Annotated in this window: 45 protein-coding genes and 1 pseudogene (1 of these 46 running past the window's edge); 25 read left to right on the top strand and 21 right to left on the bottom strand. The window is 57.3% G+C overall.

Features of this window, described 5'->3' with window-relative positions:
* The 23 genes and pseudogenes from FHS09_RS19490 to FHS09_RS19385 all read left to right on the top strand — a co-directional run.
* Positions 1 to 129 carry the 3' portion of a hypothetical protein gene (locus tag FHS09_RS19490; RefSeq protein WP_183463042.1) on the top strand. Its footprint begins 108 nt before the window's first position, so the window shows 129 of its 237 coding nt (coding positions 109-237); the start codon falls outside the window, past its left edge; the stop codon is at positions 127 to 129.
* Positions 130 to 167: 38 nt separating this feature from the next.
* Positions 168 to 764: a Pvc16 family protein gene (locus tag FHS09_RS19485; RefSeq protein ID WP_183463040.1), complete on the top strand. Its 597-nt coding sequence runs from the start codon at positions 168 to 170 to the stop codon at positions 762 to 764.
* Positions 761 to 1,624, top strand: coding sequence for a hypothetical protein (locus tag FHS09_RS19480; RefSeq protein ID WP_183463038.1), 864 nt, complete (start codon positions 761 to 763; stop codon positions 1,622 to 1,624). The genes FHS09_RS19485 and FHS09_RS19480 overlap by 4 nt, the downstream gene beginning before the upstream one ends.
* Before the next feature lie 228 nt (positions 1,625 to 1,852).
* Entirely contained in the window at positions 1,853 to 3,748 is a 1,896-nt protein-coding gene (locus FHS09_RS19475; RefSeq protein WP_183463036.1) for a phage tail sheath subtilisin-like domain-containing protein, read from the top strand.
* Between the two features lie 53 nt (positions 3,749 to 3,801).
* Positions 3,802 to 4,251: a phage tail protein gene (locus FHS09_RS19470; RefSeq protein ID WP_183463034.1), complete on the top strand. Its 450-nt coding sequence runs from the start codon at positions 3,802 to 3,804 to the stop codon at positions 4,249 to 4,251.
* Positions 4,252 to 4,276: 25 nt separating this feature from the next.
* Entirely contained in the window at positions 4,277 to 6,316 is a 2,040-nt protein-coding gene (locus FHS09_RS19465; protein WP_183463032.1) for a phage tail sheath family protein, read from the top strand.
* A gap of 3 nt (positions 6,317 to 6,319) precedes the next feature.
* Positions 6,320 to 6,877: a phage tail protein gene (locus FHS09_RS19460; RefSeq protein ID WP_183463031.1), complete on the top strand. Its 558-nt coding sequence runs from the start codon at positions 6,320 to 6,322 to the stop codon at positions 6,875 to 6,877.
* A 43-nt stretch (positions 6,878 to 6,920) separates the two neighbouring features.
* Positions 6,921 to 8,336, top strand: coding sequence for a CIS tube protein (locus FHS09_RS19455; protein WP_183463029.1), 1,416 nt, complete (start codon positions 6,921 to 6,923; stop codon positions 8,334 to 8,336).
* Between the two features lie 12 nt (positions 8,337 to 8,348).
* The gene (locus tag FHS09_RS19450; RefSeq protein ID WP_183463028.1) at positions 8,349 to 8,525 is read left to right on the top strand and encodes a hypothetical protein; all 177 of its coding nucleotides are present in this window, start codon (positions 8,349 to 8,351) and stop codon (positions 8,523 to 8,525) included.
* Complete coding sequence (locus tag FHS09_RS19445; RefSeq protein ID WP_183463026.1) at positions 8,518 to 9,603, top strand: phage late control D family protein; 1,086 nt, start codon at positions 8,518 to 8,520, stop codon at positions 9,601 to 9,603. Before FHS09_RS19450 ends, FHS09_RS19445 begins: the two co-directional genes overlap by 8 nt.
* The gene (locus FHS09_RS19440) at positions 9,600 to 10,268 is read left to right on the top strand and encodes a phage baseplate assembly protein V (protein ID WP_183463025.1); all 669 of its coding nucleotides are present in this window, start codon (positions 9,600 to 9,602) and stop codon (positions 10,266 to 10,268) included. Before FHS09_RS19445 ends, FHS09_RS19440 begins: the two co-directional genes overlap by 4 nt.
* A complete protein-coding gene (locus FHS09_RS19435; RefSeq protein ID WP_183463023.1) occupies positions 10,265 to 11,935 on the top strand; it encodes a hypothetical protein in 1,671 nt (556 codons plus the stop codon). Before FHS09_RS19440 ends, FHS09_RS19435 begins: the two co-directional genes overlap by 4 nt.
* A complete protein-coding gene (locus FHS09_RS19430) occupies positions 11,932 to 12,348 on the top strand; it encodes a GPW/gp25 family protein (protein WP_183463021.1) in 417 nt (138 codons plus the stop codon). Before FHS09_RS19435 ends, FHS09_RS19430 begins: the two co-directional genes overlap by 4 nt.
* 318 nt (positions 12,349 to 12,666) lie before the next feature.
* Entirely contained in the window at positions 12,667 to 14,862 is a 2,196-nt protein-coding gene (locus FHS09_RS19425) for a putative baseplate assembly protein (RefSeq protein WP_183463019.1), read from the top strand.
* Between the two features lies 1 nt (position 14,863).
* Entirely contained in the window at positions 14,864 to 17,065 is a 2,202-nt protein-coding gene (locus tag FHS09_RS23300; RefSeq protein WP_183463017.1) for a phage tail protein I, read from the top strand.
* Positions 17,066 to 17,069: 4 nt separating this feature from the next.
* Entirely contained in the window at positions 17,070 to 18,764 is a 1,695-nt protein-coding gene (locus tag FHS09_RS19415; protein ID WP_183463016.1) for a hypothetical protein, read from the top strand.
* The gene (locus tag FHS09_RS19410) at positions 18,757 to 20,784 is read left to right on the top strand and encodes an ATP-binding protein (RefSeq protein WP_183463015.1); all 2,028 of its coding nucleotides are present in this window, start codon (positions 18,757 to 18,759) and stop codon (positions 20,782 to 20,784) included. Before FHS09_RS19415 ends, FHS09_RS19410 begins: the two co-directional genes overlap by 8 nt.
* A gap of 26 nt (positions 20,785 to 20,810) precedes the next feature.
* The gene (locus tag FHS09_RS19405) at positions 20,811 to 22,202 is read left to right on the top strand and encodes a coiled-coil domain-containing protein (protein WP_183463014.1); all 1,392 of its coding nucleotides are present in this window, start codon (positions 20,811 to 20,813) and stop codon (positions 22,200 to 22,202) included.
* A 161-nt stretch (positions 22,203 to 22,363) separates the two neighbouring features.
* On the top strand, positions 22,364 to 23,767 hold the full coding sequence (locus FHS09_RS19400; RefSeq protein ID WP_183463013.1) for a hypothetical protein: 1,404 nt from the start codon (positions 22,364 to 22,366) through the stop codon (positions 23,765 to 23,767).
* Positions 23,768 to 23,770: 3 nt separating this feature from the next.
* Positions 23,771 to 28,183: a hypothetical protein gene (locus FHS09_RS19395; RefSeq protein WP_183463012.1), complete on the top strand. Its 4,413-nt coding sequence runs from the start codon at positions 23,771 to 23,773 to the stop codon at positions 28,181 to 28,183.
* A gap of 25 nt (positions 28,184 to 28,208) precedes the next feature.
* Positions 28,209 to 28,736: pseudogene (locus FHS09_RS23445) on the top strand (eCIS core domain-containing protein); the annotation flags it as partial.
* Between the two features lie 360 nt (positions 28,737 to 29,096).
* On the top strand, positions 29,097 to 31,127 hold the full coding sequence (locus FHS09_RS19390; protein WP_246395149.1) for a hypothetical protein: 2,031 nt from the start codon (positions 29,097 to 29,099) through the stop codon (positions 31,125 to 31,127).
* A gap of 133 nt (positions 31,128 to 31,260) precedes the next feature.
* The gene (locus FHS09_RS19385; protein WP_183463010.1) at positions 31,261 to 34,203 is read left to right on the top strand and encodes an eCIS core domain-containing protein; all 2,943 of its coding nucleotides are present in this window, start codon (positions 31,261 to 31,263) and stop codon (positions 34,201 to 34,203) included.
* Between the two features lie 247 nt (positions 34,204 to 34,450).
* Here FHS09_RS19385 and FHS09_RS19380 read toward each other — a convergent pair whose 3' ends face one another.
* The 7 genes from FHS09_RS19380 to FHS09_RS19350 form a co-directional block, all read right to left on the bottom strand.
* On the bottom strand, positions 34,451 to 34,978 hold the full coding sequence (locus FHS09_RS19380) for a DUF6151 family protein (RefSeq protein WP_183463008.1): 528 nt from the start codon (positions 34,976 to 34,978) through the stop codon (positions 34,451 to 34,453).
* 61 nt (positions 34,979 to 35,039) lie between these two features.
* Positions 35,040 to 35,624: an exopolysaccharide biosynthesis protein gene (locus tag FHS09_RS19375; RefSeq protein ID WP_183463006.1), complete on the bottom strand. Its 585-nt coding sequence runs from the start codon at positions 35,622 to 35,624 to the stop codon at positions 35,040 to 35,042.
* A gap of 389 nt (positions 35,625 to 36,013) precedes the next feature.
* The gene (locus FHS09_RS19370; protein ID WP_221192142.1) at positions 36,014 to 36,499 is read right to left on the bottom strand and encodes a group I truncated hemoglobin; all 486 of its coding nucleotides are present in this window, start codon (positions 36,497 to 36,499) and stop codon (positions 36,014 to 36,016) included.
* A gap of 279 nt (positions 36,500 to 36,778) precedes the next feature.
* Positions 36,779 to 37,630: a DUF6920 family protein gene (locus FHS09_RS19365; RefSeq protein WP_183463004.1), complete on the bottom strand. Its 852-nt coding sequence runs from the start codon at positions 37,628 to 37,630 to the stop codon at positions 36,779 to 36,781.
* A gap of 172 nt (positions 37,631 to 37,802) precedes the next feature.
* On the bottom strand, positions 37,803 to 38,348 hold the full coding sequence (locus tag FHS09_RS19360; RefSeq protein WP_183463002.1) for a hypothetical protein: 546 nt from the start codon (positions 38,346 to 38,348) through the stop codon (positions 37,803 to 37,805).
* A 149-nt stretch (positions 38,349 to 38,497) separates the two neighbouring features.
* The gene (locus tag FHS09_RS19355) at positions 38,498 to 39,310 is read right to left on the bottom strand and encodes an alpha/beta hydrolase (RefSeq protein ID WP_183463000.1); all 813 of its coding nucleotides are present in this window, start codon (positions 39,308 to 39,310) and stop codon (positions 38,498 to 38,500) included.
* Between the two features lie 36 nt (positions 39,311 to 39,346).
* Entirely contained in the window at positions 39,347 to 39,601 is a 255-nt protein-coding gene (locus tag FHS09_RS19350; protein WP_183462998.1) for a YciI family protein, read from the bottom strand.
* A gap of 473 nt (positions 39,602 to 40,074) precedes the next feature.
* Between FHS09_RS19350 and FHS09_RS19345 the strand changes: the two genes are divergently transcribed.
* Positions 40,075 to 41,079: a hypothetical protein gene (locus FHS09_RS19345; RefSeq protein ID WP_183462996.1), complete on the top strand. Its 1,005-nt coding sequence runs from the start codon at positions 40,075 to 40,077 to the stop codon at positions 41,077 to 41,079.
* Between the two features lie 177 nt (positions 41,080 to 41,256).
* Here FHS09_RS19345 and FHS09_RS19340 read toward each other — a convergent pair whose 3' ends face one another.
* The 13 genes from FHS09_RS19340 to FHS09_RS22610 all read right to left on the bottom strand — a co-directional run bounded on the left by FHS09_RS19340 (position 41,257) and on the right by FHS09_RS22610 (position 55,024).
* The gene (locus FHS09_RS19340; protein WP_183462994.1) at positions 41,257 to 43,980 is read right to left on the bottom strand and encodes a cation-transporting P-type ATPase; all 2,724 of its coding nucleotides are present in this window, start codon (positions 43,978 to 43,980) and stop codon (positions 41,257 to 41,259) included.
* A 340-nt stretch (positions 43,981 to 44,320) separates the two neighbouring features.
* Positions 44,321 to 44,791 (bottom strand): Cys-tRNA(Pro) deacylase, encoded by a 471-nt coding sequence (ybaK, locus tag FHS09_RS19335; protein WP_183462991.1) that lies wholly within the window; start codon positions 44,789 to 44,791, stop codon positions 44,321 to 44,323.
* 62 nt (positions 44,792 to 44,853) lie between these two features.
* A complete protein-coding gene (locus FHS09_RS19330; RefSeq protein ID WP_246395148.1) occupies positions 44,854 to 45,906 on the bottom strand; it encodes a family 43 glycosylhydrolase in 1,053 nt (350 codons plus the stop codon).
* A 79-nt stretch (positions 45,907 to 45,985) separates the two neighbouring features.
* Positions 45,986 to 46,444 carry a nuclear transport factor 2 family protein gene (locus FHS09_RS19325; protein ID WP_183462989.1) on the bottom strand — a complete coding sequence of 153 codons (459 nt, stop codon included), beginning with the start codon at positions 46,442 to 46,444 and terminating at the stop codon, positions 45,986 to 45,988.
* 137 nt (positions 46,445 to 46,581) lie between these two features.
* On the bottom strand, positions 46,582 to 46,782 hold the full coding sequence (locus FHS09_RS19320) for a YdeI/OmpD-associated family protein (RefSeq protein WP_183462987.1): 201 nt from the start codon (positions 46,780 to 46,782) through the stop codon (positions 46,582 to 46,584).
* A gap of 446 nt (positions 46,783 to 47,228) precedes the next feature.
* Positions 47,229 to 47,801: a hypothetical protein gene (locus FHS09_RS19315; RefSeq protein WP_183462986.1), complete on the bottom strand. Its 573-nt coding sequence runs from the start codon at positions 47,799 to 47,801 to the stop codon at positions 47,229 to 47,231.
* Positions 47,802 to 48,029: 228 nt separating this feature from the next.
* Positions 48,030 to 48,509, bottom strand: a complete 480-nt coding sequence (locus FHS09_RS22620; RefSeq protein WP_246395151.1) for an aldo/keto reductase — start codon at positions 48,507 to 48,509, stop codon at positions 48,030 to 48,032.
* A gap of 18 nt (positions 48,510 to 48,527) precedes the next feature.
* A complete protein-coding gene (locus FHS09_RS22615) occupies positions 48,528 to 48,800 on the bottom strand; it encodes a hypothetical protein (protein ID WP_221192140.1) in 273 nt (90 codons plus the stop codon).
* Positions 48,797 to 49,228: a hypothetical protein gene (locus FHS09_RS19305; protein WP_221192139.1), complete on the bottom strand. Its 432-nt coding sequence runs from the start codon at positions 49,226 to 49,228 to the stop codon at positions 48,797 to 48,799. Before FHS09_RS19305 ends, FHS09_RS22615 begins: the two co-directional genes overlap by 4 nt.
* A 106-nt stretch (positions 49,229 to 49,334) precedes the next feature.
* The gene (locus tag FHS09_RS19300; RefSeq protein ID WP_183462983.1) at positions 49,335 to 50,126 is read right to left on the bottom strand and encodes a hypothetical protein; all 792 of its coding nucleotides are present in this window, start codon (positions 50,124 to 50,126) and stop codon (positions 49,335 to 49,337) included.
* Positions 50,127 to 50,484: 358 nt separating this feature from the next.
* Positions 50,485 to 50,913, bottom strand: a complete 429-nt coding sequence (locus FHS09_RS19295) for a YybH family protein (protein WP_183462981.1) — start codon at positions 50,911 to 50,913, stop codon at positions 50,485 to 50,487.
* Between the two features lie 264 nt (positions 50,914 to 51,177).
* Entirely contained in the window at positions 51,178 to 52,338 is a 1,161-nt protein-coding gene (locus tag FHS09_RS19290) for an FAD-dependent oxidoreductase (RefSeq protein WP_183462979.1), read from the bottom strand.
* 925 nt (positions 52,339 to 53,263) lie between these two features.
* Entirely contained in the window at positions 53,264 to 55,024 is a 1,761-nt protein-coding gene (locus FHS09_RS22610; protein ID WP_221192138.1) for an RICIN domain-containing protein, read from the bottom strand.
* Between the two features lie 1,424 nt (positions 55,025 to 56,448).
* Between FHS09_RS22610 and FHS09_RS19275 the strand changes: the two genes are divergently transcribed.
* Complete coding sequence (locus tag FHS09_RS19275; RefSeq protein WP_221192137.1) at positions 56,449 to 56,946, top strand: group II intron maturase-specific domain-containing protein; 498 nt, start codon at positions 56,449 to 56,451, stop codon at positions 56,944 to 56,946.
* A 77-nt stretch (positions 56,947 to 57,023) separates the two neighbouring features.
* On the opposite strand, the gene FHS09_RS19270 is transcribed toward FHS09_RS19275, so the two are convergent.
* Positions 57,024 to 57,461, bottom strand: a complete 438-nt coding sequence (locus FHS09_RS19270; RefSeq protein WP_183462977.1) for a hypothetical protein — start codon at positions 57,459 to 57,461, stop codon at positions 57,024 to 57,026.
* Positions 57,462 to 57,671 lie beyond the last annotated feature (210 nt).

Genomic DNA, 57,671 nt, shown 5'->3' with positions numbered 1-57,671 from the left:
GAAGGGCGCCAGCAGGTGGAGCACGCGGTGGATTACCTGTGCCGGATCGGCGTTGTGGAAAGCAGGACGCTGCCGGATGGATCGGTTGTCTACAGCGCGGCGACGAAGAAAAACGATCAGGCCGAATAATAGGGCAATAACAGCGATAGAGATGTACAGGAAAATAAATGGCAGATTTCAACAGTATCGCCGCAGTGAGCAGCAGTATCGTCCGTTTTCTCGACTTGAGTTTTCGGGAACTGCAGCCAATCGCCGGCCGCAATACACCCGTACGCCTGCTGCGCACCAGGGACCTGGACCCGGAAAATTCGGCTCTAATTACTTTGCCCTCACTCTCCGTATTTTTGTACCGGGTGGATTTCAACAAGGTGATGCGCGGTGCCTGGTCGGCGGCTTCCGCCTACGACGGACACAGCCACCTGCCATTGGATCTGCACTACCTGATTATTCCCTGGGGGGAAAACGCTGATCACGAGCATCGTATTATCGGCCGTGCCATGCAGAGCCTGGAGGACACGCCCATATTCTCCGGACCCACTCTCGATCCGATCACGCCATGGGCTCCCAACGAGTCCATTCAAGTATGCCTGGAAGACCTGTCCACTGAGGATGTGATGCGCACCTTCGACTCACTGCCCCTGGACTACAAACTGAGCATCCCTTATGTGGCGCGTATCGCGGTTATCCACGGCCTGCGCGACGACCTGGCCCCGCGCGTGTCCACCACCACCTCGGGAACCACACCAGAGGTGCGTGGCGCGTGAGTATTGAGAATCTTGAATACGATTTCCGCAGCAGGCGTCTGGCCCTCGGGCTGGATTTTGTCGATGCTGAGCGGGAGGCGGAACTTGCCTATCCTGTGCGAGTGGAAGTCGAATGGCAATCTCCCCACCGAACGCCGCTGCCGAGAAACCGATATGATTTTTCCCAGCTGGGCGTCGCGGTACACGGTTTCATGCGCAGCAGTTCCGGACGCTACTCATTGAGTTATTTCCCAACTATTCGAGAGCAGGTGGACGTGCGTATCCACGACTATGGCCGCCGCTATATTCCCCGGCGGTTGCGGGTGCCCCTGCGCACTCTGGCAGAGGTGGAAGCTATTGAAGCGGCGGAGTCGACCGATTATTTAGAGGGCAGGGTGCGCACCATCACCCTGTTTCCGGGAGCGGCCTACTACCATTCCTCCTGCGCCACCGGCCTGCGCGGACGTGTGGTGCGCGACGGCGAACCCATGCGCTGGGCTTTTGTCGAGGCCCGTCTGCCCGATGGCGGTGCGACCGTCGCTCGCACCCGCGGTGACGACCGCGGCGAATTCCTGCTGCTGCTGTCTCCGGATGCGGTACCGGGCAGTGAACTGAACTCGACACTGGACATAGAGGTTTCCATCGCCGGCCCGGCAGCACCCCCGGTCCCCCCTTCACCGGCACTGCCGGAGCTGGACTCCTTGTGGGATTTGCCGCTGGAAGAACTGCCGCCTTTCAATGTTGCCGACAATGTCAGCAACGGCGAGTCGGTGCCTCCGGGTTATGTCACAGCGCTATCGACGGTGCGCGCAGTGCAGTTCGTCGTCGGTCGGGTGCTGACCGGAAGGGATGAGGCGGATTTTGATTTTGTTATGCCCTGATTTTCCCAACAAGGCATCTCTGTAAATAGCGACGTAGGGTGTGCCGTGCGCACCGGGCGGATCTGGAACCCGCGCAGCTCTGGTGCGCACGGCGCACCCTACGGTAAGGGCCGGAATAGTCATTTTAGAGATGCTCTTCAGAAAACCGAGCTACCAAATAGCGCCACTGCAACAGGCAGTCAGCCAGGGTGCTAGCAAGAACCGATTATGCAAAGGAGATAAGTCACCATGCCTGAGTATCTAGCACCCGGCGTATTTGTAGAGGAAGTGAGCTTTCGCTCCAAGTCCATCGAAGGTGTACCCACCAGCACCACCGGTTTTGTCGGCCTTACCCGCTGGGGGCCCGTCTGCTATCGGGACGCCGATATCCAGGGGCCGTCCAGTTGCGAACCGCGGCTGATCACAAGTTTTACGGAATTCGAGCGGGTTTATGGCGGTCTGCGGGAGATCTCCGTCGGCGCTGCCGCCCCAGGAGAGGAACGGTTGCCCTACCTGGCGCACGCCGCGCGGGCATTTTTTGAAAACGGCGGCAAGCGACTGTACGTCTCCCGTATATTCGTTCCCCGCGCGGGTACCGGTGCCCCGGCCTGGGGTGTAGCCAGCCACAGTATTAACGTCAGTGATATCAATGCCACCTGGACTGCCCGCTGGCCTGGGGCGCTGGGCAATGTGTTCGTGCGCACCGAGGTGGTTCGCAGCAAGAACCTCGCCTACAGCCATCCGGAATTTGGGGTACAGGCCCAGCGGGCAAAGGCCGGTGCGGTGGTGGAGGTGATTGCCGGCGCCGCCACCGACCCGAATATTCCCGTGCCCGACGGCAATGACCTCCTCATTCCCGCCAACCTGCGCGTAGTCGCTCTGGATTCCGAAGGCCGCCAGAGCTTTATCGACTCCACCGGCGCGACGCCTGCGATCACCACCGATGATGTGATTCAACTGGTGGAGATGCGCGTGCAGGTCACCGTTGGCAGCGATCGGGTGGAGGAGTATCTGGAGCTGGCGGCATCGCCGGCGCAGAAACGCTATATCGGCCGCATCCTGCAAAAGGATGACCCTGAGGATCAGGATGCTCCGGTCTACCTGGATTGGGATCCGACCACATCCGGGGCTCCCGCCGCAGAACTGCCATTTTTACCCGCCCTACTGATGGTTGCCCTGCAAGGCAACACCAACGGTCGCCTCACCGGCGGACACGATGGCGAAATGCCTGGTCCCGATAATTTCGCAGGGAATGCCGCCGATCCGGACAATATCGAAATCAAGGCCACCGGCCTGGAGGCCCTGGCCGAAATCGACGATATCTCCATCGTCGCCATGCCCGACTCCGGCGACCTGGGCGGCGCCACCGTATCCCGTGTGGCCGCCCAGGCGCTGGTGACCCACGCCACCCGCATGCGCTATCGTATCGCGGTGGTGGACGGACCGGTGGGCAGCTCCCTGAACGAAATACGGGATTTCCGCGGACAGTTCGACAGCAAGTACGCGGCCCTCTACTACCCCTGGATCAAGATTTTCGATCCCAACGAGCGCTTTTCCCAGGGTACTCCGCCGCGGCAGATCCTGCTGCCGCCCTCTGGATTTGTCACCGGTATCTATGCGCGCAGCGATATTAACCGCGGTGTGCATAAAGCACCGGCCAATGAGGTGGTGCGCGGCCTCACCCAGTTCGAAGTCAATATCAACACCCCGCGCAATGAAGTGATCAACCCCGAAGGGATCAACGCCCTGCGTTTTTTCGAGGGGCGTGGCTACCGCGTCTGGGGTGCACGCACCATGAGTTCCGATCCGGAATGGAAATACGTCAATGTGCGCCGCCTGTTCAACTACGTGGAGCACTCCATTGATAAGGGTAGCCAGTGGGCGGTGTTCGAACCCAACAACCAGCGTCTCTGGGACAACATCCGCCGCACCATTGAGGATTTCCTGCTGGTGCTCTGGCGCGATGGCGCCCTGCTGGGCGGCAAGCCGGAGGAGGCTTATTTCGTGCGTTGTGACCGCACCACCATGACCCAGAACGACCTCGACAACGGCCGCCTTATCTGCCTGATTGGTATAGCGCCTGTGAAGCCCGCGGAGTTCGTGATTTTCCGTATCGGGCAGTGGACCAGCGATGCGCGAACTTAACAGGATAGAGAGAACTTTGATATTTCCGCCAACGGATCAACGAGGAAAGCGAGATGGCAACCTACAGAGACAACCCCTACGGCGCCTTCAATTTTATTGTGTCCCTGGGTAATGGTACCGAATCGGAAACCGTTGGCGGCTTTTCCGATTGCAGCGGCTTGGGAAGGGAAGTGAATTACTCCGAATACCGGAATGGCAATGAGCCTTTCAACACAGTGCGCAAGGTACCCAATACCTACAAGAGTGACGATATCACTTTGAAACGCGGTCTGGTGGGTAGTCTGGAGCTGTTCGAGTGGCTGAAGAATGTCGGTGACGGTGCTCACGAGCCGCGGCTGGTCACCATCACCCTGTTGGACGAAGCGCGCAATGCCGTCGCTTCCTGGGAGCTACGCAACGCCCAGCCGAAAAAATGGACCGGGCCCACCCTCGCCGCCAAGGGAGGAGGCGAAGTGGCGATGGAAGAACTGAGCCTGGTTTGCGAGGAATGCACCTACAAGTAGGTGACAGCTCTTCCCGGATAATCCTATGGCATTTGCACTGACACAAGGCACCGTATTCGGAGCGCCCAATCTCTACCGGGCGTCGGACGAAGAGCGCCGTACCCTGGGTGCGGAGCGCATGGATGTCTGCGCCTTTCTCGGCGTGGCCCCGCGGGGACCCTGTCGCGTTCCGGTGGAGCCGGAAGCCAGTTCGCAGGACCGCGCCTACGTGGAAGTAAATCGTGCTCGCCGGCGCTCCGTGGCGGTGGCTGTGCAGAGTTGGGATGACTACCGGCGCCAGTTCGGAGGCTTCGAGGGTCCCGGACGCCTCCCGTATGCGGTGGCGAGTTTTTTCGAACAGGGCGGTCGCCGCGCCTATATCGTACGCATCGTGCACGAATACGGAGATGCGGAAAATCTGCACGCGATGGCACGCGCAGAAATTCCCGGCCTGATTTCCTCCAGTGGGACGGTTACCCTGGCGGCGAAAAACGAGGGAAGTTGGGGCAATCAATTGCGTGCGGCACTGGGCTATCAGGTCCGGCCGCTGGTGCTGGAACCGGGTAGCAGCACGTCTGAACTGAGAATTGGCGCCGATGAGCATTGCCCGGCAGGGAGTCTGCTGCGGCTCACAATTCCGAATGGGGGCGGATCCCCCCAATATGAGTTTCGTTTTGTGGTGCGCCGCGGTGAACGTGGTTTGGCGCAGAGCACGGGCAGGGAAACCCTTCTGCTGCTGAACAGTGCCGCCGGCGACGTGCCATTGCTGGCGGAGGTGGTGGAGGCGAAGCTGGTGCTGGAAGACGGGCGCGGCCTGCGGGAGGAATTCGACCACCTCGGCCTGGCACCGGAGCACCCGCGCTGGCTGGCCAATGTGCTCTACCGGGAATCCGGGTTGGTGAACCCGGAAGAGGGATGGCTGGACGCCACGCTCACTCCCGCCGAAACGTACGGGATACCCAGGGACTGCTACCGGGTACTGGTGGAAAACCCGATTCTGTTCGCCGGTGGTTTCGATCGCTACGAGGATATTGTCCACGGGGACTTTTTCGATCCCCGCTGGGTGCGTGGCAATCCGCAGCCCGGTGACGGCATTTGCGCGCTGACTCACTTGCGGGATCTGTCCCTGGCTGTGGTGCCGGATCTCTATGTGGCGGAGCCGCTGTCGGAAATCCTGCCGGAAGAACCGGTAGTGTCCCTGGCCGGTGCCGAATTCGCCCCCTGTGTGAATCTGCCGCTCGCGCCGGAGCCAATGCAACAGGTACAACACAACCTGCCCGGGTTGCTGCTGGACCCGAAGCTGCCGGAAGACCTGGAGCAGATCATCGATTTGCAGAGGGCGCTGGTGGATCTCGCTCAGACCCTGCGCCATTTTGTGGTACTGCTGGACGTTCCGCCCGGTATCAGCCAGAGCGAGATTATCGCCTGGCGTGTTCACTTCAGCAGCGATTTCAGTGCCGCCTACTATCCCTGGCTGAAAATTTCCAACCTGGATGACGGTCGCGACAGGCTGATCTCCATCAACCCGGCAGCGGTGGCCGCCGGCATTATCGCCCGCCAGGAACTCACATTCGGCGTTCCCCATGGGCCCGCCAACGCCCTCGCGCGCAGTGTGGTGAGCGTCGACGAAAAAATATCCCCGCAGCGCCACGATCAATTACATCCATTGGGGATCAATATTTTCCTGCCGCGGCGGGACGGAATCTGGCTCTCCGCGGCGAGAACTCTCAGTCGCGATGCCGACTACCGGCAGCTATCCGTGCGCCGGCTGATGACCATGCTACAGCGGGTGCTCCGCCGGCAGATGCAGTGGGTGGTCTTCGAGCCCAACAATCGCCGGCTCTGGTCGCGCATCCGACATCTGCTCAACATTTTTTTGCGACAGCTGTATATCGCCGGCGCCTTCAAGGGGGCCAGCGAGGAACAGGCATTTTTCGTGCGCTGCGACGGACAGTTGAACAACCGGCGGGTGCTGGATGCAGGCCAGCTGATAGTGGAGATCGGTGTGGCACCGGCGGAACCCCTGGAATTTATCGTATTGCGCATCGTCCACGATGGCGATGGCACCCTGGCAGTGGAGGCCTAGTCAATGGCGGAAGGATTTCCCAGGCTGCTTGGCAATTTCCAGTTTCGTATATCGCTGCTCAAGGCCGCGGAGATCGAGGCCGGCAGTACAACAGGGCCGAATGATTCGCTGGCTCCACCCGGTGAGGGAACCTCCGACGAGAACCTACTCGGCGATGGCGGGTTTCAGGAGTGTTCCGGCCTGGAAGTTTCCATGGATGTCCAGGAATACCTGGAGGGAGGGCGTAACGACGGCGTAATCCAAAGGGTGGGGCGCGCCAAATACACCAATATCGTCCTCAAGCGCGGCATGTTCTACGGAGAGGAAAACCGGGTACAGCGGGAACTCTGGCAGTGGATACAGAAGGTGGTTTCCGGGAAACGCCCGGTGCCCCGCTACGACGGAATAATCGAGGTACTCGACCCGAGGGGAGAGCCGGACGGGGAAACCCTGGCTACATGGGTTTTCGAGCGCGGCCTGCCGGCGAAAATCGCCGGCCCGCAACTGAATGCGAAGAGCGGCGATATCGCCATTGAGGAATTGCATATCGCCCACCAGGGTCTGCGCCTTTTGGAAAGTTGAATGTGTGGGGGCCTGCTAACGGGCGAGGGAATCAGGGGGGACTATGGGTGAACTGATAAAAGCAAAATTGCAGGAAGTCAGAGCTGATGAACACCAGACTCCCGAAGGTGAGGCTGTGCCTGTGCAATTCAATCCGGAGTCACTCAAGCTACGCCTGCAGAACCAGACCGACGGCGGGCGCTCCCGCGGCCGTCAGCGGCGCCAGCACAACGGCTCCAGCTCCACCAGCCTGTCTATGGACCTGGTGTTCGACACCGCCGACGAGGGCACTGACGAAGCACCGGTTTCCGTGCGCACGAGAACCGCCATCGTCGAGAAATATGTGCTGCCCAAGGAAAACACCTCCGACGCGCCACCGCTGCTGCAATTCCAGTGGGACCAGTTGATTATCACCGGTGTCGTGGAAAGTGTGGATATCGAATTTGACCATTTTGCCGCAAACGGTGCCCCGCTGCGCGCAAAGGTCTCTCTCAGTATCAAAGAGCAGGACCCGAAATATACCTATGTAAACCCCGACGAGAGGAACTCCTCGGGTTCAGAGCCCGCGGGCACCGGTGACAACAGTGCAGCAGCGCCAGGCAGCGGTACCAATGAAGACAATAACAGCGGTGACGCCAACGAGCGTACAGATACCGCCCTCGACGGTGAAACCGCGCCGGAGTTTCTTGCCCGGCAGGGGCTGGACCCTTCCGCCTGGCGCGGTCTCAGTGTCGATCTCAGTGCGGGGCTGAGCCTGGAGGCGGGAATAGAAGTGGGTTTTAGTGCAAGCCTGAGTGCCGGCCTTGGGGTGGGCGTTTCCGTCGGGGTGCTGGCGAAGGCGGGCGTCTCCCTGGAGGCTTCCCTGGGCATCGGCGCCAGCGCGGTATTTTCCGCAGGAGCCGGCGTCTCGGTCGGCACCACCGGCGGAGAAGCCGCGGGCAAATCCACCGGCAAGAAAATTGATGGCGACAGCGCCGGACTTGCCATCTCCGCCGCCGGCGGAATCCAGTCCGCAGTTGAAACGCTGAAAATCCGCGAGACCGCAAGTGCCGCCGGAGCCGCGCAAAGCGCTTTTGGTTTCGCGATTTCCCCTACCGCCGACATCCAGTTGGTGCAAATGGGGCCGGCGATATCCCGCACACCACTTTCCCGCACTAGGTCATCGGCAGTACCGGCGGGGGGCGCTGTGCAGTTGCCCTGGTCCCCGAAGGCCGATCCGCGCAGCACCAGCTACGGCTACGGTGTACCTCTGCGCGCCCTGTACCCCACCGCGCTGTCGCAGGAGGAGATCACAGTGTGCGGCCCGAGCGGCCGGGCTGGCGGCGGTGATGCCGGTCCGCAATTCCGCAAACAGAAAACCACTCCGCCCTGGGAAGCTCTGCCAAAAAGGGAAAGTGCGCGCTCCCTGGCGGACGGGGCAGAGTCGGACCGCCGCCGCGGTGTCTGCGGCCAGCTGCACAAACCCTGCGGTTGCCATTGAGGAGAAAGTACTGTGCCGACCTATATCGAACACGTGGTAACGGAAATAGTGCCGCAGGGCGGGAGCCCGACCAGCGGTGGTGACGAGAGCGGAGACAAGCGGTGGCGCGAGGCCGAGCAGCTGCAATCGGTACTCAAGCGCATGGAACGTCAGGAGCGGCGTCTGAGTGCAGGGGCTTTCGATGACTAGTGCAACGTTTATCGCCTCCCGCCCGGTTTTTACCGTCGACGGCGAAGACGTGGGTGAGCTTACACGGGACCTGTTGCACCTGCATTGTGAGGAGTCGGTCGATGGCCTGAAAACCCTGCGCGGACGCTTCGTGGCGGTGGGCCCGCAGTCCGGAGAGCAACAGCAGAAACTACTGTATATGGATGGTCGCATTCTCGACTTTGGCAAGGAAATCAAAGTGGCTATAGGTCCATTGGAGGGGCAGCGCACGATTTTCGAAGGATTTATCAGTGCCCTGGAACTCAATTATGAAGAAGGGGAAGAGCCGGAAATCTGCCTCTACGCTGAGGACAAACTAATGGACCTGCGTATGACCCGGCGAATGAAAACCTACGAAGAGATGAATGACGAGGATATCGCCAGTGCCATTGCCGAAGAACACGGGCTGACTCCGGAAGTGGACGCTCCCGGTCCGACTTACGATCGAATCCAGCAGCTCAATATGAGTGACTTGGCTTTCCTGCGCGAGCGTGCGCGCCTGTTGCAGGCAGACGTGTGGACCGACGGCAGCAGCCTGTTTTTCAAGACCCGGGACAGGCGCGACGGCCTGGCCATGACCCTGGTGCGCGGCAACGACATTATCGCGGCCACTGCCTGTGCCGATCTCGCCCACCAGCGCACCAGTGTGCGCATCAGCGGCTACGACGCCAACAACCGCGAAGTGATTGACGAAGAGGCGGGCGAGGATGCGGTACGCGGCGAGATTACCAGCGGCCGCAGCGGGGTGGAGATCCTGAACAGCGCCTTCGGTGAGCGGGTGTCCCACCGGGTGCGGGAAGTGCCGCTGGAATCCGCCGAGGCGGCGGATTGGGTGCGCGCGGAAATACTGCGCCGGGCGCGGGGTTTCGTGCAGGTCAGCGGCGTCACCAGCGGTCACCCGGATTTGATTGTGGGCGGTCAATTGACCCTCGAACGCATGGGTCCGGTATTCAGCGGCGATGGCTACTACGTCACCCAGGTGGCGCACACTTACGACCTGAGCAGCGGCCACCGTACGCAGTTCAGGGCAGAGAGAGCGGCAGTGGGGAATTACGCATGATCAACGATTTCACCCGGGATGGCGGCGAGCAAGCCTACTACGGTGTCTACCCGGCCATCGTCACCGATATTGTCGACCCGGACGGTTTGGGCCGCATCGAGGTGAAATTCCCCTGGCTGGGCAGCGATGGTGACCGGGATGTGCGCGCCTGGGCAACCCTGTTGTCTCCCTATGCAGACAACGAACAGGGCATCCAGACCCTGCCGGAAAAGGACACCCAGGTGGTGGTGGCCTTCGAGGCGGGCAACCTGCGCCGCCCCTATATTGTCGGCGCCTGCTGGAATGGCCGCGAAGCGCTGCCCCAGGCGGCGGAGGAGGCCAATAATATCCGCGTGTGGAAAACCCGCTCCAACAGCGTGCTGGAATTCGACGATACCGAGGGCGCGGCAAAGATCACCCTGCAGATGGAAAGCGGGCACAAGCTGGTGCTCGACGACAGCGCCAGAACCGTCACCCTGAGTCATTCCAGTGGCCACGTGATCACCTTTACCGCCGCCGGCGTGGTGGAGATCAAAGGCAACCTGAGCGTGGACATCCAGGCGCCGATGCTCAACGTCAAGGCGCCGGTGGCCAATTTCGACGGCATTATCAATTGCACCACCCTGACCGCCAAGGCCGTGGTCACCTCTCCAACCTATACGCCCGGCGTGGGGAATTTGCTATGAAGGGCAGACATCCCTGGGTACTGGTGGGCCCCTGGTATCGCAGCGAATCCGTCGGCGGTCCGCCGGCCAATCGCAGCACTGCGCCAATATTGCAGAAGTACGGCGACGCGGGTTTCATGGATAAATTCACCCGTGAACCACAGCACTCACTGCGTTTTGCCTGTGAGGATTTTGTCGACCGCCTGTGTGTCGATCCCAACAAGATCATTACCCCGGAACTGCGCGAACAGCTGGATGACAGCCTGAAGCTCTTCCAGCACGCACACAACCGTTTCTACCTGGTGGTGTGCGAATTACATTGCGTCGCGCCGGGCTTTCCCAGTGCGCGACGGGAACAGGTATGCGAAACCGGCTTTGTGGTGCGGCGCAAGGTGCCGATGGTGGGAAAGGCTCTGCAGCCGGAACTCCTCGCCAAACAGCACCGCCTTCGGCGGGTCAAGCAGCGGCTGGTAAAACTCGAAGGCAAGCACGGGAAAAAATCTGCGGTATTTTCCCAGGCGTTTGCGGAGATCGGGAACAAGCGAGTGGCGTCCCTCAAGGGAGAACTGCAGGAAAGTATCGACGACCTGCAGACGTTTATCATCGCCCACCATATCACCGCCCAGCGACAGGGCTGGGTTCCCAGTGAGAATGACGAAGCCATCGGCAACTGGCAGCCGGTGGAAAGCAAACCGCAAACAATTACCGAAAAAGCTTATCCGCTGTATCCGCTGCAACCAGACCCACAGGACGATACCCACTCCGCCCAGGGCAAGACCCTCTGGTTCGGCCTGGTGCCCACCGCCGGCAGCGATATCGACAGCCTGGGCAATCCACAGTTCGACGAGAGCGATCTTTATGAGATCCAGTGCTTCGTGCGCCGTAAAAAGGACTGCTGCGAGGAGCGTGGGCGCAACTGTTGCCACGGGGAAATCGTCTGGAGCCAGGCCACGCAGAATTACCGGCTGGCCGCGTTTTTCGACATCGACGGTACAAGCCACAAGCCGATCAATATCAAGATGCCCGACCTGTTGGCACTGAAAGACCAGGCCAATCTTGGCCCGCCGGGGCGGGGCGCCGGGGTCAAGACCATCGCGCCGACGAATTCATCGTTGAATTTCGGCACGGACGGCATGGACATGCCCAGCGTCAACGAAAACATGCTCACACGCCCGGGGCAGCAGATCTGTTTCTTCGCCATATTGCTGTTCTTTATCGTCGCGCTGTTTCTGTTCCGCCTGTTTCTGCCCATCATCATGTTCCTGTTCCAGCTCTGGTTTTTGCTCAAACTCAAGCTGTGTATCCCCCCGTCCATCGACCTGGATGTGGGCATCGCCGCGGACCTGGAGGTGCACGGCCCGGACATTGAGGCGGCGATCGATCTGGATGCCGGTGTGCTCGCGGAGATAGGCGGCGGCTTTAATAGCAAAGCGGAATTGCAAACCGCCCTGGCCAAGGGCTTGGGCGAGGAGTTGAGTTCCGCCGGCGGTAGCGAAGGCCCACCCAACGCCTTCGCCGGAAAGCTGGAAAACAAACTGAAAAACAGCATCACTCTTAACGAACTGGCGGACTTGTATATCTCCATGAGCCGGGATTTTTCCGAGGACCCCAACCCCGAGTCGCCCACAGGGCAGTTGCCGTTGCCGGAGGACGGCCTGGTCTATTTCGACAAGGTGGCCATGCCATGACTAAAGCGATTGGACTGAAACAGTTTCTCGGCAGCGGCTGGAATTTTCCTGTACTGCCGTCCACCGCCGACCGCGGCCTCGTGCTGGCCAGCGGCCCGGACAAGGTCCGCCAGTCCATCTGGCTGATCCTGGAGACCGAACCCGGCGAGCGCATTATGCGCCCGCAGTTCGGCTGCGGCCTGCGCCGCTACCTGATGAAGCCCAACAATTCGGCCACCCGCGCATTGATCCAGAACGATGTGATGCGCGCGCTCTCCCTGTGGGAGCCGAGAATCAAATTGCAACAGGTGGATGTGGAGCCCGGCGGCGATCCGTCCATGGTGCTGATACGAATCCACTATATCCACACCCGGGATGGCAGTGCGGACAATCTGGTTTTTCCCTTTTACCTGCAAGGAAAAGCCAGTGCTTGACCAGAAGAAAAATGATGGGCACCTCGCTGCGCCCCTGTGGCCATCCTACGGCAATTTTGTAGGAGCCTGCTTGCAGGCGAATGACCGGAGCGTTTGGCCAGTACATATCCAAGCAACCATCCGTGGAGCTATGGCCGGCCCGGCCTTCCATGGCCGGTCGCAAAACTGCGCAGCGAGCAGTGCTCGCTATTCGCGCAGTTTTGCCCTGCAAGCAGGCTCCTACAGGGCGATGGCTGATCGTAGGATGGGCAAAGCGCAGCGTGCCCATCAAAGACCACCCAAAGATGGGGTCTCAGTGGAAACTGGAGAAAATAACGAATGCGCTTAAACCGCCCGGTACTGGACGACCGCAGTTACGAACAGCTCCGCAACGAGCTGGTCGCCCGTATTCCCGTGTACGCGCCGGAGTGGACGGACCACAACGCCAGCGATCCGGGCATCACCCTGCTGGAGCTGTTTTCGTTTCTCGGCGAAAACCTGCTCTACCGCTTCAACCAGATTCCCGAAGCCACCAAGCTGGAATTCCTGCGCCTGCTGCAGATTCCCCTGCGCCCCGCCAGTTCCGCCCGGGCCATGTTGTCCTTTATCACCAAGGAGAGCGCGGGAGTCAGGATCGAAAAGGGCTCCGTGGCCAGAGCGGGGGACATCAAATTCGAGACCCTGAATGAAGTGCGGGTGCTGCCGGTAACGGCCTTCGCGGTGGGAAAAATCGCCGAGGAGCTGCCGGAAGCGGGTTCGGAGGAGGAGCAGTTTTTCGAACAGGCCTACCGCACTCGCGGCCTGGAATCCGCGGACAGCACTGCCCCCTACCGCACAAAAATTCTCTGGGAGGAGGAAGCCGGAGTCGCGGTCAATTTCGACGACGCGGTGGACGGCATGCTGTGGGTGCCGGTATTGGTGGAAAAGGCGGAAGCTGTGGACAGCGTGCGCAGTGCCCTGGCCGAACACCCGGATGCGCCGCTGCTGCTGAACCTGGGATTCGTGCCGGATATCCGCATCGACCGCGAGCAGGATATTCACAGCCCGGAATTCGCCCAGCGTTTCCGCTGCCCCGGCGCCGATGCCAGTAGCGACGGCCCGGCAGTGGAATGGCAGATATGGTCCGGCCTGTCCGAAGACAACGAGGCCAGATACCGCGCATTGCGGGTGGAGGGCGATACCACCCTCGGCCTCACCCAGGAGGGGGTGGTCCGGCTGCGGCTGCCCGGCGATTTCGATGAGATCGGTATTTTTGCCGTGGACGATCCCGACGCGGTGGGGACCGGTGACCTGCCGCCGCCACTGGACGACGAGTACGGCGAGCGGGTGGTGTGTTGGCTGCGCGCCTTCCGCCACGACGGCAGCCGCTTCGGTTCGCTCATCTACCTGGGCGCCAACGCGGCGCAGGTGGAACAGACCCTGAGCGCGCGGGCGGAATTCCTCGGCACCGGTAACGGCCAGGCCAACCAGACCTACAACCTGGTCAATTCCCAGGTGGTGCCTGGCAGTGTTGTGCTGGAAGTGGAGGAGGCCAGCGGCTGGCGCGCCTGGCGGGCGGTGGACAATTTCTTCGCCAGCGGCGAGGGCGACCGCCACTTCGTGGTGGACGCCGCGGCGGGCACGGTGAAATTTGGCAACGGCCTGCAGGGTTTCGCCCCGCAGATCGGCCAGCGCATCCGCGTGACCGGCTATCGCTATGGCGGAGGTAGCGCGGGCAATGTGGCCGCCGATGCGATCGCCAAGCTGAGCCCCAGTCGCCCGGTAAAAGTCTCCAACCCGCTGCCCGCCTATGGCGGCGCCGAGGCGGAAACCGTGGCCCAGGCCCTGGACCGGATTCCCGGCGAACTGCGCCGCCGGGACCGCGCGGTGACCGCGGGAGATTTCCGCGAGCTGGCGCTGGCGGCGCCCGGCGCCAACATCGCGCGGGCGGAGTGCCTGCCCCGCTACCACCCCAGTCTGCCGGACCGGGAGTCCGCGGGGGTGGTGAGCGTGGTGGTCTGGCCCGGCAGCGATGCCGACAATCCCAACGCCCCCATGCCGGACAAAAACCAGCTGCGCAGTGTGTGCCGATTCCTCGACGCCCGGCGCCTGGTGACCACCGAGCTCTATGTGCTGCCCCCCAGCTATCGTCCGGTCGCGGTGGCGGTGGGCGTGGTGGTCAAACCCGGCTACGGCGTGGACGCCGTGCGCCACTGGGTGGAGCTGGTGATTCGCCAGTTCCTCGCGCCCCTGCCGCCCTACGGCCCCAGCGGTCAGGGCTGGCCCCTGGGCCGCCGGGTGCACGGCCCGGAACTGGAAGCCGCGGCGCACCAGGTGGAGGGGGTGGAATACCTCGAAGACCTGCAACTGGTAGGCTGGGATGCCGCCGGCAACCTGTTGCGCAACACCGTGGTACTGGCAAAAAGCGAAGTGCCGGAATTGATCGGCATCACCGTGGAATCCGGGCCCATTACCGTGGACCCGGGTAGCGCCATAGAACCGCCCCAAGCCGGTCCGCCGCCGGTGCCTGTACCTGTACTGCTGGAGGAGTGCTGACGTGGCTGCGCTCTCGCCTTTCTCCACTCTACACAGCCTCGACCAGTGGCGGCGGGCGGCGCACGAGAATACGGCGCTGGAGGCCAGCGGGGATGAGTTCGGCGTTGTGCAGCTGGCCTGGCTGCCGGAGGATCGTTTCGACCTGGATTCCGAAGAGACAATTGTCGCGGAACCGGCGGGCATGGTCTTCGACCCCTGGTGCCGCCTCTATCGGGCGCGCCCGGAACTTGGGCAGGTGGAAAAAATCCTCTGGGCCGCAGAGGGTACAGCTGCGCAGCCACGGCCGTTGTTCGAAGACTTGCCGGAATCCCTCGGAGACTTCGCCCCGGTGGAAGGGGAAATCGGCCCGCTTGGCGAACCTGTGGATCTGGCGGTGGACCGTCGTGGCCGCCTGTTTATCGCCGAGCGCAGCGCCCGCCGTCTGACAGTGTTCGACCTGGTAGAGAACAAACTGCTGCACCGGGTGAATTTAACCCGGGCGCCGGTGGCGCTCGCCGGAGACGGCGAGCGGGTATGGGTATTGCTGAGAGGCGGGGAGGGCGCCGCCCTGGCGGTGCTGGACGCGCGCGGCCAGCCCCGTGCCATCGAGTTGCCGCCCTCGGTAACGGACCCCACCGCTCTGGCCGTCGGCGAGGAGATCTACCTGCTGGATCGGGGCGGCAGTGAAGATGCGCGAATCGTGCCGCTGGCCGCCCCCGCGGATGCCTTCGACGTGCCCTGGGCCTCGGCTCTGGTCCGCCTGGCAACCCCTCTCGGCAGCGGCGATATCCTGGTGGTGGCCCGCCGTCCCGGCGAGGATTTTTTACGCTTCAATATCGAGGCCGGCGCCCAGTCGGAAATGCCCCACTTGAAGGCGCGCCACTACGATGGCCGCGGCCTGGTGGTGACTCCGGAAGGCGATGTGGCTTACTGGTCCCCAAGCGGATTGCGGCGCGCCACCCTGGCGCGGGTGCGCTACGAAAACCGCGGGCTGGTCACCAGCTTCCAACTGGACAGCGGCGATTTCCAGACCCAGTGGGGGCGGCTGTTTATCGACGCCTGCCTGCCCCGCGGCACCCGCGTCACCGCCCGCTGCCTGGTGCTGGACGAAATCCCGGAAACCGTCGAACCCCTGGAGCGCACCCCGCCGGACAATGTGATCGGCATGACCATCCCGCGCCCGGACCTGTCGCCCCCCATGCCACCGGAGCTGTTGCTGGACAATTTACCGGGTGTGCAGAATTTCTACCGCCGCCCCGCCGGCAACGAACTGCCCTGGGCCGGCTGTGACGACGAGGATTCCTTCCAGACCTACGAGGCCCCGATTATCGCCCCGCCCGGGCGCTATTTATGGGTGCAACTGGAACTCAGCGGCAGCGCGCGCAAAACCCCCAGAATCAGGCGCCTGCGCGCCGAGTACCCCAGCCACGACCTGCTGCGCCGCCTGCCGCAGGTGTACTCGCGGGAATGGGCGGAGGCGGATTTCCTGCGCCGCTACCTGGCGATGCCCGAGGGATTGCTGCGGGACTTGGACCTGAAGGCCAGCTACCGCCAACTGCTGCTGGACCCCCACGCCACCCCATCGGAATTGCTGCCCTGGCTGGCGAGTTTTATGGGACTGGTGCTGGACCACCGCTGGCCCGAGGCGGCCAAGCGGGAGCTGGTGGCCAACTGCACCTGGCTGTTCCGCTATCGCGGCACGGTGATGGGCCTGCGGCGCTTTGTGGAAATCTACCTGGGCACCGGCGTCACCATTATTGAACACTTCAAGATGCGCGGCCTCGGTGGGGTGCTGCTCGACCGCGATGCACTCGCCTCCAACTCGGTGGTGGGCGCCGGCTTCCGTATTGGCGGAAAGCTGGGTGTCGACGAGCTGGAATCCGTCAACGAAGTGTCGATAGAGGACGCCATAGAGCTGCACGCCCACCGCTTCAGCCTGATTGTCGCCGTCCCCCTGGAGGGGGAAAAAATGGACGTGGTGCGCCATCTGCTGGAAACCCACCGCCCGGCGCACACCCTCTACGATATCTGCACCCTGGAAAGTGGTATGCGCGTGGGCCGCGGTCTCTATGCGGGGCTGACTTCCATTGTCGGCAGCGCGTCGGGCTTCGGCCAGTTGCAGCTGGGCGCCTCTTTGCTGGGGCGCAACGACACCTTCGGGCGTGCCGGGCCGGGCACCAGTGTCGGCGGCAGTCGCCTGGGCCGCGATTCGCAGGTGGGCTGAAATCATGGAAACCACCATCAAACAGTTGTCGCGCCGCTACCACCTGCAACCGGATCAACGGGATTTGCAGCGGGAGCTGGACGACACCGTGGCGCAGGCTTTTGACGAAGGTCTGGACGTCGCCCTGGCGCAGCTTGGCATCGACAGCCGGGAAGAGATCTGCCTGCGCCTGGTGCAGGTGCCCCTGGCTTTTGACCCGGATCAATCCCGACAGCGCAACGCCGAACTCTGGAGCCGGCACATCGCCGAGGCGATAGGTGCGGCGCTGGCCGGCCGCAACGGCGACGCCGGCAATATCGTCCGCTATCCGTCCCGTCTGCACGGCCTGCTCGACTTCGCCCTGGAGGTGAGCGCCGGCCGCACCGGTCGGGCCTGGGCCTGGAACCAGTTGGGTTGGTGCAGCCTGCCGGACAATCCCGCGCCGGCGGAGGCGCGGCGGCAGTTGGCAAACGCCCTGTGCCGGGAGCCGGCGCTGCTGCTGCCGCTGTTTGTACGCCTTGCGGAGGCCGGCAGGCTGTTTCCGCTGCTGCGCGAACTGCCGCAGGCGGACTGCCGCGCGCTGTTGCAGGGAATTTTTACCGTCGCCGGCGTGGAGCCGCGCTGGCTGAACAGCGAAGCGCCTGAAGTTCCCGCGACGGAAAGGGGTATTGTTGACGGGGAGATTCCAGCACCGGTTGCCCTCCGCAATTCCGTTATTGCCCGCCACCTGTCGGAGAGCCCCCGCGCATTGCCCCATCACAGCGCTATACCCCGGCGCCAATGGCTGCTGTTGGGCCTGATTGAGCTGGAGCCCGCCTTGTTTTCCCGCACCCCCGGAGCCATCGCCGCACAGCTGGCAGCGGCGGAGGTGCAGTGGCGACGGCTGACTGCAGAGGGCATCGGCGAGGTTCGGCGTGCGCCGCGCTTGCAAAAAACGCACGATGAATATCTGGAGGAAGTGCGCGGGAAAAACATTCCCTCCGCGGAACAACAGGAAAGTACTTTCTCCAATGCCGTCAATTTACACAGTGGCCTCGGCGAAATCGGGGATTTCCATTCTGATAAAGCGGCCCGGGAGCGAAGCGCCACTGAGCACCGAAAAATCATTGCACCGGAAGAGGAGGGTAGTGAAATAACCGCGCTGCGGGAGATCGACGTAGCAGAAGAGGCCATCGTCGATCCCCGGCTTGAACCGGCGACACTCCACAGCGAATGGGCCGGTCTCTTCTACCTGCTGCCGCTGCTCGACAGAATCCCGACGGAGGAGGGCATTGCCTTTGCGCTGGCTGGCAGCGACGAGTTTTCCCGGCGCTCCCTGGCCTGGGTTTTCTTCCACTTTTTCCGCCGCGCCTTTGAATATGCGGATTGTGAAGACTTTCCCGGCGAGGACCCGTCGCTGCGCCTGCTGTGCAATCTCTCCGTAGAAGAGGAAACCCCGGATTTCGAAGACCCTGAAGATGGCGAACTCGAAGTTCTGGATATCCAGGTACAGCGACTGTTCTCCGCCCTGGAAGCGTCGCTGCCGCAACCGGAACTATCCCCGGGTGGACGGTGGCGCTGGCTCTGCCAGCGGGGAGCCAGGTTGCAACTGGACCCCACCTGGGCGGAAGTGGTTTTCCCGCTGCAGGGGCTGGATACCGAAGTGCGGCGCGCGGGGCTGGACCTGGACCCGGGTTATGTCCGCTGGCTCGGCAAAGTGGTGAAAATACGCTATGAATAATCCACTTGCCAATTCGTCATCCAGTACCCAGCCGGATACTGGAACCCCGGAAAAACTTCCCATGCTGAAACGGGAACTGGCGATTATGGCGGGCCGCTTCGCCCGGTTATTGCGCCGGCGTTTTGCCGATGACGTTTCCCCCGTTTCCGTATCCCTGAATTTTCTCGAATACCGCTATCGTGAAGCCTGCGGCGATACTCCACTGAGCGACTGGCAGGGCGACTGCCGCGAGCGCATCGCCACCGATCCGCAGAGTCCATTGAACCTGCTGGTGCAGCGCCTGCACCTGGAATTACTGCAGGTGGAAATGCTGCTGGTGGCGGGGCTGGCGGAGGAGCACGAGGGCTATGCGGATATTTTTCGCAGCCTGCACCCCGGTGGCCTGCCGCGGCCGACCCTGGGCCTGGTGGCACAACTGCTGTGCCCGCAGGGCCAACAGCGCGCACGGCTGTGGGAATTGATTGAATCCACCGCGGGCAATCGCTTCCCGTTGTTTACCGGCGATGCCGGGCAACCTTTCTTTACCCGCAGCCTGGGCCTGCAGGAGGGAATCTGGCCGCACCTGCTGGGCATCGAGGTGTGGCCGGAAAAACTGTCGATTTTTTTCCCCGAGTCGGTCGGCGCGGGCCTCGCCGCCTGGCTGGCGGAAGCGGAGGTGCGCCGCGCCGGGCAGCAACTGCGCGGGGGCCGGCCAATCACCCTGCTGGTGAGCGGCGAGGTGGTCGAGTCCGCCGTCAACCGCGCCGCGGTACTCTGCGAACATCTGGGGTTGCGTTGTTGTGCCGTGCGCGTCGATGCAGAGTTGCAGGGGGAGAACCTGCGGCTGTTGCAGGCGCATTGCCTGATGCGCGGCCTGGTGCCATTGCTGGTGCTACCCGCTGGCAGTGGGGATATCCCCGCACTGGATTTCTGCGACTACCCGGCGCCGCTGATTGTCTGCGCTGACGGCGACAGCAATACCACTGCGATGATGGGGCGGCGCCCGTTACAGTGCCTGGCAATAAAAACCCCGGGGGTATCCAGCCTGCGCGCCATGTGGCGGCAGCTGCTGCCGGAAATGGCGGAGCAGGCAGAGCATCTGGCCGCGCGCTACCCCTTCGAGCCGGCGCAGGCGAAGCTGGTGTGTGCCGATCTGCGCAGCGGCGGCAAGCTGCGCGCGGAATCTGCTATGGCAGAGTTGGCGGCGGCGGTGCGCGCCCGCTCCGCCGGTTCCCTTGCCGCGGGCATCCAGTTGATTCACGCCGACGCGGACTGGTCGCAACTGGTGCTGCCCGAAGAGCAGCTCCGCCAGCTACAGGACGCCGCCAGCCGCCTGTTCCTTCAGTCCCGGGTACTGGACGATTGGCAGTTCCTGCGCGGCCGCCGCGGCGCCCGCGGTGTGCGCATGTTGTTTTCCGGCCCGCCGGGTACCGGCAAGACACTGTCCGCCGAAGTGATGGCCGGGGCCATGGGAGTGGATCTGCTGCAGGTGGATCTGTCCCGGGTGGTTTCCAAGTGGATCGGCGAGACGGAAAAAAATCTCGCCCAGGTTTTTGCCACTGCGGAAAACTCTCGCGCAGTGCTGTTTTTCGATGAGGCGGACGTTCTGTTTGGCAAGCGCACCGAAGTTTCCGACGCTCACGACCGCTACGCCAACCTGGAGACCGCCTACCTGCTGTCGCGCCTGGAGTGCTACGACGGCCTGGCGATACTGGCCACCAACTACCGGCAGAACATAGATACCGCTTTCAGCCGCAGGCTGGAATTTATTATCGAATTCGAGGAACCCGGTTACCGAGAGCGCCTGCGCTTGTGGCAGTGCCATATTCCCGAAGGGGCGCCGTTGGCGGAGGACGTGAATTTTTCCGAATTGGCCTCGCAGTTTCCCATCGTCGGCGGCCATATCCGCAACGCCGCAGTCTCCGCCGCCTTTTTCGCCGCACGGGAAGAGAGTCCGATCACCCGACAGAATTTTTTTGATGCCATCCGGCGCGAGTACGAAAAATCCGGCAAGGCCTATCGGGAAATATCCAGGCGCTGATGCCATAAAAATCAAGGAGATTGAAAATGACCGCCGCATTTACAACTTACGCCACCGAAAAGCGTGACAGGTATCAGGCGCTCAAGGCCGAGGCCCAGGCCGCTTTCGCCACCGCCAACGAGGCGTTCGAAATCGCCAGTGAGGAATACCAGGATCTGGTGAACCAGTCGGCCGCGTTGGAGCGCGATATCGCAGGGTTGCGCAAACAGCTTTCCGGCAGCAGCCATATGCCGGCGGATATCACCGAATTGAGTGAGGAGCTGCGCAGCCTGCTGATAGAGCGCAGCCATCTGACCGCAGCGCTGTCGATAACCGGCGAGGACCGGAACAGTGCAAAAGTGGCCGCAGAACTGCATCGCACGCGGCTGACGGAACTGGACAGTGCCCTGAAGCAGGCGGAATCCGAGCTTGCCAGCGCGCAGGCGATGGAGGATCGTCACGATGCCTGGACCGACGCGGGGCTGGAGAGCGAGATAGCCGCAGTGCGTGACGATGCGGCGGCGCTGCTCGCCGACACCTTTACCCCGGACCCCGGTGACGAAATCAACCCGGCGGAAATTCTCGCCGCCGCGAGGGCGAGGGTTGAGGAGGATATTCCGGAAATACTGCGCGATCGCGCCCGCGACCGGGCCGCCCAGGCCGTCGCGCGCCAGACCGCCCACAACGACCTGCGCGACGCCGTAGCTGCCAGCGCCCTGGCACAGGGTGCCGCAGCGGGTGGAAGCAGCGGGCTGGTGGTACAGCGGCAGATGGAATTCAAAGCGGCGGAAGCCGACTTGAAAAGCTATGCCCTGAACAGCCTGGACGATTATCAACGGGCCATCGAATTGCTGCAGTCGGTGGTGAACAGCGAGGAACTCACCGACGCGGCGGCGCAGAGTATCGACGATGCCGCGCTCGCCGCGGGTGATCCCGCCATTACCACCGAGGAAGCGCTGCACGATGCCCGTGCGGCGGTGGAAGCCAAGGAAGTGGAGTTGGAACTGGCCACCGTCAACGCACTGATCAGCGATATCGACGCCGACCCGGAAGACGACGCGGATGTGCAGGCGCGCAGGTCCGAACTGGAATCCCTGGAGGAGGATCTCGAAGCCGCGGAGACGGCGCACACGGAGGAGCTGGCCACTGCCATGGATATCTGGGAGGCCGCGGTACCGTCCGCCATCTGGAACAACCTGCGGGCCTTCGATCGCGCACTGGAACTACTCACCGATCTGAGTAGCAGCGACGCTGGCCCCCTGATAATTGCCCTCACCGATACAGAAAGCGCCCTGATCGATGCACTGGCACAGGACGACGACAACCGTCGGCTGGCGGGCTACCTGGAATTTTCCACCGCGCTGACCCAGGCGGAGAGCGACTACCTGGCGCGTACCGGCAGCTCCATAGCAAGCAGTGCCATGCGAGGGGATTTTTAGAATAAATGTCGTCATTCCGGTGCAGGCCGGAATCCATAGCCGCCGGGTGGTCATGGACTCCGATGTGAGCTTCGCCGCTCTGGCGAGTCGCCGGAGTGATGAAGGGGAAATGTTTAATCAATGGATTTTCGGAACCCAACCGAAAATACAGGAGAATCACAGTGTCCAATACAGCGTTGAGTGAAAACGGCAAAACCACTGCCCTGGGGGAAATGCTGCCGATAGATCCATTCCGCTCCCTGTACGTGCACTTCGGCATGCTGCTGGGGGTGGAGGACTTCCGTACCCTGGACGCCTACCACCGCGGCAAAATGTGGTTTCACAGCAGTTGGCTGCACCGCCAGGGCACCATCTGGGGGCTGGGTGTGGCGCTGGACGGCGAGCGTAGCGAAGTGCGGGTGGAACCGGGAGCGGCGCTGGACGAACTGGGGCGCGAACTATTGCTGCACCGCGCCGCCTGCCTCAGCCTCGGCTCCTGGTACCAGGAGCACAAGGATGATCCGGAACTGGTGGAAATCGTCGAGGTGGACGAGGACACCGGCGCGGTAACTTTCTCCGCCCATGTGGTGATCCAGTTCAGGGCCTGCCTGGAGCGCCAGGTGCCGGCGATGACCGAACCCTGCGACGGCAGCAGCTCGACCACTGCCTACTCGCGGGTGGCGGAAACCGTGGAGCTGCATCTGCTGCCGGGCCCCGCGCCCGAATGGCGCTCCAAGCCCGGCCAATTGCCCTTTCATCGACTGCGCCTACTGTTCGGCCTGGAGGAGGCACTGGTCGATGAGGAGGATGCGGTGATCGACAGCGACCAGGAAGTGCTCGACGCGCGTGCGGAAATCGACGCATTGCCCCCGGAGCAGCGCCCCGCCGCCCGTTTGCAGTGGCTGCGCCATTTCGCCGCGCTGGACGAAATGGAACAGTCGCCAGCTCTGGTGGACGAGGGCGAGCGCCTGTCCCTGTTCCCCGCCGCTGACCCGAATCCCATTCCCCTGGCAAATCTCTCGGATATCACCCTGCTGCCGGCGGGGGACGGCTGGGAGTTGGACCCGGAAACCGTGACTCCGAACCGCGTGGACAACGGTATCCGCCCCGTACATATTCCTACCACTACCATCCAGGAACTGCTCTGCGGCCCCGCCACAACGGGAGCCATGGCAGCGGTAGCGCCCGCCGAACCGGGGCCGGCAGTGGCCGATGCCGGCGGGCCGCGGGTGGAGCCGGACTCGGTGGAAGTGGACGGCGAATTTATCCGCTTTACCGTGCAGGGCGGCCCGCTGATGAAGGCCAGCGTGGACAGCCGTGCGCTGAGCGTCTCCGCCTTCGACAACCGCGACGGCTGGATCACCGCGGAAATCAAAAAAGTCACATACGAAGAATCCGATGGGCGGATTGAAATCGAATTGCGCGACGCCCCCGGCGGCAACCTGGTGCGGCTGATCGTCCGCGGCACCGGGCCCCAGCCGATGATGGGCCGCAACCGTATTCCCCTGGCGGGTGCCGTGGGCGGCGCGGCAGCGGACAAAATGAACGGAAACGATTTTGTTTCCATGGTGAGAATCAGGAGCTAACTCATGGCAGAGAAAACGATCACCGGCACCGGCGCCAGCCTGGTCAAAATCGGCTCCAGCAGCGGTCACACCATTATCGACAAGAGCGGCCTGCTGCGCCGGCTTCACTATTTCGATGGCAAATTCCTGCGCGCACCGGATCTCCTGTTGGAGCAACAGGCCCTACTCAACCAGGTGCGCATCGCCAACCGCGCCGGTGGCGCCGGGGTGGTGCACGGCTACGACTGCCTGCTGTCGGGCGGGGAGCTGTCCATCGGTACCGGAATGGCCATCGACAACGCCGGCCGCGCACTGATGCTGCACGAGGATATCCGCGTGGGGATCGCCGAACTGATCGAAAAATCCCGCGCGGCGCTTGCCGTTGAACAGCGGGTTGCCGTGGTGGAAAAAGCGGATACCGGCGGCTTCGACGACTGCGTACTGCATACCGAAGAGCCCCCCCTGGGCGTGGCGGAGAGCAGCGACCTCTATTTGATTACCCTGCACCACGCAGAGGCCTACTGTGGCGAGGAGGATGTTTACGGCAAACTCTGTTCCGAGGCTTGTACCACCAGCACCGAGCGCTCCTACATTATCGAGGGAATTGAAGTGCGCGCCACGCCGCTGGAACTGACGGTGCCGCTGAAGCAATCCCAGGCGGTCGCCCTGGGCGAAGCGCATCTGCGCTCGCGAGTGGCCTCCGCTTATTTCGAACAGGAGCGCCGACAGGTCGCCGCGCAGATCTCCGCCAGCGGACTCACGTCCTCCCTCTGGTGCCTGGGTGCGGCGGCCGCGACGGGCAATGGTGTGCCTATTGCGGTGCTCGGGCGCCGGGGTGGAACAACCCTGTTCCTGGATGCCTGGACCGCCCGCCGCGAGCGCATGGAAGTGCCGCCGCGCCACTATTGGGCCTACCGCATGATGATGCGGCCGTGGAAGGTTTTCCTCGCCCAGATATTGCAGTTCCAGTGCCAGTTGCGCGCCTGCCTGACCGCCACGGACCCGGAGGCGCCCTGTAAGAAACTGGTGGATTTCGATCCCTGCGCCGACACCCGCAAAGTGGCCGGCAAAGCGGCGGAGGGTATGCGGTTGTTGCTGGACCGCATGGGCGCGGTGGCCGGACGCCTGGCGGAATTTGACGAAAGTGTTTTGGCCGCAGCGGATTTCGATTTTGCCAAGGACCTATCGCAGCTGGAACGCAACTATCAAAAATTGGTAGACGTATCGCGTATCGCAGTACCGGACCGGCTGATGATCAACTGCGGTATTGTCGAAGTGCCCAGCGCCGGCTACCTGCCGGTCAATGCCAACAGTACTGTGAGTGTCAACGAACAGGTGACACGGATGTTCGGTCCCGGCGTGGACCTGCGCTTTTGTGTCGTGCGCCCGGACTTTGTGGCCCACGCCCTGGAGGAGGCGCAGCATATGGAGCGAATCTGCCTGTTGCAGGGGCTGGAGGACGCCGCAAAAAAACCACGGGTGGATGTGCTGGTGCCCAACGGGGAAATCCAGCAACTGGAAGTTGAGAGCCGCGGCACTGGTTACCGGGCGAATATCCAGTTGCGTGGCGAACTGTTTGCCCTGGGATGGCCGCGCAAGGTGCTGAGTCGACTCAGTGCCCTGCGCGGCAATGAGACTGTCGAGGCCGCGGAGTTTTCCAGTGTTATCTCCTACGCGGCCACTGTGTCCAGGCAACTGCCGGAGGTGTCCGGCGCGGCCCGGGGCGAACGGCTGACGAGCGGCGGCTTCAGTTTCTACTGCGCCGCGCAGAGCGGCCGCCAGGCGGCGCTGCAGACAGCCACCCTGGCGGCGGCCAGGCGCGCGGCCGATTCGGTGCTGAATTTGCTGGGGGAGGGCGACACCGCAGAGCGCTTGAGCAGTGGGCTCAGGATTAATACCAATATCGATGCGCTCGCGGGGTCCACGCTGGTGCCGGGCACGGCACTCTGGTTAGACTTGAAGACCGAGCGCAACCCTTTCGAACTCGCCACCGGTGAATCCACCGATGTGCGGGGAAAATGCACGGTGGTGGTCTCGCGCACCATCAACAATGTAAACCAGCTGACTGTCGAAGAGCGTCGTATCAGCGGCCAGTTGCATATCACCCAGGGCGCGGCGCAGAAAACCGATACCAAACTGGTGGGCCGCCTGATTGCCGACGGCACCTGGCAGCAGGTCACCCTGGCCGATGGTGAGCGCAGCGAGCGTTCAGAACCGGTAGAGCTGGATGAAAAGGTGATTATCAGCCGGGCCGCCCTCGCCGGTCTGCCGCCCAGTATTTCCATCGCCATTGTAAATCCGTCCTTTTTTGCTGGCCTGGACAATGTGCAACTCCTGTTCGAACGCAGCTGGGTATCCGTCACTGAATCGCGGGCCCGCGTACTGTTGCGCTATCAAAGCAAATATACCAGTTCCGGAGCCGAGAAATTTGTCGCGGGGATAGCTACGAACCTGGCCGCGGCAGAGGGCTCGGAAGAGTTTGTATTTGCCGAGGCTTCGTTGGTCGAGGACAGCGCGGTACTCAAGCCGGGCAATGAATTCCACAGCGCCTCCCTCAATGCGCTGAGCGCCATTGGCAAGGCCACCGACAACAATGGCTTTGCCGACCGCGCCGGCAAGCTGCTATTCCCGCCGCCACAGAAACTGCCAGAGGAACTGCGGATTCTCGCCCGGGAATCCTGGGTACTTTTCCACCGCCGCAGGGAGAAGACCTGTGAGCAGATCACGGTGCCCGAGGTTTTGGTCAGGGAGCGCCAGTACCGGATCTACCATATCCACCTACCCGTGGAGATCGACGTGGATAAGCTCGCCGAGGAGCTGGCTGCTGATGCCGACGGCGTAATCGCCGGCTTCAAGCCCAAGGCTGTTACCACCGTCGCCTTCGCCCCCGGCCTGGCCGCGGTGGAGACCTCCCACGGAGATGTGCGCAGCGACTGGCAGGCGGCTGTACAGGTGGATGCGGATACGCATATAGGCGTGATCGCCAGTGAAGGCGAGGTGATCGACGACGGCGAGGCGCTGGCCGACGCCCGCCTGCAGCGGCTGACAGATCTGCTGGCTCCGGTAAGCGAGCCGGCGGACGACCTGGAACTGCTCAGCATCAATCGCGTGCCCGCGTCGCTGGCCGCCGGCGAAGTGGATGGCGTGATTGTCTATTTCACCAAGGCGGTGGCCACCGAGTGCCATATGGTGTACCGACTGCTAACCAGTAATCCAGACGAGATGGGAAAAAAATGGGAGGAATATAAGAGTGAGGACACTAGTGTATCGCTGACGCACTTTATCCGGCAAGAAGGTGGCGAAGTGCTTTCGAGTAGTCCGCGCTTTGAAAGCGGCAGCGAAACCTTCTATGGCACAGGTACAGCCGCAGAACTGGACGCAAGCTGGGACCTGCTCGGCGATGGCCCTGTTAGCCGGGTAATCACTATGGGAGTGGAAGATACTGAAGAACAGGAGCAGATTACCAGCAAGCAGGCTCTCAGGATTGCCAGAGTGCTGGATAATTCTGTCGATGAGAGCCGTGTAAGTTATGAGGTTGCGCCTTCCAGGCTGTTCCGCGCTTGTCCCAAGGCCACAATACTGATAGCTGAAACCCAGTGCCATGATGTCTATTTCATCACGTCTCAAACAGATAATCCGTCGGCAATACTGATGCGTCTGCAGGAGCTGGCAAAAAATGGGAAGATCACGGCTGAGATGCTCCAAAACGGTGATGGGGAAAACGCCTTCTCCCATCTGCAACCGTTGGACTTCTATCTGGATAGCGACCAATTGGAAAAAGTTTCTGTAGAGCAGTTTCGGCAAAAATGGCTGTCAGCACTAGGTGGAGGTTCGCCTTCCGGTTTCACTGGCTACTATCTGACCCTGACTGACAAAGGTCACATGGAGGAGGAGCTGGTAAAGCAGCAGGCAGAAAAAATCAACAACCTGATGGAGGTTGAACGTGGGATGTTGCTGACTGCGGTTAATGGGTCCGATCTCGGCGATGAGGTGGTTGAGTTTCCGGTACAGTGCCCGGCGCTAACTGTCGTGCTGTTTCCCATCAAACCGCTCCGGTTAGCTGAAGCCATCGAATCCGTCGCGCTGGTACGTGGAAGCGAGACCGGCGATAGCACAGAACCGGTTCTCTCCATGGAACTGGCAAATATCGTTCGCTTCGACAGCAACAACGAGCTGATACGTGACGAGCTATTCGCCGCGGCAATAGAGCGCTTAGACAGCAGCGATACGAAAATCAAAACCCTGGAACAGATAAGCATGGACGGTACCGCCGGCGAGAAGGATGAGGCCCGAGCGAAAGCGCTGCTCAAGGTGCTCAAAGAAGAGGGCCTGGCGAACCGGAATGCCAAAGTTGTAGTGCGCGAGGCGAATGCCAAAGAGAAGGTCGAGATAGTGCGTAGTAGTTTTGTGCTCGACCGGGGCATAGTGCTCAAGTAGCGCCGGGAATCGACAGGCAGTAGCCATGGGTAATCTGCGGGCCAAGTCTGGAGAAGCGACAACTGCAAACAATAAGCAACCCGAGAGTCGCGGACACCAGGAGCAGAATACGAATGTGGAATTTCGGTTCAATCCACTCTGGCGGGGCATGGTCATCGGCAATTGGCGAGGGGCTAGCGGGGAGACAGATTCCCCGATATCACAGGCAAAGCTGGTACAGAGAATGTGTGCCGAGTGTTCAAAGGAGGGTGAGCAGACTGCGGTAGTACAGCGACGGCAAGACAGCAATGGGCGAAGAGCCAATACCCAAGTCATACAAGGTATCGCCAGAGAGGGGCTGTCTGAAGCCAACCAACCGCTGCCCCACCAAGGGCGAATTCAGGAAGCCTTCGGTCACCACGACATTTCCGGTGTGCGCACCACTATTGGCGCCGCGGCCAGTAGAGCTAGCGAACGTATGGGTGCGCTGGCCTACACTTCGGGCGACCGCATAGCCTTCCGGCAACCTCCGGACTTGCGCCTCGCCGCCCACGAAGCCGCGCACACGGTGCAGCAGCGTTCAGGACTTAAGCTCCCGGATAATGTGGGTCGCCCCAACGATCGCTGGGAGCTCCATGCCGACCGGGTGGCAGATGCGGTGGTGGCGGGCGAGTCCGCGGAACCGTTACTGAACGAAGTCGCGCCGGGGGCCGGCCACACTGCACCAGCAAGAGGGGATGGAATTTCCCGGGCGGTTCAGGGCAAGACTTCTGCAAGCCGGTCCCCACAGAGAAGTACCCTAATCCAATTTAACGGACAGGCGCTTGACCCAGGGAACCCCTATGCATGGTCGTTTATAGGCCCCCACCATAGGCGTACAGGATATTTCCGAGAGGCCTACCTGGCAACCCTTTCGGAGGCTGCTGGATCTTCGATGGAGGCGGAAAGGGAGATCAATGAGTCCGGAGAGCCTTCTACTGATGAAGAGAGAGAATTGTTTTCTGCAAGGATCAGGAAGCTGGTCAAGCTGAATGCCTTGGGAATGATGGCTTCACATCGGTCAACGGTAGGGGCACGACAAAATGAAATGATTCGAAGTCTGGAGGATAGAACCGAACCGGAAAATGAGTTTGACCGCGTGGTTCCGGGGAGAGCGGCTACAATTTCCAGGATACGGGAGACGGCGGCAAAAGTACATCAACTACAAGAGTTGAAGGAGGAGCTGGAAGGATATCGCAGGGATTTGTCTACAGTGCATGCCCGCTCTCTTATCAGCTCTTCTTCTGTCGGCAATATCAACGATATGTATAACACGATTGCCGATAGTGCTTCCTCTTATAACTCTGTTGAAATAAGAAATTATCTCCGTCGTACGGCAAGGTATGTGTTTGGCGCTCGAAGAAGTGGTGACGAGCTGCGTATGTTTGCCTGGGGTATATCCAGATATCTTAAAGATTGGCGTCAGCAGCAGATCAATGGCATTAAACTTTCTCTAAGCAAGCTATATGAAGCCTACCCATTTTTTAGCGAACTGGATGCAGAAGATTTTGAAGAAGGGGAGTATGACAATGATGAGACATTGGAAAGTGAAGTTCGCAATGCATATCAGGAAATTATTGAAGATATAGATGATGCAATAGTCGATATCGGTAGTGAGGATATCCATCCGTTTGATCTTCCGGAAGCGATAACAGCAACAAAAAATTCGCTTCCATCTGGCTTGCATACCGAATTTGATGAGGTTATTAGCGATCATGAAATGACCGAATTCTGGTGGACTCTGGGATTAACGTTCGCCCAGGTAGCATTGGTGTTTATTCCAGTAGTTGGCCCAGCATTGGCAGCCGGAGTTGGGCTACTGGACTTAGCCATGCAGACTGAAGAAGTACTTGATCAAATGACGATGAGCGATGCTGCAACAAACCCCGAAGCTGAGCTACTTGGAGTTGGCGGTCCGGGAACCCTGGATTGGGCTATGCTGGCGGTGACAGCGATCCTGACAGCGGCGGATCTGGGAATGGTTGCCAGAGAGTTTAGGGCTGCAAGAGGGGCCATGGCGCTGGATGCCCTCCGCCTTGGTGAAGGGCAGATGGATGAGATAACGTCGTTAATCGATGATCTGATGCTTGATCCAACAGATGTTGGTCGATTGGGCACTATCAATGACGAGACTCTGGGAATGTTTCAACGGCGCCCGGAGCTACTGAGCGCTCTGTCCGAAAATCCAGTAGCGGCGCGTCTATTGAAACACTGTGCTTCCCCCTGTTGGCCGGAAAACCTCGAAGAATGGGTCATTGATTATCTTGATGATCTTATGAGTGATCTCAATGCACGGGGGCTGGCATTAGAGGACATTGGTACTTCACCTGAAGCTCTTCGCGGGAGGTTGGCTGCGGTAGAGGATGATGCTGGATATACGCGGATATTTAATGAACTGGAAGATGGTCTGGATACCGCTGAGCACATAGCGGGAGAAACTCGTCGGGGAGGAGCCTTGTATGATGAATCCGGCCTCGGTTCCGCTGTTGATGAGGGATTGGATGAGACTATTGGTGCACGTATGGTAACTGTTGAAGGCGCGCACGACGTGGGTGTCAGTGCGGGCAGGAGCCATGCTGTAGAGGCACTGGGGTTGCAGGAAGCAAATTGGGTTAATCCATTTGAATTTCGGAGGAGCAGATTTGGGCAAGGGTTTGATGATGTTTTGCAAGATGCTTCGGGAAATCTATGGATTGTCGAATACAAAGGGGGAACAGCAGGACTGAGTTCTGGACAGATGAGCCCTGGCTGGGTCAGATCAAGAATCGCCAGATACAGAGCTCAGGGAGGGGAATTAGGAATGGAATGGGCCAGAAGACTGGAAGACGCACTGGATAGTGGACGTTTGCGTGGCATTGCATTGAGTACTCCCATAGAGGGAAGAACTGCCGGCCAAACAGTAGAACTCGGACGCTGGATTTACTAAAGATATACTGCAAAATGAATGGAGTATCAGTCGTGATCCGCGATGAGATAGTGATTGCGAATACTAAATTTCCTTCGGATTGTAAGCAGGTGTAGATGTAATAGTGGAGTGTAGACACTGGAGTTACGGATAGATGAACCATCTGCAAACCAAGAACGACAGCACGGTTGGCTCAGGAAATAAGTCAGCAATGCATGGTAACCGGGCATCAAGAACGGAAAGCGGAGCAAATTTGGTCAATCCGCTATGGCAAGGGTTGTCAACGGGAATGATCCAGCCTAACCCTGTAGAGGGTTTAGTGCAAAGGATGTGCACTAGCTGCGAAAATGAGCCGAAAAATCAACTGCCGGAAACAGTCGTTCAGCCGAAGCTGACCGTGGGTGCTGCGGATGATGAGTACGAACGTGAAGCTGATTCCGTTGCCGACACTGTGATGCGCATGCAGGCCGCATCTTTTCCTCAGGAGGAAGAGGAGAAACCTGTACAAACCAAGCTGCTGAGTACGTCGCCTGTGCAACGGCTATGCGCCGAATGCGAGCAAGATGACGAGATTGCTGTTCAGCGTAAATTCGAAAGTGGAGGAGGAGCTAACCAGCCCTCGACCAGCGTACAGCAAGCTGTTTCTTCTCCGGGCTCTGGTGCTCCATTGCCGGAAGCAGTCCGAGGTCAGGTTGAGCCGGTTCTGGGGGCGGATTTGTCCGATGTTCGTGTTCACTCCAGTAATGGATCAAGGCAGGCTGCCAAGGATATAAATGCCATGGCCTTTACTCATAAAAATAACATCCATCTAGGTGAAGGGCAAAGTAGTAGTAATGTTGGTTTAATGGCTCATGAGTTGACCCATGTGGTGCAACAGGGTGCAGTTCCATCGGCACCAGCCATACAGCGACGTATTGTCATGCGCACAATAACTCCGGAGGAAAGAAATTTTCCTTTGTTGGGTACCGTTCAAGTGGGAACCAGAGAGAATCTCCGGGCAGTGACAAATGAAGAGGTGGAGGAATATATAAATGATATCGGTACTGTACATCACGATTACGATGATATTATCAATGGAACTGGTGAAGAATTCGATTTTGTTTCCAGTAAATCTTACCGGCGTGAATTAATAGCTTCAATAATACGGAGTCTTCATAGGGTTAGGACAGACTTGTATTTTGATAGTTATCAGGAGGCTGTACAGGAGGTAAGAAAAAGAGCATTGATTAGCCTGTTTATGCGTGCCAGCCAAGGCAGAACCTACAGTTCCAGGCCAACAGGTTATCCGCGTTCCTGCGGTGATGACCCTGGACCGCGGGTTTCCCAAGCAGCTGAAGCATACTGGATCGTGCATCCATCTACTTCTGCAGATCATTATTGGTTTGAATTGTCAAATGATGGTAAGAGTCAAGCTTATGAAGCATTGCGTACGCTGATTTTTAACCATCAAAATAGTGCCTGTCTTCGTACATTAATGCATTGCGACTATATGGTTTCTGCTCAGCAGTTTTTCGTCATGGCCAATGCGATGGGTAGAACTGATTTTAATCGGGCAGTGTTTGAAGGTGATATAAACCTGGAAATACGCTGGAATAGCTATGAAAATATCGTTGCTGATAGCTCAACAAGCTCCGGTCAGTATCAGTCTCTACAGATGGTAGAGCTTAATTCTGAAGACGAGTTAATTATTGGTGATCATGTGATATTCTTTAATCACGATGCATTTGATGATATGAATCAAGTGTACGCCAATGTGCATGGAAATTTCTCCAATTGGAGGCTGGAGAACGCTATTATTTCTGATATGAGTTCTACCGGAGACTTCAGATTTCAAGGGCATGGCTATTTCAGACCAAAATTCAGGGCAGCGTTTGTCAATGCTATGGTTGGCAAGATGAATGACCTTGTCGATGCCGCCCGATCAGCTATATCGTCGGGTGATACCAATTCTCTTGGATTTTCCTACAATGATGGCAGCAGGTTTGAGGTCGTACGTTCGGATGGGCAAAACTGGAACATTCATTACCATGAGGGGCTTGGAGAGGATGCCAATCTCCCAGTACTTTCCATGCCATTGAGGCGATTTTCCGCAGCAGATTACCCGAATCCTTTTGCGGCTCCTGGAGAAACAAAAATTCGAGTGCGTCGGCCGATTGAATCGAGAAGAGAAAGTATAGATACTCCTCAGTCATCAGCACCTGGAACTACTTCGCCTCTACCTATGCCTGGTAGGATCCCGGTCCCATCGCCGCCATCACCTGTTCCAACTCCAGAAGCGCCAGTGCCAATACCAGCGCCAAATCCGGCAGCACCTGGTCCTTTGCCGGGGTCGGTTACAGGCTCACAACCTTCCGGATCGCAGCAGCAACAGATAGATTCACAGCAGACGGTACCTTCAACTAGAGCCGTGTCACCCTGTCCATTTATTTGCCCAAAACGACATTTTCTCGGTGAACGTACACCACATTATGGTAGAGGTGATGACTTCAATTATTATGACTTTCCGTCTCTTAGTACTTGGGAATGGGTTAAAGTTGCGCCTTTCAGGCTAATGCCAGATAGCTTGCTGGAATTTGGCATGAATAATGTGTTAGGGCTATTGGCTGGTTCTGATGGAAGAGCTATGGTTTCTCATTTCCGCGGAGGAACAGGAGCGACATGGACTCACGGGGTTGGCTCTAATCTGAATAGAGATGCCACTCATTGTACTTCGGTTAATAATGCAGTTAGAAATGTACAAACACAATTGGCTGCACAAATGAGGACCATGAGAGCGTTGCAAAAAATTGACTGTAGGGCTTTCAGTTTAAGTCCCGTACCTAGTTTCCACTTTGGTTTTGGCGATAGCGCAGCACTCAAGGCAATTATTGGTGGTACACAAGGCTTGGAGGTCTATCTCGATGCGATGAGAATAAAAGATCCCTCTACGTGCAGTTATGAACTTGACCTTCAGCTTGTCGTGCTTGATGATTTTGGGGTTGATACAAGTGATCTTTACTGGCCGGCGCTGATCAAGTTCTGGATCTTGCAGCATGAGCGTCGCGGTAATAGGCCTTTTATTAACAAGTTACTGATCAATCGAACGATTGTTGTATAAATATCTTGATACGGAATAGTTGCAAATTTTGAATAAGATATTCTAGTTATAATAAGAGGCCTTCTCGATACCTGATGTGCTAACTTGGATGCCTAGGCGCCAGATTGGGTCGGATGTACTGCTACGGATGACGAATACAGGTCCTGTCTGTGGCACGATTCATTTGCAAGTAAGCTTTGTCAAATGATTCTCATCTTAATTTTCAGGTGATAAGACCGTGGGAGTGGAAACCGGTACTCCCTTCGAATCAAAAAACGGAGAGGGCTGGCCCTGACCGCGCAATTTGGCTATAAGTATTTTGCGCAGGAAACGCAAGATGATACCCAGCGGAACTCCCGAATGATTGCGCTCGGGGGAGTATCCCCTTGGCAAACTTCGTCTGTACATGGCCAAGCACCGGGCCGAGATCGGTATCCCGGCTTTTGGCGTTGTCCATAAAGTTGTGAATCATACCGACAAAGGGCATACCGCCGGATACGGTGTTGCCAATCGGCGTTTTGCAGCAGTCGGTGTACCAGCGGTTCATGCCTTTGGGAGTCAGGCGCATACAGCGTAACTGCTCCTTACCCTTGCTTATTTCGATCCGGGATGGCGGCAACTGGAAAATATCCGTTCCACCATTCTGGTCCGCTATCTCTTTCTCCCGGCCCAGGTAGCGGGCGAAAGCCTGGCAATCATCGCAGTAACAGACGAGGCGGGTCCCCGTATTCGGTGAAATACCCACAACTTTGCCTTCAACTGCGCTACAGCTACACTTCAGTTTTATATTTACCATTTGTGTGTTTCATTCCCTGGATTTTTTCTGTGCCTCAATCAGTAGAATGATCGCGTATTGTTCAAATCAGGGCAAGGATAACCAGTCCAAACGTGGCTGTAGTAAATACAAAGGCTAACATGGCCAATAATCCATCTTGGGCTACCAGTGCCAGGCCGAAAGCGGTCAGTGTTAAACCTGCAGCGGTTGCGGAGAAGGGCACCACTTCCATAATCGGTAGCACCAGGGCGATAACAACACAGATTATCGCGATTACGTAGGTGCCTGTACGCCCTACCAATAATCTCAGGCGGGGATGCAGCCAGCGGTCAATAGCTCTTGTGGGGGATTGCAGCCAGTGCAACGCCTTGATTAGTCTGGCCTTGGAGATGGATCGATGCAGCATCCATCCCGGCATCCAGAAATGTTTACGCCCAAGGAGGAGCTGAACTGCAACCAGTAACACCAATAGAGCCATGGTCGTGGGAAGGCCGGGAATACCGCTGAGGGGCGAAAACAGGATAATACCCACCAGTAACAAAAGGGGGGCGAAAGAACGCTGCCCGACTGCCCTGACCACCATGTCCAGGGAGATCCGCTTGCGGTGCCGGGCAGTTTTGGCGATATGGTCGAGCAGTTGCTGCAGGCTGGTGAATTCGTAGGCCATATTGGCCCTCTAGCTAGATGGATTTGGGGAAGTTATGAACCTGTTACCAGACAGGGGCACTAGGGAGTTTAGTAGGCCTGATCAGTAAAATAGTTATCCCGGCGAACGCCGGGGGTCCCCTGCGGGCGCTCGTGCCAGTTTAATAGGATAACCGCCAATGCCGGCACGGTGTCACAGCCCGGTAGAGCCGCTTCACAGCCGCCCCGGGCATCTTACTTCTCCGTACGAATCGACAGCGCAGCCACCGGCCGTCTTGCGGCAGTTGGAGCAGTAGCAGCGATTGAGGGGGAAGGGGCCGGGACTCGACACTGAAGTGGACGGCTTGGCAGCGGCAGCGCCCTTCGAGTTTCATGGTGCATTCCGTGCTTCCAGAACTGTTTCCGCTCCTGCTACGGGCGGGTCACAATATCCGGCTTGGTGGAGTTGACGATATCCAGCAGCTCCCGGCTCTCCTGCGCCGGTACCTTATGCTTGGCAAGGACCTGCTTCAGCAGCGTGATCATCCGCTGCCATTCGTCCTCGGTGATATTCAGGTGGGCGTGAGCCTCTTTCATACTGCGCCCGGTGTACTTGCAGGGGCCGCCGGTGACCTGGCAGACCTGTGCGGTCACCTGGAATTTCAAGTAGGGAGCCGGCACCCGTTTGCGGGCCGCGTCTACCGCGGGATTGCGGTTGATCTCCGGATCTGTGACCAGTACGTCGATAAGGTCGCTCACCACCACGGAGATGGGCATGAGGCCCCCGAGCCGCTGGTACAGCGTGCGGGATTCGGATTCAGATGTGGATTGGGCGTTTGCCATCGCCGAGGTCAGCACGGTGACCAGGGCCAGGAAACCGGCAGCCAGGGAAAAACGGGCATTGTGGCACATCGACATGGTGTAACTCCCCACGCATAGGGATGGTTCCCGGCGGCGCAGGCCGGGGCTGCTGGCGCATATCTGCTCGAAGAAATTCGCGCCTATAGCAATAATAGCCTAGGGTGCCGGATATGCCTGTGTGGAATGACCTCTATTGCCCATCTGGGTCGGTCCATCCCGGTCAGTTCGCTGATAAGCCCGTCGGCCCTTGAAGAGGTGGTGACCCTCGGGGTTTATTCGGGAATACCCTGCCTGGGAAACTTCTGCGCAGGGTATTGCATTCCCTTCCCCTTTCCTTTACCCCGCAAAGTTATAGGTGATATTGGTAATATGCCCGCGCCAGTATGGTTTTGCGCCCTCCGGCAACAGCCAGGCTCCCTCGCTATTGAGCGGCACCCGCATGCCCTTGCGCTCTCGATAGTTCCAGAAATGCCCCTGCCAGGGTGTCGGGACAACCTGATTCCTCAGGGTACGGCCGCGGGCTTCTGCATGCACTGTCTCGATTACACCGGCGTCGTTGAAGCGGAACAGCAACGTCGGGGCTGCCGTGCCGTCGAACAGTGTGGCCTGCGCGGAACGCTCATCGACCGGCTCCCAGCGAACTCCCTGGCTCGGGAGCAAGGCGGTTGGATACCACGCCGCCTCGGCGAAGAAACGCATGAGTTCGCCTTCCGCGATTTCATGTGTGCCGCGCAGATCGGCTACGGTAAACAAGCCGAGCAAGGCGGCATGCAGGATACCTTCGCCGCCGATATAAGCGTCATACACGCGGGCCGGGAAGCCGGGGGTTATTGCAATCTTGCCATCCCAATGGAAACCCGGCCGCCGGGTGATCACCTGCTGGTCGGAAGAAAACGGTTTCCAGCGGTCCGCTGTTTCACCCATATTGAAGGTTCCCCGATGTCGCATAAGGACACCGCTGACCATCGGTTGGCCCTCCTTGAGTACCGTCCGGAAATAGCGCTGGACCGGTACCGGCAGTCCCTTGAGTTCGCGAAAATCGACGATTGCCGGGGCGACCGGCAGGGCGCCTGCTTCGAGACGGGCACGCAGTTTCCGGGTACTCGCTTCCCAGCGGGAAGTGCCATATACGACGGCCGCCCCCAGTGAGCCGATCGCGATGATTACAAGGATGACAGTAAGATCCATGAACTAATCCCCGGGATAGCGGGGTTATATTGAACTTTTTTGATTGCATCCGCCACCGGTTGGCTTCGGCGGGGCTCAGAAGATATTTCGCTGATCTTCGCTTCTCCTGCAGTATCTTGCTTGGAAGCAGCTGCGGACGCTCCCCTCCCTGTGGTGATGGGGCCGGGGCGGTTTAATTTCCCTCTGGCGGCGCCTCGAAACGCACCGCATCTATCTGCGGGAATTGCTTCAGGTTCAGAGCGACCAGTGGATGCACCATCGCTATTGCCACGGAGACTCCCGCCCAGCCATCGACATCCATACCGAACTGGATATAGGCGGTGCTGCCCTGGAGCTGGAATTGAACAACCTCGGTTGCACCGGGGCGGTTCTCCAGTACCGTGGCGGCAGTCTTGTGCGCCAGTGCGCGGGCGCGCTCTTCCACACTGCCCTGGAGATCCAGGGGCTTGCGTACCATGGGAATGCCTGGAAAAGGGTCTGCACCGCCGGTCTGGGCAAAGTCGGTCATCTGTTGGCGATAGGCATCCATATTGGTCGGCAAAATCCACTGCACTTGGCTGGACTGGGCTGTTGGCTCAAAGGCATACGAGTTCTGTTTGGGCCCCGGTGTGCTTACGCGGGAGCTGCCGTCGTTGCGGTGGCAGGCCCCTGCTGCCAGTATCAATGCCACCAGCAGCAGGTATGTTGCGAATTCTCGAAGCAGAGTGGCGATGGACATAATTGGAATACTTGAGATTTTCGGGAAAAGATTAGGTACAGAATAGGCGAATTCTGGCCACATCGACGGCGGGAGACGCCGACGTCCGGAAATCCTGACTTTATTCGGAGGAGAGCTGCTCGGGGCGACATTTGCGGCGGCAAGCTTGTTTACTCGGAATGCAAGAACGGCTGCGTAGCAATAGCTTTCCCTCTCAATGCTTCGAGAAGAGCCCCACGTGTAATTGCCTGCTGCGCCTCCCGGGTAATCGTCGCCTCGCCGTCGAAAAGCTGATGCCCATAGTGCCCGAACTGAGAGTGGTTTCCTCCCCGTATCCGGACCCAGTTGGTCTCTTTTGGCAAAAGCGCCCTGGAAGCCATGACTCGATCAACCGGAGCAATACCATCATTAGTGGCGTAAATTTTTGTAAAAGGAGCACCAATTCCCGACAGGTCATCCTCTTTCGGGTGTGTGGTGCCAATCAAAACGAATGCGGTATGCAACCCTTCAGTTGTGTGGGCAACGCGTGCCGCCAATGCCCCGCCCAGAGAATGGCCGGCTATCACCCAATGGGTAATTTCCGGATGACCGGAAACCACTTTCCTCACTCTGGCCACAGCCTGACCCTTGTGGGAATCCAGCGGAGCGAAGCGGTAGGGCAATTTGATAGTGAATACCGGATAACCCAAATCGGCAATTGGACGCAAAAGAGGGGCGTAAGCCTCCGGGTGAATACCGGATCCGCAAATGAATACCAGTGCCGACGCGGCACGCCGCTTCCGGGGCAGGAAGTCCAATGTGGTTGTCCGGTGCAGGACTGTCAAGTCATTGCTGCTGCGGAGCAATTCATCGGCAACATTCTGGGTTCGCACGGAATTCGCGAGCCACGAGAGCGAGACCATCGACCACAGCAGAAAGGCCAACTGAATTCCCCGGTGTATTGTCTGCGCTCTGGACTTCTTCTTTAAAGAAGTGGGTGCCATGGAGGCTCCTTCTCCAGCCTGGAGGTTGGCATTCCCTTACTTTGCGTTCCACTCGTAAACCGAAACAATTGAAGACTTTGAGGTATGCACCGGATCACTGAATGCCAGGGCCTCGGCTTCCTCCAGGTTCTCGGCTTTGATCAGGTAGGCGCCACCGGACTGGTCTGTGAAGGGGCCGGCGAGCTCCAGTTTCCCCTGCTCCCTGAGGTTGTCCAGGAAGGCGCGGTGTTCGTCGATCACCAATGGGTCGAATTGCGGGGTGCGGAAGGCCGTGACAAGGTACCGAGACATTTATTTTCCTCTATTGTGGTGTAAGGCATCGGTTGAGCCCGCGCCAGGAAGCGCTATTTGAGGGCTCACTTTACCATGATCCAGGGTATTCGGCGCGCGGGTGTGACAACCGTTTACAAACTATGGGTTGGATGTGGAACCGGTTATGCGCTATAGGGGTGGGTCCGATTACCATCTACTCCATGTGCACAAGCTCTGCCCGATGTATAATTCACCGCAAGTCAAGAATCAACTTGGCCGCGGAGCGTGACACACCCAAACGCCGTGCATTCAAGCCGGAGTAGATTGGATAGGTTGCCTCTATTGGAGTCTGTGATGAACAACGGAGTTCATACTGGTAGTGACTCCGTCACGTCAGGATTCCTTATCGAACCCAGATGATAAGGCTTTCTACCGCTCTTGTTTCCGGAGCGGTGCGATGTCCGGATGGGCCAAAACTAAAGAACAAAGAACCATAAATGAGGAATTCTGTTATGCTCCCCCCTAATATCGATCAATATATTCGCACCCTTGCCCAGCCCAACAATATACAGACAACCTGTAGCCCGCCGCAGGAATTTCAGGCTTATGCCACCAACTTTCAGCGCGATTCCCAGGCGGGATTCGGTTACAGTCGCTCCAAAGACGGCCTGACCCGTATCGACCAGCTGGTAGCTACAGCCAGCCGGATAAACACTCTGGATTATATGCGTATCGCTTTTGTGTCCGAACAGCTTTTGAGGGCGCTCTATACCTGGACCACCGGCTTTAATCCGTCGGCGCCAAACCAACAGCTCGATTTAAGCGGCATTAACCGTCGCCGTAATGCCGTGCTGGCTTTGATGGGAGGTGCCTATTGCTGGTACAAGCAAAGCTGGGAAGCGGCCGGGTCTGAATCCCTGGCTATCAATCACATCAACAATCGGGGCGATATTCCTTTTGCTATGTACAATTACCGCTTTAGTCGCAACGGCTTTAATCTGCATCAGGCGCCTAACCGCCTGTACCGTGGCGACACGCGCCCTCCTGCCATGCTCTGGCAGGCTGGCGGATTTTATCCCAAGATGATGGGCACCAACCGCTTCGATCCTCATTTGGGCACGGGAGCCTCTAACCAGGTGATCTCCAGCACTACAGACGCCAACCTTGTTACCCGTTTTGCTTGGCACAACAGGGTATATTGCCCAAAACGTTATTACTATATTTACGATGCGGCCAATCGCCCTATATCCGGTTTTATTTATGAATTCGATAAAAGCGGTCATCAGTGTGTGGAAGTTGCCGGTACCACTCCGGGTCGGGAAGTGGCCTTTTTAGCCATTCCGAATCAATTTATCCGCCGTTTCCGCATGCGTTATTATGCCGGCTCACAAAACAATATACAGGTATCAGACTGGATGTACTACAACCAGGCCTCTGTACAAAATATTCGTATCGAGAGCGATGAGAAGCGCTGGAAGCAGCTTAAAAACCAGTTTCATAGCAATAGAGTTTCATAAAAAAGCCGTCATTTGGCGGCTCGTGTGAAAAGAATTTAAAAGTCAAATCCCATCTATTCGATGCGGGATCCTATGCAGTGCGATGGACTCATATCTCGAGTATTGTCCCCGTCGGCCACTTGAGCTGGCCGGGGAGCTTCCTGTGGAATAATCCCAACTTATTGACGTGGAGAATCGTTATTTTTGTAGGATGAGAGAGTCACTGGAGCCGGCAGGTCTGGAAAGTCGTATCCGGATTTGTTTCTCTATCTCGATGATGGCAAACAGCGCCGCGCCTATGCCAACGATAATCACTCCATCCAGAATGGGTACGGATTCCGTGATGAAGATTCGCTGCAGGGGAGGGAGGTAGGTAATGGCGAACTGCCCGGCGGTGACGACGATCACCGCCATCCATACAACCCTGGTGCCGTGCACCGCCTTCCATGTCAACGACGTTCCGTACATATTGCGGATAAAGAAAAGATGAAATATTTCCATCACCACCAGCGTATTCATCGCCATGGTGCGGGCCAACTCCAGAGAATACTGCTGATCAATCGCATAGGTATAAATCCCGAACACACCGCAGAGGAACAGTATGCCCACCAGTGCGATATGCCACACCAGCACGCCTGTGAGCAGTGGTTGGCCGCGCTGGCGAGGAGGGCGGTGCATGGTGTTTTCCTCAGTGGGCTCGAAAGCGAGCGCAATACCGAGAGTGATTGCGGTAATCAGGTTCACCCATAAAATCTGGATTGGCGTAATCGGCAGGACCATGCCGAGCATCAGTGCCACGATGATCGTCGAGGCTTCCCCCGCGTTGGTCGGCAGCGTCCAACTGATCACCTTCTTGATATTGTCGTAAACTGTTCGGCCCTCGCGTACGGCGGCGACAATAGAGGCGAAGTTGTCATCCGCCAGTACCAGCTCGGAAGCTTCCTTGGCAGCTTCGCTGCCTTTCAGGCCCATCGCAATACCGACATCGGCGCGTTTGAGTGCGGGGGCATCGTTAACGCCGTCGCCGGTCATCGCCACGGTGATACCGTGTGCCTGCAGGGCCGTCACCAAACGCAGTTTGTGCTCCGGGCTGGTACGGGCAAAGATGTCGACGTCCAGCACCTCCATTCCCAGTGCCGTGTCATCGAGGTTGTCGATGTCTGCTCCGGTCAGCGCCTTCTCAGGCCTTTGCAAACCTATCTGCAGCCCGATGGCTTTGGCAGTGGCCACATGGTCACCGGTAATCATCTTTACCCGGATGCCAGCTCCGTGACATTCCGCCACCGCGGCAATCGCCTCCTGCCGGGGCGGGTCGATCAACCCGACCAGGCCGAGAAAGATCAGCGTACCCTCCACATCGGATTGCTCCAGCACGGTATGTTCGGGTACAACCGGTTTGGTGGCCAGGGCCAGCACGCGCTGGCCCTGCGCCGCAATATTGTCGGCCTGCTTCCGCCAATAGGTTTCCTCCAGGGGGGCGGTACCGCCTTCTTCGGTGCGGTGCTCTTTGCACATCGACAGAATTTGTTCCGGTGCACCTTTGACTGCGATAAGGGCATGATTTTCATGGTTGTGGTTCAGGGTGGCCATGAATTTGTGCCTGGAATCAAAGGGAATGATATCGGTACGTGTCCATTGGCTGCGTGCTTCGGGCCCGTCCGTCCCGGCCTTTGCAGACAACGCCAGCAGGGCACCTTCCATGGGATCGCCTTCGACGGTCCAGGTGTCTTCACGCTTTTTGAGTTCGGCGTCATTACACAGCGCCGCTACGCGGGCCAGCTCGGTCAAAGGCTGGTGGTCGGGAGGAGAAACTGGGCTGCCTTCCAGCTTTATAGTGCCCAGCGGTTCATAACCCTCGCCCTCAACGGTATATCGGTGACCCTGCATGACCACCGAAGCAACGCTCATCTCGTTGCGCGTGAGGGTCCCGGTCTTGTCCGTGCAGATTACCGAAACCGACCCCAGGGTTTCGATGGCTGGCAGGCGGCGGACAATGGCGTTGCGCTGCGCCATGGCCTGCACTCCGACCGCCAACGTGATGGTCAGCACCGCCGGCAGGCCCTCCGGTATGGCGGCCACCGACAGGCCCACCACCGCCATAAAAAGCTCGGAAAATTCGTGATGCTGTACAAACAGCCCAAAGGCAAAAATCAGCGCGGCAATCGCCAGGATAAAAAGGGCGAGCCACTTGGCGAAAGTTCCCATCTGCTCTACCAGAGGGGTGGTCAAGGTCTCGACCCCGGCGAGCAAGTCGCTGATGCGCCCGATTTCCGTCGCCGCACCGGTGGCCACCACCACGCCCGCACCCTGGCCGCTGGTAATAGTCGTACCGCTATAGGCCAGACAGGAGCGGTCTCCCAGAGGGGCTTCAGCGTCGACCGGATCTGTCTGCTTTTCCACGGCAACAGATTCACCGGTGAGGATCGCTTCCTGAACCTGTAGACCGTGGGCTTTCAGGAGGCGAAGATCGGCGGGCACCTTGTCGCCGGCCTCAAGCAACACGACATCGCCGGGCACCAGCTTTTCGCCCTCAATGGTATGCCTCTGATTGCCGCGCAGCACCGCTGCCCGCGGCGCCAGCATAAGTCGGATGGCATCCATCGCCTTTTCCGCTTTGCCTTCCTGGGCAAAACCGATAACCGCATTGACGAAGACCACCGCGAGGATCACTGCGGTATCCACCCAGTGATCAAGCAGGCTGGTGATAAGCGCTGCACCCAGCAGCACGTAGATCAGAATATTGTTGAAATGCACCACAAAGCGCAGCAGCACCCCGCGCCTGGGTAGCGCCGGCAACCGATTGAGGCCGTGGGTGTCGAGCCGCGCCAGCGCTTCATTCTCGCTGAGCCCCTGTGTTGTCGTTTCCATTTCAGAGAGCACCTGTTGCTGCGACAACTCATGCCAATTGTGTTCGCTTTCCATCTGAACCTCGGATCAACTTGATCGGTTTTTATACCTTGTATCATCGGTTGGCAATAACTACGAGGGGGTAGATGCAGAGTTACTTCCCGAATCGCTACAGTGACGGTCGGTGATAATTTTCCCTGGCTGGCTCCATGCTGATTCGACGCTTGATCTCGCCTGCGAGCATAGACGATTCGAGCCGTATAGAAAGGGCTGGTAGCGTTAAAAGCTGGAAATACTTTCCCAAAGGTACCGGAGCATCTGTTTTCCTCTGACTGGCTGTCGGCGAGAGGCCGCGGTTCAGCCCGCGTTCGGAGGGGTTGTTAGAGCATTCACTTTACCATGATGAGGAGCGGCGTTACGATTGACATATCTCAGCAAACACGCCATTGACCAGCCGGCTCAAATCCTCCGGGTTCAATTCTATCTCCAGCCCCCTGCGGCCGGCACTGACATAGATAGTGGGGTGACTCCTGGCTGAGCTATCGATAATGGTCCTGAGGCGCTTTTTCTGGCCGAGAGGGCTGACACCGCCCAGAACATACCCGGTCGAGCGTTCCACATCGGCTTTGTCTGCCATAGCGGCCTTCTTTGCGCCAGCGGCTTTCGCGACAAGTTTCATGCTCAGCATCGAGGAAACAGGAATAACACCCACCGCCAGCTCTCTTCCGTCAAGGCTTACAACCAGTGTCTTGAAAACTCTTTCTTCAGCAACGCTCAGCTTCTCGGCGGCCTCCAGGCCATAGGATTCACTGGATGGATCATGAGGATATTCATGTACCCTGTAATTGATCTTACTTTTCTTGGCGGCAAGAATTCCTGGAGTCATTTTTTCTGCCCTTCTGGCGTACATCCCTATATCGCCAGAAATAATGCATGATGCAGGTGCTTTTATTGCGCGTGACTAGCGCTAGATTTTTCTGTTTTTTCTATTTTACTGGCAAAGTCACTAACCCCTTGAGCGGTCCTTTCGACCTTTTGGATTGTGCCGTCGTCATTAAAATAGAGATATTCCGCAGCAACGTGCCGCTGCTTCTTTTTACAGCTTGACTCAGGGGTGTCTAACCAGCGGTGATAAAACAAAATCCACTGCCCTTTAAATTCAACAATCGAGTGATGATTATTACTATTGGCTTCTTCCTCCATAATAGCGCCCTGATATTTCCAGGGGCCTTTTGGTGATTTCGCCATGTAGTAAGTCAGGGTTCTGTTTTTTTCCGGCATGGTGAAATAGTAAATGCCATTTCGTTTAAATACCCACGGGCCTTCCATCTTGGGCTCATAACCGCCCATATCCATTTTATAAAAGTCGCCCTTTACGCTGAGTAGATCATCCGCCATTTCCGCGACATAATAATCGCTGTTGGTGCCGTGAAAATACAAATAAGCCTTGCCGTCGTCATCGATGAAAAGACTGGGATCGTTCGCATAGGGGTCTTTCCACAGTGGCCCGCCAATCGCATCCTTGAAAGGCCCTGTTGGCGAATCGCTTACCGCAACGCCAATCCCCATCCACTTTGTGCTGTTTTTCGGGTTCTTCCGGTCCTTCATACCTGTCCCGGCAGGGAACACCAGGTAGTATTTGCCATTCTTATAGGCTGCATCCGGTGCCCAGGCGTAATTATCTGCCCAGGAGAGTTGGTCCACCGACAAGCTGGGGCCATGATTTGTCCAGTTGACGAGATCGTCAGATGAAAAGGTATACCAGTCCTTCATGTAGAAATCTTCCTGGCACTCTTCATCATGAGAGGTGTATAGGTACATTCTACCATCGGCCCAGACATGACCCGATGGATCGGCTGTTCGTATATTACTGCCAAAATCGAGTGGATTTTGTGCAAAGCACATCGAAGAACCTAATAAGAAGGGGAGTAATACAGATTTAAAAAGAAACCGATTCATTATTGTTTTTCCAGGATTGATGCTACTGACAGGATAATTCATAAGGATACTCATGGTTGTATAGCTGATCTCTTTCTTTGGTATCCGGAAGTCCTGGGTTGTTTCCATTGCAAAATTTGGCTTATTGTCTGCTTATATGCTTTGTTTTATCGTGATATTGCCATAAAACATTGATTATCTTCCACTCACCATTGTCGTTTTTAAAGAGGTGCATGTAATCGACCCAGTCGTCTGCGGTCAACTTGACCGAGGCAACCCTGCCATCGATATCCAGTATTTCAATCTCCTTGCGAGGCTTCTCGGGGAAGCTGTCTCCGTTCTTATTGTAGGTTTCCGCAACCTTGACCATAGTGTCGTAATCGGTCTCCATTACAAACTCATGCTGATCCTGCCGTTTCCAGTAGGTTCTTTTGGCAAGCTGCTTGTGAATGGCAGTCTCCATTCTGTCCGGAGAGACATTGTGCTGGGATTCGATGTAATCCAGCGCGGCCTGCCTGATTGCCGCCATATCATCCGATTCGCCGGCAAACAGGGCTGTAGGCAACAGTAGAACGGAAATAAGAGGGAGCGCCTTATACATGGGACATATTCCTCGACATTGTCATCCCGGCGAACACCGAAATCTATTTATCTGAACTCTTTACCTGAGTTCCGACGTTTTCGCCATTTTGAAGCATTGTGAAGAACTTCTCAAATCGCTTCTGCTGTGTTTCCGGCTTATTGTCGTCTGGGGGCGATAGGCAAGGTATAGACATTCTGCCCACTCTGCGTCTTGAAGAATGCCTTCGCACCGGAGTGCTTCTCCAAGGCCGTCAAGAAGTCACCGGGAACCGTCATCTCGCTCCCCGGGGTGTAGGTGGCCTCCCAGCGGTCATCTGACCGGGCTGCGCGCACCTGCTCCATGCCCGGCTTCTGCATCCTTCCTTCCGCAATAAGCCGCTCCGCATGTGCGGTTAAGTTTTGACCAGTTGCCGCCCCTACAGCGCGGGGTGAAGCGCTGGAGATAAGCTTCACCATCCAATGACTGTTTGACCCCATAGATCCAGCCCAACCACCGCCCGGGCCTTAACTTGGCGCCATTCTGTTCTTGAAGATCCGACGACACTTCTGGCTCAGCGTTACGGTTAACTTTAACCAAGTTTCGAATGTGTGTATTCGGATCATATCGGGTTAAGGCATATAGGCCTTTTATTCGCTAGGAAGCCTCTGAACATCGTCATTCTGGCGAAGGCTGAAATCCAGGGGATGTTGATTTCTTTGGTTCCGCCCGTCGCCGGAGTGACGAAATGGACTTGTTCAGAGGTTCTCTAGCATTGATAGGACTGTTTTCCAGAGACATTATATCCTATCGCCTGGAGATAATTTTATTGTGTGTAATTATCCTGTCCTATTTGTTGATAAAACCCAGTTGAATCATAAGTAACACAGAATCCTATATTCCATTGAACGCCGTCCCACCAACAAACCCCCGACGTATTTATATCATTCTCCTTCGGGTCATACTGCTTTGCAGATAGTGTCAATTGATAGTCGCTCAGCTTGTTTTTATTTGGATTGGGGTCATGGGCAAACACCGTATTTGGTGAATTCGTGTTTAAAATTCCAATGGAGCACCCGCCCAATTGCTCCGTGAAAATAAAATAGGGAGCGCGATTTGCTACTATATTACAGGCTGTAAAGCTTCCTGAGGAGTTAATTGGAATCCAGTTGCCATAAATAGAGTTTGTAAACATTCCGGCATCTTTATCTCTTCGTTCCATGGTGGTTAAAAGACAACACTGGCGGCCAAATATGTTTCGATTATCCCTGCGAAGGTCGAAGGTTTGAAGGCCTGAAGAAAACCGCCATGAACCTTTATCGATACTCGGCATAAGAATTATATATTGATCTAAAAATTTCTGGGGATTTCGTAGAAATTTTCTATTCAAACCATGCATGTTGTCTCTCCAAGAAATTATTTGGTTTTATTGATTACTGCTAGCCGGGATTCTCCCTACGGAAGGGTGAGCCTGGTCGTTCATGGGGTGGGGTCCTTTCCTTATAGTTGTTTTTCTGCCGGACACTCTAGCGAAGTTAGCTCCGGTCCGCTACAGTGACGGAAAGTCCGCCCTGGCTTATCGGAGGAAGCTATCTATAGGTGTATTGCTTTTCCAGATCAGCCCCGATCACGCCCACCGCCAGTAGCATTCCTCCGTGGCCCACTCGGGTACTTTTTCGCGGTGCTTCAAGCCCCTGATCAGGCTGCCGCCGTCGTAGGGCCGGTTAGCGATCACGGCGATACCTCTTTCCCTCGCCAGCGGCAGCAGCCGGTTTTCCGCTTCGCGGTGCGTGATGTTGTAGGTGAGCTGGGCGAAGTCGATATCCTCGGAAGCCATCACCTTCTCGAACTCGCGGTGCCGGCGGCCGTGCGAGGTGGTAATGCCGATGTAGTTGATTTTCCCCTCGGCCTTCAACTCCCGGAGCGTCGCCAGGTGTTCGCGCCAATCGGTCAGGTTGTGTACCTGTACCAGGTCGAAGCGTTGTACGCCCCAGCGCTCGGCCAGCTCAGCTACCTGCTCCCGCGCTGAACCGCCGGCCGGGCTCCAGACCTTCTCGGCTGAAAACAGGCTGGCGGGGATTCCGAGACGCTTCAGGGCATAGCCCATCACGTCGGGCGCGGAACCCTACATGGGAGAGGAATCGATCAGGCCACCGCCGTGCTGGAAAAACGCCCGTAGCACCTCGGTGCGCGCGTCAGGCAACTGCGGGTCGCTGCCGACGTTGAAAGTGCGCCAAGTGCCCATGCCGATTACCGGCAGCCTCTGTTCCGTTCCAGGGAGCGGCTTTTTATGCCGCTCTGCAGGGCCGGCGAGCAGCGGGCCGGGCGGAAGTGCGGCAGCGGCGACTGCGGCGCCGATAAGCTGGAGGGTTTGTCTGCGGGTGAGGCGATTTTTCATAGCGGGCGCGCTTTCAGGGTTTCGGGCCGGCTCAGGGCAGTGATCAGAACCAGGACAAAGCATGTCAGCACGAACACCTTGTTGACAAACCAGTTGGTGCGCCAGATGGACCATTCGGGGTCAGAGAGGAAGCGGGCGAATAGCGTGCTGATGATGATGATCTCGACGACCGACATGCCGATCGCGAGTGCGCGCGTATACCGCGGGCGCGCCAGCAGTGCCCAGCCCATCCAGACATGTGCCAGCGGCCACAGATCCCAGTAGATATGGCTGGTCCAGGGTTCCCCGTTGGCCAGCGCAAAGCCGATCGGAAACAGGTATTTGATAAAGACCGTCCAGGCCGCCAGGGTAAACAACAGATGTGCGAGAAAGGTGATCCAGGCGTTCGAGGCCTGTTCCGTCGCGGGTCGCATGGAGGAGGATCGCATCGAGAGTGTTCTGTTGTTTATGCAGGTTGAACTGTTTGATTAGTGTCATTGAATCCCGGCCCAAGCGACAGTCGGGCGTTTGAGCCCGAAGTGCACCGCATTGCTGCTAGCCACGATTCTCACTGTAGGGCTGCACCTGCGCCCATACCTTGCCCAGTCCCACCACCTTGACCTTTTCCACTTTTAATCTTGTATCGGGAGAAGCCTCGGCAATCTGGTTGCCGAAGTCGTAGCGCAGCCCTTTCAGCTTGGGCGACTGGTCCATCAGTGGGCGCGGCCTGTCCGACATCACGGTGATCACATCCCCCTGCTGTGGCAGGCCGTTTCCATTGAAATACCTGATGCCCCAATTCCCGAACATTGTTTTGTGGCCGAGATAGATCCAGCCGCTCGGCTGTTCCACCGTCCCAGTGACCGGCACTACTACCGCTTCGATTTCTCCATCGGCATCTGCAGTGCCGCTCCGCTCCGCCAGTCTGGGCAAATCGATAGGATTTTCCGGCAGTTCGCGCGCGATTTCGTTGTCGTCCTGCGGATTTGTCGGAATATCGGATTGGGCTGAGAGCTGGTTGAGAGGGGCTGTACCGTCCGTGGCGGCATATTCCTCTACCAGCTTCTGTTCTGCACTCGGATTACCCAGGTACAGAACCAGAGCAAACATGGCGGCGGCACCGGCGGCCTGAATCCCCGGCAGCTTCACGTGAATGGCTCCGGGAATGGCCGCGCCCACCAGGCCCGCCCCCAGCGCCATAAACAGGGACAGGGGCAGCTGTGCTGCGGCGAATTGCTCGGGAAACCTGCCGATAAACACCAGCGGCACCGAGCACATGGCGATGCCGACGAACAGCAACAGGTAGGGATTGATTTGTTTAACGGGAGGATGAATCTGATCGTTCATGGGGCGGGCTCCTTTCCAGATTGTTGTTTTTCTGCCGGACACTCTAGCGAACTTGGGGCCGCTCCGCCACGGAAACGGCGAACCCAGCCCCGGCTTATCGGAGGGAGCTGCCTATCGCCGCACTATTGAAGTATCTGTCCGCTTCCTTTCAGCACAAATCCGGATATGGCCGGCCAAGCCGATGGTACGGTCGTACATGGAGCCGTGGCTTCAGGACCCCACTGTTAGTGTGCCTTTTTCATCAACACGTCCACTCGCTCTTTGCTCCCACTCGAAGCGCAAGGGGCACCGACAGTCCAGTTCACATCGGGCGATTGGGAGGTTGATATAGATGACTTGTGGTACCCGATCCTGCTCGCTAAGGCTCAAGATCGAGGGCGGCCTGGTCGCTCCCGTCCATATAGAAGGGCACCGAGGTGTGTTCGTGAATGATGCGCCATCGCCCATCTGCTTTGCAAAAACAGGTGGTGGAGCGGAACCAAAGGTCCTGTTCTGCACCACCCTGGAGACCGCGCATTCTATTCAGCGCCGTTGCGAACGCTAGATCGCCATCGATGGTGAGCTCGAGGTCGCGTATATCAATACGGATGGGCCCATCCCAGGTCGCGAGCCACTCCGAAACACTGTGGCGTTCCATACCGCGATGCCCCAGCGGGGGTGCGAGATCGTAAATCACCGCATTCGGAGCATAGAGCGCGACAATGGCGCCTGCATCCCGGTCCGCATGAGCCTTGGCAAGACGCTGGAATATTGCCTCGATTTCGGTTCTGTCTGCGGTCAGGCTCATGGCAATTGCCTTTTCTTGAATAGGGAGTAGGAGCTTATAGTCAGACGACATACAAAAATCGACAGGCGCGGGGAAAAACTCCTTAGGGCGCCTCTGAACAAGTCCAATTCGTCACTCCGGCGAAGGCCGGAGTCCAGAGAAAATCACCGTGCCCTGGATTCCGGCCTTCGCCGGAATGACGATAACCGCACTCTTTTTGTTCCGTATTTAGATATTAAATCAGCGACAAGGTCTATCTTAAGCGTGAAGCCTCGAACAGACATATCAGTCCAACATGGCCATGCGTCGCAGTATTTTCTTCCGCAAACCGGGAACACGCAGCGCCAGGTTGGCGCCGGATAGTGCCAAGCGTATAAAACGGCCCTGCTTGGCCAGAAGAATACGGGTCATGATATCCGTCACACGGTTCACACCCTGGGCAATCTGAGCCCTCCGGCTATCGCCGTACGCCTGCAACGTCTCCTCCGGGTCGGATCGCAACGCTTGTTCAATGGCGGGCGCCAGACGCGACGCATCCTGAATACCGGCGTTCATACCCTGACCACCCACCGGACTATTCAGGTGAGCCGCGTCGCCGGCCAACACAACACGGCCGCGACTGAACACAGAGCTGATGCGACGGTGGAGCCGAAATTCGCTACGCCAGACTGGCTCCCACTTCGAATGATGAAACAGGTTCTCCACCGCCTCTTCGACTCGCCGCTCCAGCGGGATCGAGTCACCTTTGGCAAATGGCAGGATCAGTCGCCAGGTATCCTCCTCGATTCGAATGCCGACAGCGATTCCCGGCGTTGTGGTCAGGCGGGGAGAATGTAAAGCTATACTGTCACTGATTCGAACGTCCGCCAGCGCCGCCTGCATGGCATAGGTCAAGCCCTCCTGGTGTGCCCCTATGGCGTGGCGCACAAAACTGTGGGCCCCGTCACAACCGACCAGTATGTCCCCTGATACCACCGACTCGCCCGCCGGGGCAGTAAAATGCACATCAACGCATCCGTCCCGCTGACTGAGTTCGGTGACCTCGGACGAAAAACGGATGTTGGCGGCGGGGTGTTGTTCCAACGCCTCCAGCAATAGCGACTCGGTGCGGGCCTGGGGAATTATCAGCAACCAGGGAAAACGGGTTTGATCCGACAGGGTCTCCAGGGGCGCCCGAAACAGGCAAGTATCGCGGTCCACGTCATAGATCTCCAGAGAGGGCTTCAGGATACCCATCTCTGTGAACCGATCCATCACGCCCAGATCTGCCAGGATTTCCTGAGTTCTGGGCCAGATGGCCGGTGCGCGGGAATGCTCCGCCGTGCCCGCCTCCTTTTCCAGTACCAGTACCCTGTAGTCTTTCAGGGCCAGCATCAGGGCCAGACTGAGCCCCACCGGGCCGGCACCTACGATGATAACCTGATAGCGTTCGCTCACTGAGCTCATTCTCTCTCCGTTATTGAGTTGGCTTACATCGACAAACGCTCCTATGTGGTCTCGCGCGTACGGTGGTAGGGAGGGGCGGATCCGCCCTTATCTGATTAAATGTAGTTACCTTGCTACTGGAGTGGGAACACCCAAAAACCAAAAAAGTAACTATCGTAAAAATTGGTAATTTGATCACTTTTCGTAACAAATAACGTCCGGCTTTTGGGTGGACTTGGATCTGGGGAGCAGCGGAAAGGCCATCCCGACCTTGGAAGGGTGACAACAGCCATCTGTTACGTGTGACCGGCACTCTGCTAGTACCCATAAGCGTACAAAACTATAGCAACAATAAAAGATATTGTTGCCAAGCCAAATGTATAAATAAGTACCTTTCGAGGAATTACCGTTGAGCCGTTTCCAAATGTAACGCTCGGCAGGCCAAATATTTTTCCATATTTGTACCTGGAATCTGCCCTGCCAAATATTTGGTAAAAAATTATGACTCCAAATAGTACAGCGGATCCAGCCCAGGCGAAATATTCTGAAACGGCCATAAGCTATTTTTTATCCTTTGTTTGCCAATAACGAAACCGCTAGGCGCATGGCGATGAGTTTAGAGGTAGGCACACTTCATGCTCATTTTATGCGAAAATGTGAGCGTAGCTGAGTGGCCTGTCCCCTAGAACAAATGGTTGGAGTTCACAGCAGCCATCAAACCACCGGGTAAACTATGGCAACCCGCACAACTTAGCAAGTTAGACGGCCACTGGATGCCCGCTCTTCGCTCCGCCTACTTTAGGGCCATATTATGATGCCGCCGGCTCGCGGACAAATTTCATTCTCAGCTATTCATATTTCACATTTGAAATAGCCCCGACCAAATGGCCAGGGCTATTTCAATAGTCAAAGCGATCAACCTCACAGGTCGATCCTATTCGCTTGGTCAGAACTGCATAAAGAAATCCCAAGCCTCTGCGGGAATCCAGGATTCAGCCGCGCCGGGCTCCCGATGGTCGTGAATGTGACCTCCGTCGAAGGTGCAGACTTTCACGGGATAACCCTCATCACAGCCTTCCATATTAACGCATAAATGCTGGGAGGGACTTCCTGGAACCCAGGTTTCAATGTCGTTTGGCACGTTACATCCGTTATCGCGCGCTTTCTCCAAAGCGATGTACTTCGCACCGCGTTCGCCGCCGGCATCCCAAGGAGTAATGGAGTCGGCCATGCCGGTTGTCTGCATCCAGGCGATGGGTTCAGTGCGTTTTGGGTTGGGCAACCAAATATTGAAGTTCGCGGGAGACATCCCGAAACCTGCGCGGATTACGTCCTGGTGATTGGTGGACAGTGAATAAGAGATCATTCCCCCGAAGCTCATGCCCGAGACGAATACCCGCGTGGTATCGACACACAGGCTATTTTTTATAAAATTAGTGATGTCATCAAATAAAGGATGATCGCGTTGATCCCACCGATCGATGGCTGTCGGCGCGATCCAAATCGCCGGGACATTATCCCTGAGCGCCTGGGTCCTTAAGCCAAACCAGTTTAAGAAGTCAGTATTATAGACATGTTCGCCAACCCCACCTAAACCGTGCGAAACGTAAAACAAGCGGTAAGGTTCATTAGGATCGTAATTAGAGGGAAGGGTGACAAAGTATTCGCGCTCTATACCACTGCTAATAATGGTGTTCCTACCGTTCGTAAGCGATAGGGGGTTGCCGCAACCCGCGCTCTTTTCCGGGGGGTTCTTCACACCGCCGGAGCCGGAACAATCACCGACGCTGACGGCGCTGCCAGTTACGGTCAAGCTATCGATATTGCCCAGTCCCTCAGCAGTGGTAGCCTGCAGACGAATTGTGTGGCTGCCTTGGTCCAGCCACAATTCGACCGTTTCGCTGTTACTCCAGGCTGTCCATTCACCTGTGGTGGCCTGAGTTAGTCCGGTGTATTGAAGCTCACCATCAATAAGCACATCAGCAGCACGTCCATTCGCACCACCATTAGCATAGCGCCATTGCAAAATGTAGCTGCCGGCCTGACCAATCTCGACTTTCCAGGTGATCCCCGTACCGGTGTTGTTGTCAGTGTTAGCAAAACCGTTACCGTTGAAGCCGGAGTGATTTGTGTCGACGCTACCATCCACGTCACAAAAGCCACCTTCCTCTTCAAACGTCACACTTGTTGGGTTGGGGTTGTTGCCCCCAACAAGATCAAGTGCCCACAGCTGGGTGTCGCCACCCCACCATTCCCACTGCGTAATGTTTGCGCCATCAGAGGTATCCCAATCCAACAGGTCGAGACTTTTGCCACTGTGTTTATTGATAAAACTAAAATAGCCATCGCCCTGATCAGTTATAGTCCACGTTTGTGATTCACCCCCCCAGTATTCCCACTGGGTCACATTGCCACCATCTGCGGTGCTGAAGTCGTACACCTCCATGGCCTTCCCACTATTCACGTTAACGACGGAATAGTCATCGCCCCCTACATTAGAAATTTTCCACTGCTGGGTGGCGCCTCCATTTGCAGACCATTGACTAACGTTTGCCCCATCGGCGGTATCGGCGGAACCCACCTCTACCAACTTTTCACTGTGTTTGGAGGCGATGGTATAGATCCCATCATCAATGGCCCAACTTAGTTGAGCACATGAAAGTAAAACTATCAGCGACCCCAGCCGCCAGATTATATTTCTAATCATAATATGCTTCTCTCTTTTGTCAGGGGTTAGACAACACACGCCCGAAGCGGACAGAACCCGTTGGTGAATGTTTTTATTTAGTACAACCGTACAAAGAAACTAGATTTCACTAAGAAAGACAGATAATATATAATATAATATAATATGACCATACCGTAATCAGCCCAGACAAGATTTCCAAACTACGCACGAGTTCTAGAACTTGGAAAAATTTCGATAATGCGCGTAAATCATTAAAATCCGGCAAGCTTTGAGCAAGGCAGCACATGAAAAACTCATCATGCTATGCAGTATCTCGATTCACACCAATTGCAGATTAGGTTTCTTGTGCCATTCATGTGGAAATTAATGACATAAGCGCCAACCGGGAGATAACCCCCTCCGATCTTCTGATTTTTTGTGCACAGTCAACTCGGGGCCATAACGATCATCCTGGTATCCATTTCTGCGCTTGGCGCTTAGTGCCCAGTATTGCTTACCGAAAAACAGCCGTCGGTGGTCGGGTGCATATCAAGTTCGACAACACCGGCATCGGTGGCGAAAGTGGCGCGCGTGAGTGGAAGGGTGTTTTCAATGTAGTCATGCGTTGACGAATCGGTTCAATCGGAAGTACAGGTATCGTTCGTCAGGCCTTCTCAATGGTGCGTTTGATGAATGCCGCAGTGGAAGAGTAGTTTCGGTTCAGCAGGTCGTGCTGTTAGGTGCCAGGAGGCGTTAAGCAACTAACGCTCGCAGCAGACGCGCGTTTTTCAGCGCCGGGCTGCCTGCGTTTGTAATGTGATAAGTGATAGCACCTCATTCTTGTGGCTTTCGCCAGCAAGGACGAAAACAGCTTCACCGGTCTTTTGGAAGCCATTAGCGTAGTAGAACTGAAGTGCTCGCTCATTTTTATGCCAACATCTAAGCCATAGATCTAGATGCCTGCCTTTAAGGTGAGTCAACGTACTTCGACCCAAACCGTCCTTTTGAAAATGAGGAAGTATATAGAAGTTGGGTTATATTTTACCCAGAAAATCGCGCTCCTACGTGAATTCTGGACCTGTTTTGTGTGGCGAAAAGCATTTCAGAGCACTTTCGCAAGAAAAATTTGCCACTTCAAGAAGTTCTCGAGTTTTTCTACAGCCTGAACGCCCGTAACAGAAGCTAATTAAAGCCGGCAGGCTTTAATTAGTTCTTTTGCTTGCACTTGTGTACGCCCGGCATGGGCAATAACTGATGGGATGAAAGTCCCCTGTAGGAGGACCACCGTTTTGTACGATCCATGGTCGGTATTGAACGTGAACTATTAGCGAATGGCAAGGGCTAACCCGCGAGGGGCGGTCTGGAGGAAGCCGGACGAAAAACTGCGAGCTGACGGATAGAAACACCATAGAAGGCAGAGTCCGGGGGCGAGCTAGCACAAGATAGCGAAGCCCAAGTTACAGGTGAACGATCAAAAGAGTCGGGTTTGTCCAGTAAGCCAGTGCAAGTTCCTTGGCTTTACCTTCTGGGGGAAATACCTGCGCTGGCACCCCAAAGCGCTGGCTAAGTTCAAGCATGAAGTCCGGCGACTGACAGGACGCAGTTGGGGTGTATCCATGGAGACCAAGATACGGGAGCTATCGATCTATCTGCGCGGATGGATCAACTACTTCGGCATCGCCAATCAGTACCAACAGTGTGTCGACCTCGACCATTGGATCAGGCGGCGTATTCACATGTGCTACTGGAAGCAGTGGCGCAAACCGCGAACCAAAATACGCAACCTGCTCCACCTGGGTGTACCACTGAAGCTAGCGATTAGCTGTGGTATGACCAGCAAGGGGTACTGGTACAGCGCTCGGACAGAAGGAATTCACCGAGGATTGAATGACGCATACCTTGCAGCGCAAGGGCTGCTTTCATTGAGGACCCGGTGGGTGGAGATTCACTATGGTAAATGAATCGCCCAGTGCGGACCCGCACGCTGGGTGATGTGGGGGCCGGAGGCTAAACACCTTCGGCTACCCGATTATACGTTTCACCAGATATCATGATAAACCCAAACACCCTTGTATACTTTTCTTTGCATATTTTTTGGTACGTGTGCAATTGGAAATTCATCTATTTCACCGACAATGTAGCCCCAATGTTTCACCAAAGCGCTGCCATAAAATACCGATATGTAGTTTTCTCCCTCTTCAATTCTGGGAGGAATACTACTTAATGAAAGGGCTTTAGCATGCTTTTCACGAAGTTCCTCTACGACAGCGCTGTGCTCCTCGTAATTGATCCATTCAAGATCTTTAGATCTGGCTTCTTTCGCGAAGCTAAACAACTCCTCTCTCGTGACTTCCGTTATTATTCGTTTTTTCATACCGTCTACATAGGCAGGAAATGGCAATTGATATAGCAATGCTGCAAACAGAAAGAATACGCCGACAAAAACCATGTTGTATCGAGATTGCTTTCTGCGCACAACTTGTACAGATACAATAATTGAGCTTACAAGAAATACTATAAATGACAGAAGGCCCAAAGGTAGTACTCCCATTGGAACTGACCAATATTTATCGAAGTTCAGACCTTCAAAATAGGGTCCTCAGCGGAATCTGTGGGTCTAAATCCCGCTCAATAGGGGCTCCGCCCCTAGCCGCGGGCGGCTTACCCCGCCCTCGCCGGGAGGCAA

This window comes from Microbulbifer rhizosphaerae, assembly GCF_014191725.1.
GTDB classification, from domain to species: domain Bacteria; phylum Pseudomonadota; class Gammaproteobacteria; order Pseudomonadales; family Cellvibrionaceae; genus Microbulbifer; species Microbulbifer rhizosphaerae.
The sequence above is the reverse complement of the archived record's forward strand: the minus strand, read 5'-3'. Positions and strand labels throughout refer to the sequence as shown.

Coding starts and splice junctions, on each gene's coding strand:
- FHS09_RS19425 (WP_183463019.1), top strand. CDS start 12,667: ATGCGCTTAAACCGCCCGGTACTGGACGACCGCAGTTACGAACAGCTC.
- FHS09_RS19405 (WP_183463014.1), top strand. CDS start 20,811: ATGACCGCCGCATTTACAACTTACGCCACCGAAAAGCGTGACAGGTAT.
- FHS09_RS19485 (WP_183463040.1), top strand. CDS start 168: ATGGCAGATTTCAACAGTATCGCCGCAGTGAGCAGCAGTATCGTCCGT.
- FHS09_RS19470 (WP_183463034.1), top strand. CDS start 3,802: ATGGCAACCTACAGAGACAACCCCTACGGCGCCTTCAATTTTATTGTG.
- FHS09_RS19430 (WP_183463021.1), top strand. CDS start 11,932: ATGACTAAAGCGATTGGACTGAAACAGTTTCTCGGCAGCGGCTGGAAT.
- FHS09_RS22620 (WP_246395151.1), bottom strand. CDS start 48,509: ATGGGCTATGCCCTGAAGCGTCTCGGAATCCCCGCCAGCCTGTTTTCA.
- FHS09_RS19350 (WP_183462998.1), bottom strand. CDS start 39,601: ATGTCTCGGTACCTTGTCACGGCCTTCCGCACCCCGCAATTCGACCCA.
- FHS09_RS22610 (WP_221192138.1), bottom strand. CDS start 55,024: ATGATTAGAAATATAATCTGGCGGCTGGGGTCGCTGATAGTTTTACTT.
- FHS09_RS19315 (WP_183462986.1), bottom strand. CDS start 47,801: ATGCATGGTTTGAATAGAAAATTTCTACGAAATCCCCAGAAATTTTTA.
- FHS09_RS19465 (WP_183463032.1), top strand. CDS start 4,277: ATGGCATTTGCACTGACACAAGGCACCGTATTCGGAGCGCCCAATCTC.
- FHS09_RS19325 (WP_183462989.1), bottom strand. CDS start 46,444: ATGTATAAGGCGCTCCCTCTTATTTCCGTTCTACTGTTGCCTACAGCC.
- FHS09_RS19385 (WP_183463010.1), top strand. CDS start 31,261: ATGAACCATCTGCAAACCAAGAACGACAGCACGGTTGGCTCAGGAAAT.
- FHS09_RS19380 (WP_183463008.1), bottom strand. CDS start 34,978: ATGGTAAATATAAAACTGAAGTGTAGCTGTAGCGCAGTTGAAGGCAAA.
- FHS09_RS19360 (WP_183463002.1), bottom strand. CDS start 38,348: ATGTCCATCGCCACTCTGCTTCGAGAATTCGCAACATACCTGCTGCTG.
- FHS09_RS19415 (WP_183463016.1), top strand. CDS start 17,070: ATGGAAACCACCATCAAACAGTTGTCGCGCCGCTACCACCTGCAACCG.
- FHS09_RS22615 (WP_221192140.1), bottom strand. CDS start 48,800: ATGAAAAATCGCCTCACCCGCAGACAAACCCTCCAGCTTATCGGCGCC.
- FHS09_RS19365 (WP_183463004.1), bottom strand. CDS start 37,630: ATGGATCTTACTGTCATCCTTGTAATCATCGCGATCGGCTCACTGGGG.
- FHS09_RS19305 (WP_221192139.1), bottom strand. CDS start 49,228: ATGCGATCCTCCTCCATGCGACCCGCGACGGAACAGGCCTCGAACGCC.
- FHS09_RS19290 (WP_183462979.1), bottom strand. CDS start 52,338: ATGAGCTCAGTGAGCGAACGCTATCAGGTTATCATCGTAGGTGCCGGC.
- FHS09_RS19395 (WP_183463012.1), top strand. CDS start 23,771: ATGGCAGAGAAAACGATCACCGGCACCGGCGCCAGCCTGGTCAAAATC.
- FHS09_RS19435 (WP_183463023.1), top strand. CDS start 10,265: ATGAAGGGCAGACATCCCTGGGTACTGGTGGGCCCCTGGTATCGCAGC.
- FHS09_RS19340 (WP_183462994.1), bottom strand. CDS start 43,980: ATGGAAAGCGAACACAATTGGCATGAGTTGTCGCAGCAACAGGTGCTC.
- FHS09_RS19390 (WP_246395149.1), top strand. CDS start 29,097: ATGGAGGCGGAAAGGGAGATCAATGAGTCCGGAGAGCCTTCTACTGAT.
- FHS09_RS19445 (WP_183463026.1), top strand. CDS start 8,518: ATGACTAGTGCAACGTTTATCGCCTCCCGCCCGGTTTTTACCGTCGAC.
- FHS09_RS19345 (WP_183462996.1), top strand. CDS start 40,075: ATGCTCCCCCCTAATATCGATCAATATATTCGCACCCTTGCCCAGCCC.
- FHS09_RS19410 (WP_183463015.1), top strand. CDS start 18,757: ATGAATAATCCACTTGCCAATTCGTCATCCAGTACCCAGCCGGATACT.
- FHS09_RS19455 (WP_183463029.1), top strand. CDS start 6,921: ATGGGTGAACTGATAAAAGCAAAATTGCAGGAAGTCAGAGCTGATGAA.
- FHS09_RS19460 (WP_183463031.1), top strand. CDS start 6,320: ATGGCGGAAGGATTTCCCAGGCTGCTTGGCAATTTCCAGTTTCGTATA.
- FHS09_RS19320 (WP_183462987.1), bottom strand. CDS start 46,782: ATGCAGAAGCCGGGCATGGAGCAGGTGCGCGCAGCCCGGTCAGATGAC.
- FHS09_RS19295 (WP_183462981.1), bottom strand. CDS start 50,913: ATGAGCCTGACCGCAGACAGAACCGAAATCGAGGCAATATTCCAGCGT.
- FHS09_RS19355 (WP_183463000.1), bottom strand. CDS start 39,310: ATGGCACCCACTTCTTTAAAGAAGAAGTCCAGAGCGCAGACAATACAC.
- FHS09_RS19475 (WP_183463036.1), top strand. CDS start 1,853: ATGCCTGAGTATCTAGCACCCGGCGTATTTGTAGAGGAAGTGAGCTTT.
- FHS09_RS19440 (WP_183463025.1), top strand. CDS start 9,600: ATGATCAACGATTTCACCCGGGATGGCGGCGAGCAAGCCTACTACGGT.
- FHS09_RS19330 (WP_246395148.1), bottom strand. CDS start 45,906: ATGAATTATCCTGTCAGTAGCATCAATCCTGGAAAAACAATAATGAAT.
- ybaK (WP_183462991.1), bottom strand. CDS start 44,791: ATGACTCCAGGAATTCTTGCCGCCAAGAAAAGTAAGATCAATTACAGG.
- FHS09_RS19375 (WP_183463006.1), bottom strand. CDS start 35,624: ATGGCCTACGAATTCACCAGCCTGCAGCAACTGCTCGACCATATCGCC.
- FHS09_RS19300 (WP_183462983.1), bottom strand. CDS start 50,126: ATGAACGATCAGATTCATCCTCCCGTTAAACAAATCAATCCCTACCTG.
- FHS09_RS19370 (WP_221192142.1), bottom strand. CDS start 36,499: ATGTCGATGTGCCACAATGCCCGTTTTTCCCTGGCTGCCGGTTTCCTG.